This is a genomic window from Bacillus sp. F9_6S_D1_P_5, assembly GCF_054823925.1.
Genome location: NZ_JBTREW010000015.1, coordinates 57,672 through 115,342, shown reverse-complemented (window position 1 = coordinate 115,342; position 57,671 = coordinate 57,672). Strand labels below are relative to the sequence as shown.

Here is a 57,671-nt window from a genome sequence, read left to right as displayed (position 1 = left end):
CATCGTCTTCTTTTAGAAGAGCATACATTAAGTTTTCCATTTGTAGAAACAGCGACGCATCAATTTTTTTGTCACTAAAAATTTGTCTCATGAATTATCCCTCAAAGAAATAACTTTCTGCTAATTCACGGACAGTCATTTGTTCTGTTTCATCGTTTAATTTTGCGATAATACTACGTTCAATTGCACGCATAACAGGAATATATACACCTAAATCACATGCGTCGATAATGCCACGAATACTTGCTGCTTCTTCACTTACACGTCCATCACGAGCTAAAGGCATAAGGTCGCTTGCAAACGCAACGAATTTTTCAATTGTTGCAGTATCTTTTAATTTTGATTCTGCTAATAATAGTTCTTTTAATGTATCACCTTGAATGTAAGGAACTTCAATAATAACGAAACGGTTTTTTAACGCTTCGTTTAGTTCACTTGTACCAACGTAACCTTCGTTAATTGCTGCGATTACACGATACTCGTCATCACCGTATACAACTTCTTGTGTAAATGGATTAGTAATCATTTTACGGTAATCTAATGCACCGTGAAGAAGTGGTAACGTTTCAGGTTTTGCCATATTGATTTCATCAATATATAGGAAATGACCGCTCTTCATTGCTTTCATAAGAGGACCGTTAACGAATGTAACTTCAGATGCGCCATCTTTCGTTTGTAGTGTGTTGTATCCTAAAATACCTTCTACATCTAGGTCAACAGAACAGTTAATGCTATGCATTGGTTTTTGGAATAAAGAAGAAAGAGTTTCAGCTAGTACCGTTTTACCACTACCAGTCGGCCCTTTTAATAGAATGTTTTTGCCAAGAAGAAGTGCTGTAATGGCATCTTCAATAATGCTGTTATCAGATGCTTTATATATTTTCTTTCCAATTAAATGTGCATTTTCACCGGCTTCTTGCTTATTCTTTTCGTGAATTGTAGAAAGCTGTTGTTTTAAATCAGCATGTATATGAAATTGTTCTAACATGTATTTCCCACCTAACATTATTTTCATAAAGTAATACATCTTATGATAACTTGTTTTAATATGGTATGCAAAGAAAAGGAAAGGGGAGAAATGCAAAAGAAAAAGCAATCAATATTATATTGATTGCTTACAGTAAAGGAGAAATGAGTCGCATGAAAGACTCTAATATTCGTTTTTTGATACTTCTTTTTTGGAATGCGTTCCATTTAATTTCAGTGGAATGATTAAAGTCATTTTCAAAATCACGTTTTATATCATGAACGGTTTCTGATTCATATAGTACGCTAATAAGTTCATAATTTAATTCAAAGCTTCGTACGTCCATATTTGCTGTTCCGATTGTAGCGATTTGATCATCAACAAGTACAATTTTTGCATGCATAAAACCATCTTTATAACTGTAAATGGAGGCACCGGCTTTTAAAAGTGGAGTGAAGTAGGACTGGGATGCTTGGTCACTAATAATACTATCACTTTTACCAGGATATAAAATGCGTACATCTATGCCAGATATTGCACTTAAACGTAATAATGTTAAAGTTTCTTGATCTGGAATAAAGTATGGTGTAGCGATCCAAATCGATTTTTTTGCAGATCCCATAACAGCTAATAATGTATTGCGAATGCTTTTATCATCTGAGCTTGGTCCGCTCGCTACAATTTGCACAGCGCCTTCTGCATTTGAAATTTCTTTACCTGGGAAGTATTGTCTATTCATAAATTGATCCCAGGAATAAGTATTCAAACCACTAGATGCATAGAGCCAGTCCTCTAGAAAGATTGCTTGTAATTTATATAACGCTTTTCCTTCTATTTTTAAATGACTATCACGCCAAACGGGAAACTTCTTTGAACGGCCAAGGTATTCATCACCGACATTGAGACCTCCAGTAAAACCAATTTCTCCATCTACAATGACAATTTTACGATGGTTACGATAATTGACAGTTTCAAGTAACCAAGCTGAAAAAATGGGATCAAATTCTACAATTTCAATACCAGCTTCTTTCATAGGTTGTAAAAATCGTCTTCTTAAAGTGTTACTTCCGAGGCCATCATAAAGGAAGCGTACAATAACACCGTCTTTTGCTTTTTTGATTAAAGCATCTCGAACCTTTGTACCAATTTCATCAGATTTATAAATATAGTATTGAATATGTATATGATCTTTTGCTCGCTCGATAGCTTGCAAAATTTCTGAGAATGTTTGATCACCATTGGTTAAAAGCTTTGTAGTTGTTTTATCTGCGACAGGTCCGCCTCCAAATTTTTGCACGACTTTTGTTAAATGTGTAGAACGTTCATGTAAGGGGACTGTGAGTGATAATTCTACTCGTCTTCCTTCTAATATTTCACGGAATAATTTTCTTTGCTCTTCTGAACGATGGAGATGTTTTTTTCTTCTCCAACGGCTACGACCGAAAATAGAGTATAAAAGCACCCCTATAACGGGAAGAAGTGCTAATACTAAAAACCAAGCTAAGGTGCTTTGAGGAGACCTATTTTCGATAAAAATAACGAATGAAATTCCTACGATTGTAATAGACCATAGGGCACCGACAAATGTATATAAAGAAATAAACGATGTATTTAATAGGAAAAGAACGATAGATATAATTACAAATATTAACAATAATTGAACGATAGGCTTCTTCATTTCTATAAAATTCCTCTAATCTTTCTTAAATATAAACTTTTTATATAAAAAGGTATAATCCGACATTCTTATTATAAAGTGTTTTATTTTTTTTACAAAATATAGACATTTTCCCCATTCTTTCCGCATTTGTCCTACATATAGTATATTGTTACGTTATTATCTCGCTACTTGCTGGCTAATAAACAGTGTAAGAGGGACAAAACCGTTGCCTGTTATATATAGGAAGGGGGATAACCATATTCTAGAATTGTAGCAGGTGCATGATGAAGCCAAAGATATGGTTATTCGTATTATTCAGATTCTTCTTAATATAGGTTACCAACTAGGTCCGTACTATTCATACAATACCTAGTAAGATGAGAATATGGAAAAGGAGAGGGGAAACATGAGTTATATAGAAAATAACGGATTGTATTATCGTCATAATCATGGAGGTCACCATCATAATGGCGGACATCACCACCATGGAGGACACAATCACCATGGAGGACACAATCACCATGATCATCACCACCATCATGGAGGCGGATGGGGCTGGGGTGGCGGCTCATGGGGCGGTGGTTTTTTCCCAGGAAGTTTTGCTGGAGGTGTGTTAGGTGGGCTTACAGCTGGCGCGTTAACGGGTGCAGCAGGTGGAGGCTACTATCCAGCACCGTACCCAGTAACCTATCCAGCGCCATACCCAGTACCATATCCAACGCCATATCCGGGTTATCAACAAATAACATATCCGTATTAAACTAAAAAGGAGGCTTTCCTCTTTTTTAGTTTAATAAAGTATTTATTTATAAAATATTTCCAAAATAAAGGTGAAAATATGTTAATATTTTGTTATTGTAATTTTAAAACATATATACTAATTTTAATTTTTATATTATTATTCGTGAATAGTTGTATAGTGTGCTCAAATGTCTATTTCGCTAGTAAAGTAAAGAGGTTAGATGTAAGTAGAATTAGTAGGAAACTAGTGTTGTATAGAGCTAGTTATAAAGGTATGTAAGAGAATGAAGAAGCTATAATAAGGTAAGCTAATTATAGCGATAAGAAACAACTATTTATAATTGAAACGGTATTATATTGCTTTTTATTACAAATAATATTATGTTATTTTAATCGGCATATTTCAAAATGTGATTTATGTAAAGGACGATTATTAGGAAATGAAATGTCTCTATTTCTATGAAAAGAAACAAGTTGTGTTTTAGTCAGATAGGAAGCAAGGAGAGATGCGCATGCTAGAACAAAGAGGTCATGCATTATATGGCTCTTCATTGCGAGATTTAAAGTTAGCATTAGATGAGTCTTCAATTGTTGCGATTACAGACCGAAATGGTCTTATTACATATGTAAATGATAAGTTTTGTGAAATATCTAAATATCCACGAGAAGAGTTAATAGGGAAAGATCATCGTATTTTAAATTCAGGACATCACCCGAAAACATTTTTTCAAGTTCTTTGGAAGCGTATTTTGAGCGGAAAAGTATGGAGAGGTGAAATTCGAAATCGAGCAAAAGATGGGACATATTATTGGGTTAAAACAACAATTGTTCCATTTTTAAATGAAAAAGGAGAGCCATATCAATTTATTGCGATCCGAAATGATATTAGTAGTAGGAAAGAAGCAGAACAGAGGTTGCGTTTAAGCGAAAGCCGTTATAGGGAGCTTGCGTATCATGATGCTTTAACGAGTTTGCCGAACCGACTACAGTTAATAACGACTGTCAACGAGATGATTGCAGGCAAAAAAGAATTTGGTATGATTTACTTTGATTTAGATCGTTTTAAATTTGTAAATGATACGTTAGGTCATATGATAGGGGATTTACTTTTAAGCGAAGTTGCTTCACGGTTGCATTATGTGCTAGGAGAGAAAGATGTTCTGGCTAGGCTGGGGGGCGACGAATTTGTGCTGTTAACAAAAAATCATACGCAAGATGAAATGAGGCAGCTAGCGACATCTGTATTGTCGTGTTTTCAGGCACCATTCATGCTTGAAGGGCATGAAGTATACATTTCAGCTAGTCTAGGACTTTGCTCATATCCGCAAGATGGACAAGATGTGGAAACGCTATTGAAAAATTCGGATTTAGCTATGTACAGTGCGAAAGAACAAGGTAGAAATGCCGCGTGTTTCTTTACAGATGAGTTACGTGCGAAAATAAATCGTAGAATGAAAATTGAATTTGCTTTGCAAAAGGCAATTCGTGATGAAGAGTTAGATGTGGCGCTGCAGCCTATTATTGATTTGAAAACGAAAAAATATACTGGTATTGAGGCTTTAGCACGTTGTTCGACAGAAGAGGGGCCGATTTCGCCAGGCGAATTTATTCCAGTAGCTGAAGAATCTGGACTTATTATAAAATTAGGGGACTGGGTATTAGAAAAGTCATGTCGCTTGTTTAAAACATTGCCAGAGTATCAAGACGGACTAAAGTTATCTGTGAATTTATCCATACAACAATTAATGCAAAAGCGTTTTATTTTATCTGTACGTAGCATTTTGAGGAGAACTGGCTTTCCGCCAAATCGTTTAATTTTAGAAATAACGGAAAGCATTGCTGTTCGACATTTTGATTATATTATTGCTACATTACAAGAATTAAGAAATATGGGTATATTAATTGCCTTAGATGACTTCGGAACGGGCTATTCTTCCTTATATTATTTAAAACAATTACCACTGGACATAGTAAAAATTGATCGTAATTTTATTCGTGAATTTCATTATGATCATGCACAGCCAGAGCGAACGATTGTAAAATCTGTTATTGAAATTGCCCATAGCTTACATTTAGCAGTAGTTGCTGAAGGGGTAGAGACAGTAGAGCAAGAAAGTTTATTACAATCTATGGGCTGTGATTACGTACAAGGGTTTTATTATTCGAAACCTTTATCTGTAGGAGAGTTAAAAGAAAAATTGATTACAGATTTTTAATAAAAAAGAGAAGCCGGTAGCTTCTCTTTTTTAATTTATTTTTTGTGAGTCCTTCATTAATACTGGATAAAGAATAAGGCCTAATACGAACAATCCGATTCCTAAGAAGAACGTTTTTAAATCAGCAGTTCCGGTTTTGATAACCCAAATAGAGTATACAAATGCTAATGTAGTAATAATCCCATCCTTTAATCGAGAGCCAGGCATTATATCGTACGTTTCTCCTGTAATAACCAGTTTGAATTGGTACAGCGTAGAAACAAGGTATGGAATTAAATAAGCTAATGTTGCTACAACGATAGCGAAATTATAAGCTTCTGACACGGTACCAGAAATCGTTGAGAACAAGAAAATCTGCGTCATCACATTTGTAATAAATAATGATTTTGAAGGACTACCTTTTTTGTTTGTTTTCGCGAAAAACTTAGGGAAAAGTCCATTCTTTGCAGCCTGATAAGGTACTTCTGAACTAACAACGATCCAGCCAACTGTAGATCCAAATAAAGATACAAGTGCAAGTAAAGCCATTATATATGCGCCTTTATTGCCAATTGCTAAATTTAACGCGTCTACTAATGGTTTTTGAGACTCTTTTAAAGCATCTTGCGGGAGAGCGCCCATTGTAAGTAGAGTAATTGACATGTAAATAAGAAGAGCGATAATTAATCCGAAAATGGTAGCTTTTTTTACATCGCGCTGAGATTTTGCACGATTAGAAAGCATAACTGCTGATTCAATACCGATAAACGCCCAAAGTGTTGCAATAGCAGCTGAATTAATTTGGCCACCTAAAGAAATGGATTGTCCTGCTTCATTCATAAATGTTTGACCGTCTCCGAAATTAGATGCATTGAAAATGAATAACGTAATTACAATAAACATTGTAAATCCAATAATCTTTGCAATGGTAGCAAGAAGATTCATATTTCCAGCTCGGTCAATATTTTGAGAAAGAATATATTGAATTCCCCATAACATAAGGCTACATACGAGGAAAGTTAATCCTTTTCCGATTTCTAGTGAAAATCCGTTGATTGAAAAGAGAATTTGCTTACTTTGTAAAACTGGAAAGAATGTTGATAAATATCCAGCAAAGGAAATAATAACAGATGCTGTTGCAGCCCAGTTCGCAGCCCAATAGCCCCATGCCATACTATATCCTGCAACTTTACCCGCTTTTTTTGAAGGGAACATTGCTCGAGCGTAACTTTGTGGTCCTGCCTTTAATTCTGGTTTGCGAACTGCTAAATTTCCAAATACGAGTGCAATCATAAATACGCCAAGACCTGTAATACTCCATGCAAGTGTAGAACCCATTGGACCTGATACTTGTGCTAAATTTGCTGGGAGCATAAATACGCCACCGCCAACCATATTTCCGATTACAAAAGCTGTTAAAATCCATAATCCCCATTTTTTCGTTTCCATTTTTGTTAACTCCTTTGTAGTAAGTTTTGCTTAAACATCATTTTTTACTAGCTTTTTGGCAATAAAAAAAGAGCCATGTAGATAAAAAATACCTACATGGCTCTTCGCCAAAGCGTAGGTACAACGGGAATAACCCTTGTACCTACGCGTAATTTTTCCGCTAGGTTTCAAGGGTTACGTATGATGATGATGTTTTTGTGCAAATGTAACTACAATTGTTGTATAAGTAAGCATAGTTCTTTGCTCCCTTTCTCCTCTGATTTTGAAGCTAGTATACTACATGTTTTTTTGAATGAAAAGAAAAATATAAAAATTTTTATAAAAATACGTTTTAGAGATTAAATATTTACCTGTATTTTTCCTATACTGGAAAATAAGTGAGAGATTGGCAGAAGAGTGTAGCGTGGTATAATACATATAGAATTAGAAGGTGACAAGGGGCTATTGTAGATGATGAGTAAGTATGAACAAATTTATACAGCAATCAGCAAGTCTATTGATAATAAACAATTAAAAGAGGGATGCAAAATCCCATCAGAAACTGAATTAATGAAGCAGTATGAAGCGAGCCGCGGTACGGTAAGAAAAGCTGTAGATTTATTACAAGAGCGTGGATATGTTCAAAAAATACATGGAAAAGGTGTCTTTGTTTTAAAGCGAAAAAACATTGAATTTAACTTTGGTGGTATTGTAAGCTTCCAAGAAGAAAATGAACGTTTAGGACGCCATTGTATTACAGAAGTCGTGGAAATGGAGAAAGTAAACGCGACAAAAGAGGTTGCAAAGCTATTAAATGTGAAAGAGAAAACAGAAATAGATCATATTAAACGCGTACGAAATATTGATGGAGAAAAAGTAATTTTGGATATTAATCATTTTGTATCGGAATATATTCCTGGATTAACGAGTGAAATTGCAGCGGAGTCCATTTATAAATACATTGAGAAAGAACTAGGTCTTCATATTAGTTACTCACAGAGGGTAATTGAAGTGCAGCCATGTACAGAGGACGATAGAAAGTATTTAGATTTAAATGGAACAGATTATGTTGTCGTTGTGAAAAACTTTACGCATTTTTATGATGGAAGTCAGTTTGAATATACAGAATCCCGCCATCGATTAGATATTTTTCATTTTTCAGATGTGGCGCGGAGAAAATAAGGAGATGGAACGTAGTAACGTTTCATCTCTTTTTTTATAAAAAAATACAAACTCGTATATACGAGTGTTGACTAACTTATATATACGAGTTAATATGTAATTGTAAACGGTATCAAAAAAAGAAAAGAGGGACGGGAATATGGGGAAAGACTATCGTAAAACAGCAGAGGAAGTGTTGCAGTATATTGGTGGGAAAGACAATATTGAACAAGCTGCACACTGTGTAACGAGACTCCGTATCGCTTTAAAAGATGAAAGTAAAATAGATAACGATAAATTACAATCTGTTTCATTAGTGAAGGGAGCGTTTCATAACGCTGGGGTATTCCAAATTGTAATCGGTCCAGGAGATGTTGATCGAGTATATGCTGAATTGATAACGCTTGCAGGTATGAAGGAAGCGACAGTAGCTGACGTAAAGGATTCTGGAAATCAAAAGTTAAATCCAGCTCAAAAGTTTGTAAAAGTATTTTCAGATGTATTTATGCCAATATTACCAGCAATCGTAACAGCTGGTTTACTAATGGGAATTAACAACCTATTAGGGGCGAAGGACTTATTTTTTGAAGGTAAAAATTTATTAGATGTGTATCCAAACTTAAGTGGGCTTTGGGATTTAATTAATATGATGGCTAATACAGCATTCGTATTCTTACCAGCACTTGTCGGTTGGTCAGCAACAAAACGTTTTGGTGGTAGTCCGATATTAGGGATTGTTATGGGATTAATGCTTGTGCATCCAGCCTTATTAAACGCGTGGGATTACGGAAAAGCAGCGACTGGTTTAGACGGACAAAAGATTGAGTACTTCGATATTTTAGGATTATTTCAAATTGAGAAGGTAGGGTATCAAGGTCAAATCTTGCCGGTTTTAGTAGCTGCATTTGTATTAAGTAAAGTGGAAATTTTCTTGAAGAAACATGTACCAAATGCAATTCAACTATTAGTTGTACCAATTACAACGATTGTCGTAACAGGTGTATTAGCACTAGGAATTATTGGTCCAGTTACACGTCATATTGGAGATTTATTAACAGCTGGATTAGTAGGTGTATATGAAACAGTACCAGTAGTTGGTGCAGTATTGTTTGGAGCATTATATGCACCGCTCGTAATTACAGGTATGCATCATATGTTTATTGCTATCGACTTACAATTAATTGCACAGCACGGTGGTACATTCATTTGGCCAATGATTGCCCTTTCTAACATTGCGCAAGGTAGTGCGGCACTTGCGATGTTCTGGATTTCTAAAAATCAAAATGATAAAAGCATGGCATCTACATCAGCAATCTCAGCATATTTCGGTATTACAGAACCAGCTATGTTTGGTGTGAACTTACGAAATAAATTCCCGTTCTATGCAGCGATTATAGGATCGGCTATTGCAGCTATATTTATTACGTTAAATGGTGTATTAGCACCTGCTATCGGAATTGGCGGATTACCAGCATTTATTTCTATCATTCCGAAATCGATTCCGATGTTTATTGTCGGAATGGTTATCGCAGTTGTAATCCCATTTACTTTAACGTGGTTATTTGCAAAACGAGTAAAACAGAAGTAGGAGGAAGTTGAACATGAAGGATTGGCATAAAAGTGTAGTTTATCAAATTTATCCGAAGAGCTTTAATAGCTATTACAATAAAGAAACCGGTGATATAAAAGGGGTTACAGAGAAACTAGATTATTTAAAAGAACTCGGAGTAGATTATATTTGGTTAACACCGATATACCAATCACCACAAAATGATAATGGATACGATGTAAGTGATTACTACAGCATTGATCCATCTTACGGGACGATGGAAGAGTTTGAAGAGCTTTTAGAAGAAGCAAAGGCACGTAACATTGAAATTATGCTGGATATCGTTGTAAATCATAGTTCGACGGGGCATAAGTGGTTTAAGGAAGCGAAGGAAGATAAAAATAGTCCATATCGTAATTATTACATTTGGCGTGATGAAAAAAATAATTGGCAATCTAAGTTTGGCGGGTCTGCTTGGAAATATGATGAGAAGACAGAGCAATATTTTTTACATCTATTTGATGAGACGCAAGCTGATTTAAATTGGGAAAATGAAAAACTTCGTGAAGAAGTGTATGAAATGATGAGCTTTTGGCTTGATAAAGGGGTAACTGGATTCCGATTAGATGTTATTAATTTAATTTCAAAAGATCAACAGTTTTTAAATGATGACGGAAGTACGGCAACAAGCGATGGACGTAAATATTATACAGATGGTCCGCGTGTTCATGAATATTTACAAGAGATGAACCGAAATGTTTTTGAAGGGAAAGATGTAATTACAGTTGGGGAAATGTCATCTACAACAATTGATAATTGTATTAAATATTCAAACCCTGAGCGCAATGAATTAAGTATGACGTTTAGTTTTCATCATTTAAAAGTAGATTATCCGAATGGAGATAAGTGGACGAAAGCGGATTTTGATTTCATTAAATTAAAAGAGATTATGTCTAATTGGCAAATTGAAATGCAAAAGGGCGGGGGATGGAATGCGTTATTTTGGTGTAATCATGACCAGCCTCGTATTGTGTCACGCTTCGGTGATGATAGAACGTACCGAAATGAATCTGCGAAAATGTTAGCGACAGCTATGCATATGTTGCAGGGCACACCTTACATTTATCAAGGCGAAGAAATCGGTATGACAAATCCTAAATTCGAATCCATCGAGCAATATCGCGATGTGGAATCGTTAAATATATACGATATCAAGCGAGAAGAAGGACTATCAAAAGAAGAGATTATCGGGATTTTAAAACAAAAATCTCGTGACAACTCCCGTACTCCGATGCAGTGGAATGAAGAGGTGAACAGTGGTTTTACAACAAGCACACCTTGGATTTCAGTGGCTGAAAACTTTACAGAAATAAATGTAGAGAAGGCATTAGAAGATAAAGATTCTGTATTTTATCATTATAAAAAACTAATCGAGCTAAGAAAAACATATGATGTTATTACAGAAGGAGAATATGCTATTTTAGATGAAAATCATGCTAAGGTTTGGGCATATACTCGTACTACAGAGAATGAAGTACTACTCGTTATAAATAACTTCTACGGAGAAGGAATAACGTATTCTGTACCATCTCATGTTCAATTAGATGAAATGAAGCAAGAAGTATTATTGTCAAACTATAAAGATTCAAGCAAGGATATTACAAATCTCAACTTAAGACCATATGAATCAATTGTCTATCGATATACGAAATAAAAGGTTGTATGCCCACGCGGCATACAACCTTTTTATTTTAAGACACCGCTATATAAAATATTTACGTCTACTTCTGATTTGAATTTTACTTTTGCATAATCTTTATTCCAATTTTTTTTCTTCCATAAGTCAGGATGATATGCAATAAGGTGTCTACCAATTCCGAAAGCATCACAATTTGCCTTTTGTAAATTTTTCGTTATTTTTTTAGCTTCTTTCGTAAGCTGTTTAGACAGTTCTTTATTTAGTTTTTTTCTTTCATCCATTTTGTAAAGATTATCTCTCGGAGCTTCAAGTGCTATAACTTTTAATTGAAGCTTAATGTGAGCATAAACATTTCCTTTTTTATCTGTTGTTATTTTTAAGTCTCGTTTTAACTTTCGATTGCTAATTTCCATTGTTAAATAATCAGATGTCTTCTCTGATTCATCGCTAGTAAGTTTTTGGGTTATACGGGCACTTGTTCCCATTTTTCCGGTTAATAACACGAATAAAACAGATTGTTTCAAAGGTAAATGCCCAGTTAATTTATCATTGTTAAATAAAGCTAACCCGTTTGTAACTACTTCTTTTCCTTTTATTTTTATAGAAGGGAGGGTAAAGTCTTTACCGGGATCTAACATTTTTGTAGCAGCTGTTTCTAAAGTTTCTTTTGGAAATACACTCATATCTTCTAAGCTTTTCACTTTTTTCTTTAAAAAATCTCCAATTAATAAATTTCCTACTTTCTTTTTTTCGAGTACCTCGGACGTTTCACCATCTACTGCAATAAGCTTTACTAAAGCAGTTGGATTTGTTGGGTCCCGAAAACTGACATCTAAATAGGGTAGTATACCTTTTTTTAGAATTTTGGTTCCTAGTAATTGAACACCATATTTAAAATAGCGAATATTCCCAGTCACATTTTTTTTTAGGGCATCGCTTGTATCCCTTATGTTATGCCCGGTTGCTGAATGTATTTCATTCTCGAATGAAGATTGTTCTCCGTTTGAACTTTTTACGAGCTCGATTGTTTGCTGGAGTTTATTCTCTTCTGTAATATCTGATCCAATACTATAAGCTAATCTCGCTTCTCTTAATGGTTCTTGATCCCAACAGCCAGAAAGGAGGGAACTAGTACATAATATAAAAAGTAATTTAACTCTTTTTTGGAACATATTGTTCTCCTTTCTTCTTTCTTATTACTGAATAAAGTAGAAATAAAAGAGGGAGGACAACGATGAAAGTATAGGTGAACTTATCAGTGAAAGTTGCAATTACTTTTAATTCTTCAGGTGTATCTATAAATAAGGCTACACTAAAAGCAATAATACCAACGATTGGAACAGCTTTTTTATGATTAGCAAGATTGAATATATGTCTAATTCCGATTGAAGCAGCGTAATAATAACTCGCAATAGAAGCTACAACAGTTATCATCCAAATTGGTATGAATAGTAAATCAGTTCGATCTATAATCCCGATATGTAAGGAACGTAATAAGTAAGCAACTGGTTCTGGGATAAGTTCAATTTGTTTTGGACTAAATACGATAAAGCAAATCCAAACAGTAAAAGCATAAAAGAGAGTCACAAATCCATTAGCGATAGAAATTGCCTTCAGTTTTGCCACAGAACTCCCATTTACTTTAGGAAATGCGATGAGAAAGATTTCAAAACCATACATAGCTGTAATTGTTTCTTTCGATGCTTGAATAATATTCCACCATCCAGCCTCTGTAATGGGAAAAATATAAGAAAAATCAGCTCGGGAAAGCCCTAGGGCAATTAAAAGCGCCATAGGTAAAATGAGAATAGAGGTCATGACATAAAATCGTACGATGACTTTAAACGTATTATAAGCTACATAACAACAAGCTATTGTAAATAGCATGAGAATGGCATACCACGGAGTTGCTTGTAATATCCAAACTTTAATGACATTACAAACATTTAACATGACCGTCATACCGATAAGGATAAAATAAAAAACATAAGCAAAACCTAATAGTTTTCCAAACTTATTACCAAATAGCATACAAACACTCTCATACATATCTGCATCAGGAAATCGTTTTAAGAAAAGCCACATAAGTAAAATGATAAGTTGAATTGCCAATCCAGCGATGAGTGCAGAAATCCATCCACCACCTTTTGCTATCGGATGAAGCCGGTTAGGTAGAGATAGTATACCGACTCCAATTTGGCATTGAATAACGAAAAAGGTAAATTGAACAAGTGAAATTTTACTTTGCGTGTTTGTCACCGTCCTCATCCTCTCTCGTTACATGTTGGCGTTGCATTTTTTTCGGTTTTGGATCATGTGGTCGTTCCCAAAATGACCAAATTGGTAGTCTTACAAATGAATCTTTCATATCTTTAATCCGCATCGGGGCAACAGGAGAAAGATATGGTGTATGAAATGAATGAAGCTGACATAAGTGAACGAAAGTTATAATGAGACCGAATGATATTCCTACATATCCGAATATGGCAGCAAGGAGCATTAATGGAAAACGAAGAATCCGAACTGCTGAACTCATATCATTTGATGGAACGAGAAAAGATGAGATTGCAGTTAAAGCTACTACGATGATCATCGTATAAGAAACGAGCCCAGCTTTTACAATTGCATCCCCAATTACTAAACCACCTACAATACCGATTGTTTGTCCAACGCGGCTCGGCAAGCGAATACCAGCCTCTCGTAACAATTCAAAGATTAATTCCATTAAGAGAGCTTCAAAAATAGGAGGAAGAGGTACTTTCTCTAATGAAGCTTTAATCGTATATACAAGTTCGAGCGGCAACACATCGGGATGAAAAGCGACAGTTGCAATATATAAAGCTGGCAAGAGAAAGGCAATTAAAAAACTTACTAAGCGAATCATTCGGATGAAAGAACCGACAATCCAACGGTTATTATAATCATCTGGTGATTGATAAAAAGCGAATAACGTAACAGGTACGATGAGCGTTGTTGGATCTCCGTCAGATAAAATGGCAACACGTCCTTCCATTAAATTAGCAACAGTTCTATCTGGACGCTCTGTATTTAATTGCTGCGGAAATGGCGAGAAAGACGTATCCTCTATAAATTCTTGTATGTATCCTGGTGACATAAGTGCATCCGTTTTAATCGTTTCTAATCTTCTTTTCACTTCTGTAACTAAATCGTCATTCGCTATATTTTGCATATAAGCAATTGCCACTTTCGTGTGCATTTCTTCACCGATTGTAAAATACTTAACAACTAAATTTGGACTCTTAATGAGTTTACGAATAGAGCTTAAATTAGTTGCTAGATCCTCTACAAAACCAGTATGTGGACCGCGCACAATCCCTTCATTATCAGGCTCCGCTATATCTCTCTTTAAAGATAAAGCTGTTTCGAAAATACAAAAACTATCGACATGTTCATGAAAATATAAGGATTTACCTTGTAATAAGAGTTGTACTCCATAATTTAAATTCGTTTCTTTTTTCATATTTAACGTAGAAAAAGCTTTATCTAAAGACAAATCCGACCGCGTTAATAATGGTTCAAGAGCTAATTGATGAATTAAATTTGGATCTGCTAAAGATTCAATATATATAATCGTTCCTTTTCCGTTTTGAAAAGGGACATCTAATTTTTTTATATCATCTGAGTGACAGAGTTTATTTTTAATGTAATTCATATTTTCCGGAAGTGATGGAAACATATGCTTTTGGTTTTTACTTTCTTGCTGTTCTTTTTGCTCTGTCATAATTTCCACCTCTTTTAGAATAAAGTTACTTCTGTTAATTTTTGCTTTTTGTGAGAATTTTATGCTTGGATTATTTGGGAAAGTAGCTTGAAAGTTCTGTTGCGTTATCTTCTATACTTAAAGAAAATGAAAATTAGGAGAATGGGAAGAAAGTGTATATTAGATTAGCGATATTAATATATATCTTTTGTACTATAGGAGGGTAAATCTAGCGGCACATATAATTACATCATTCGATGAATAGGAAATTTAAGAAAAGAGATTTATAATAGTATTGTGTCTTGCCTTTTAGGTGCAGTACACAGCCGGTGATTGGCTAGTGGAGGTTCTTCCATTTTGCCAGTGCCGGTTTTTTATTGGATAATAGAGAAAATGAAGTTTTATAAAGAAAGAAGGGGTTGTTTTGAAGGATGTAAATTCTATCTTTATGAGAGAAAAGATTGCTAGTTCTTATCTTTATTTTATTTCTTTTCTTGGTTTCATTACTATAACTATATCTTTACTTGAAATTAAAATCCCTTCTCATTCAACAATACTAATATTGTTATTAATATTTATGGGGATTACAGAGTATTTTCCTGTACGATTTTGGAGAGGAACGAGCTCGCTTACCTTTCCTATAATTTACGCTATGAGTTGGCAGTTTGGAATCCATATAACTATTATTGCTATTGTACTCGTAACGTTAATTATTCACCTGCATCGTCGTTCACCAATACAAAGAATGTTATTTAATAGTACTCAGCATGCGCTTAGTTTGATCTTGGCCGAATGGTTTTCAAATAAATGTATGCTCTTATTAATTAACAAGATAGATATGTCAGTTCTGTATGAAAATTTAATATCTTTATTATTATTTTGCGTGTTTTTTTGTTTTTTTAACAACCGCTTTTACGATTTGTTAATGATACTCCTTCCACAGCCATATTCAATCTATCAGTGGTATAAAAAAACTGTAACGGTATTTCTTTGCGAAACTTTTGGTTTCTCTTATACGGCCTTGATGCATGTATTAATTAGTACATATAGTGTGGAAGTAAACGAGATTACAGTACTGTTTTTCTTTTTTCCACTTGTAGCAACTTCAGTTATTAGTTCTTTTTCTGTAAGGATAAGGATGGAGAAGGAGCGGTTATATGAGCTATTTCTTATTACGACCGAAATTAGTCGAGGACTAACAGGAGGAAACTTGAAGCATATTAAACAAGCACTTAAAGGTTTTTTCGGCATACAAGCATATGTAATATGGACAAAAGATGATGAGAACTGGAATATTCTATTAAAAGATGGGAAAGTCCGCTCTCATATTTCTGATCATTCAGAAAAAAACAAGGCGTTTGAGGAACTCTCTAAAAATCTAGTATTTAATGATTGGAAAATTGGTACGGCTCCTGAAGATGAAATATTTGATAGTGTCATACGCTCACTTGTGTATTTTCCTCTTATTGTAAATGGTGAACTAGTTGGGATGTTTGTTGCAGGGAAAAGTAGAACTGCAGGTTTTTTTCCGGAAGATGTACAGTCGTTAGCTACATTTTCTAACCAATTAGCTAACGTAGTTAAAACAAGGATACTGATTTCTGAACAAGAAAAAAGAATGATTTTAGAAGAAAGAAATAGAATAGCACGCGAAATTCATGATGGTATTGCGCAAACATTGGCCGGGGTGATATATCAATTAGAATCCGCACAAAAAAAATATCGCGATAAACCAATAGATATGCAGCAAATAGTAGAGAAAAGCATAAAAGATTTAAGGGGAAGCTTAGGGGAAGTTCGCTATTCTATTTATGCTTTAAAACCATATCCGACACAACAATTAGGGCTAAAACAGGCGATAGCAAGTAAAATAAAATCTTTAAAACAAGAATATGAACTAGATATTACATATCATGAAAGAGGTCATGCACGTGCGCTTAGCTTTTCAAAAGAAAGAGTTATTTTTGATACATTACAAGAGAGTTTGCAAAACATTGTAAAACATGCACAAGCAGACAAGACTGATGTTTTACTTAGCTATCAAAGTGAGCACGTGCTTTTAAGGGTTAAGGATAATGGGGTTGGTTTTTCGCTATTTGAGTCTATGGTTAAAACGAAGAATGAGCCACATTATGGTATATTACATATGAATGAACAAGCTGAACAATTAGGGGCTACTTTACAGATTGATAGTTCTGTAGGGAAAGGGACAGAAATTACACTATTAATTCCAGATTTACAAACAAGGGGTGCGTAAAATGATTAAAATATTAGTAGTGGATGATCATGCTTTTTTACGAGACGCAATTCGGAGCATACTAGAGGATGAATCTGATATGAACGTGGTTGGAGAAGCTAGCTCTGGGGACGGAGTATTGGAAAAAGTAGAAGCATGCAGACCAGATTGTATTTTGATGGATATTAATCTTCCGGGGAAAAATGGTATTGAAGCTACAGAGTTGGTGAAAAAAAACTATCCGAATTGCCGAGTACTTGTGTTTACAATGTATGAGCATGATGAGTATTTAATGGATGCACTTCAGGCTGGTGCTGATGGGTATTTATTGAAAGATTCATCATCGGAGCAGGTAGTAGCAGCAATTCGGATGTTATATCGAGGTGATTCCGTTATTCATCCGCGTATGACTAAAAAATTAATTACATATCATCAGCAAAAAATGAAAGTAGAATCAAATGAAAATGAACTGACGGAACGTGAAAAGGAAATTCTCTTTGAATTAGTAAAAGGACTTAGTAATAAAGAAATTGCTGAAGCTCTGTATATTAGTGATAAAACAGTTAAAATTCACATCAATAAAATTTTTAAAAAACTAAATGTGAAAAGTCGGTCGCAAGCGGTGATCTATGCTGTTCGAAATCAATTGGTTCCGTTGGATTAAATAAGAGATGTTTAAAAGAACTATCGTGTTTCTTTATTCTATATTACAAAGAATAAAGAGCAAGATAGTTCTTTTGTACTATGTAGACATAGAATCATTAGAAAAAAGATACGCCTTTTGTTCAATTTTCAGAAAAATCAGAACGTGTAATAATAAATATAGAATTACATTTTAATCCTATTAATAATTCATTTTATGAAAATCTTTTAGTGAAAATAAATTATGGGGGGCTTCTATAGAAAGGTTAAAGTGAATGATTAGCTATATGGGGATGGTAGTAGTGTTGGAAATTCTTAATGTTACAAAATAAAAGTTTAAGATTAATAGAATTTTCAATACTAAATGGGAATTTAAGAATCAATTTGTTTAGAAAAATAATTTTAGTAATGGGGAGATGCAATATGAAACGAGGGAAATTTGGGAAAATTCTTATTGGAACGCTAACAGTTGGAATGTTATTGTCTCAAGGAATTCCATATAACGTATTGGCGGAAGAGGTAAATACATCTACTTTAACTGGAATTGATGATGCAAGTTCTATATTGAAAGGACTTACAAAGGAACAACGTAATGCTTTAAAAACATTAGATACAAAACCTGGTTTTGTTATTTCACCAGGCATTAATACAGCAAGTCCTAATAATGTGAATGTGATTATAGAATTTAAGCAAGCACCTAGCAAAATTGAGGTATTGAAACAAGCGGCTAAAGGGAAAAAAATAGCTCTTTCAACTGCAGAACAAAAGGTAGAAGCATCGCATAAAGGATTTAAAACTGAGTTTGAACAGCTTCAAAAAAAGAAAGATAAGGGACCGGATTTTAAATCTGCCAAAATAACAAGAGAATATAAGAATGCTTTTAATGGTGTAGCGATTTCATTACCTGCGAATATGATTGAAGACTTAGTTCGTACTGGTATTGTTAAGCGTGTATGGGAAGATAGTGAGGTCAAAATTGATTTACCGAAAGAAACAGCTAAAGAGGCTGTTGAACCAAAAATGACAGATAGCGTACCACAAATTGGTGTGGACAAGCTACATGCTGAAAAAATAACAGGTAAAGGAATTAAGGTGGGGGTACTGGACACGGGTATTGATTATAACCATCCTGATTTGAAGGATGCATATAAAGGGTATCGTGCAAATCAAGGTGAAGATCCAAGCAAAATAGATCCGAACTCAATAAAAGGATGGGATTTTGTTAATAATGATGCGGATCCAATGGAGACAACGTATAAGGATTGGCAAAATTCTGGAGGATACCCTGAAATTTATGATGGAAGTGCATACTATACATCCCACGGTACTCATGTAGCTGGGACAATTGCTGCAGACAAAAAGAATAGTGTGGATTATGCAGTTACGGGAGTCGCTCCGGATGTAGATTTATATTCATATCGTGTATTAGGTCCATATGGAAGTGGACAAACAAGCGGTATTCTTGCTGCGATTGATAAAGCAGTGAAAGACGATATGGACGTTATCAATTTATCATTAGGTGCGTCTATTAATGATCCTTTATATCCTACTTCTGTGGCGGTGAACAATGCGATGTTAGCTGGTGTTGTTACAGTAGTAGCAGCAGGTAATAGTGGTCCGGGAGAAGGTACCCTTGGATCACCTAGTGCAGCGGCACTTCCAATTACAGTTGGAGCAAGTGACGCTGCGATGACTATACCAACGTTTTCCGCCGATGCAGGTGATTTACATGTGGATAAAATGATGCTACTTGGAAAAAGCTTTACTGATAAGATTGAAGATTTGAAAGGTCAATCCTTATCGGTTGTATATGTAGGGCTTGGGAAATCAGGTGATTTTACAGGAAAAGATGTAAAAGGGAAGTTAGCTCTTATCCAACGCGGTGAGATTACATTTGATGAAAAAATTAATAATGCTAAGGAAGCAGGCGCAAAGGCGGTAATTGTATACAACAATGTAGATGGGGAAATTACAAGTTATCTTGGGGAAAGTACTTCATCTATTCCATCGTTCCGCTTAACAAAAGTAGATGGTGAGAACTTGCAAGCAAAAGCAGTACAAGGAGATGTGTCGTTAGCGTTTGGGGAACTTAGTAATATAAAAACAGAGGGAGATCACTTAGCTGATTTCAGCTCCCGTGGTCCTGCAACGAAAACAGATGATATTAAGCCAGATATTGTAGCACCAGGTGTGTCTATTTTCTCTACGGTTCCTGAATATATCAATGATCCAAAGGATGGAGAAAATTATCCGGTAGCGTATGGACGTATGTCAGGTACATCTATGGCAACTCCTCATACAGCGGGGGTGGCAGCACTTATTTTGCAAGAACATCCAAACTATAGCCCGTTTGAAGTAAAAGAAGCGCTTATGAATACTGCAGTTGACTTAAAAGAAGCACGCTCTGTATTTGAGGTGGGATCGGGCCGAATTGATGCGTATCGTGCAGTTCATGCAGATACAGCTATTGAGGTTATCGATAAAACATCAAACGTTGTAAATGATGAAGAAGTAGATATTGAAGAAAAAACAGGTTCTATTGCATTCGGATATAAAAATCAATTAGGAAATGGACCAATTAAAGATAGTCGAAAAGTCTTAATTAAGAACAGCAATAAAACAGAAGGGAAAGAGTTTAAATTAGAAGTAGAGTTTTCATCTACAAGTGTAGGTGTGCAAGATGCAGCGAAGAATGGTGTGAAGCTAAACGTACAAGATTCTATTAAAGTGGCTCCTGGTACAGCAGGGGAAATTAGCCCTGAAATTATCATTCCAGAAAACGCTGAATTTGGTAGATATGAGGGATATATTCATATCTTAAATAAAAACAATGAAAAAGAAGTATATCAAGTGCCGTTTGCAGTGAAGTTCACAGAAAAAGGGATTGAATCTGTAGATTTGCTGAGAGATGCAATGGCAACAGATACATCTAACTTCCATCCATTTATGGAAAGGCCGAGTTCACCGCTGACATTTAAATTGAACAGTCCACTTGAAACTATCGATGCAGTGGTGAAGGATCGAAAAACAGGAAAGGCATTAGGAATTGTGGGGACAATTAATGCTAGCAGTCTAACACCAAATATTGAATATATCATGTTCGATGGTATGGGTGGCTATGTATTCCCGTTTACAGGAGATCCAAATCATCCAATTGGGGACAAGCGAGTTACGTTGCCTGATGGAGATTACCAACTGGATTTCATTGGATATGACAAAGAAGGGAAAACTTATACAAAAGGAGATAGCGTAATTATTGATAATATCAAACCTGAAATGAAATTTACCGATGTAAAACCTGGCGTTCATGAGGTAAATGAATCTATGTTCAAAGAAGAAGATGGTCAGCGTGCATTATGGGTACATGGTAACATTTATGATTCTACGATAGATGTATTAAAGGCAAAAGGCCTTCAGTATGACCAAAAAACTAATGAAATTGTATATTATCAAAACTCCGCCTTTCCGTCAGGTTGGTTGAATACAATTCAAGCCAATGGTGATTTTAAATTTGGTGTACTTCCAGAGGAAATCAATGAACCGCTTAATTTAAGGTTATTTGGATATGATCTTGCAACTGCATCAAATATGGCAAATGGATTTAAAGATTATGTCTTTGTTAAAGAGGGAACGGAATACGCTGTCCCAAGCTATGACAAGGATAAAGTTAAACTAGGAGAAAAAATTACATTAACTTTAAATCTTAATAATGTGAAACAACTTATGTCAGGTACATTTGAGATTCCTTATAGTAAACAGTTGTTTAAATTTGTAGATGTTAAACCAAATCCAGCACTTGCAGAATATGCAAAACAACATGGATTAAATATTAAATTAGAAGATCCAGTGATAAATGAAGAAGGAAACTGGGAAAACAAGGTGAAAGTTGGTGCATCTTTAGAAGGAACAGAATTTAAAGGTCTAGATGGAGACACACCATTTGTAGATGTTACATTCGAGATGACGAGTGACGAGTATTTTAATAATTTAACAGCATTTGGAGTAGATAAATTCTCTTATACAAAAACAGGTGCATCAGAAGGCGTTGAGATTCCTGTGTTTAAAGATACATCCTTTTCTATTATTTCGAAACATGCAATGGTTACAGGATATATTGGACCAGAAGCTTTCTTAACTGAAGAGGGGTATTTAGGTAAGAATGACTACACAAAACTAGGAGCAAAAGTGTATGCAGTTGGTAAGGATGGAAAGAAATATACAGGAACGGTTGATGATAATGGACAATTTGAAATTCATAATGTTCCGGTAAGCGATACAGAATATAATATTTTCGTAGAAATGCCAGGTCATTTAAATAGTAAATTAACTACAAAAATAGGAAAAATGCAGGATGGAGAATTAGTGGGACAAAACTTTAGAGCAGATATGGATGACAGCCTTGCAGGTGATGTAAACGGCGATAAAATGGTAGATATTCAAGATGCTAGAATAGCAGCTCTTTCATATGAAAAAGGAAAAGGAGCTGTAAAAGATGGAGATGTCAATCAAGATGGTGTTGTAAATGAAACAGATATTCGTTTTATTGAGAAAAACTTCTTAAAAAAAGGTCCAGATGCTAAAGAAAATCAGAAACCGAAAGAAAATGTAGGGCCAGTGACGTTAGATAAAATCTTACGCTCTATTGGTTTAGAACCAAAAAGATAAAGGGACACACTTCTAGGGAAAACTAAGCGACAAAGCAATGAACACATAAGTAAATGGGTATTGCTAACAACGAACCGGTAATGATTCACTGTAACATTACCGGTTCTTCTTAAAATGATAGCTATTTGGAGGTATGAAGTAACTAGTTTAAAGTTAGTTCGCTTTCGTTATGGGATAATAAGATATTTGCTTAATTAGTATTGTTTGTGGGATGGAAATAAGAGGTGTAGTTTGAACTTTAAAAATAGGGGGACTTGTGAAATGGGTATGAAGAAAAGACTTGGTATGGGTGTTGTAACTGCAGCACTTGGTTTATCTTTAATTGGAGGGGGGACATATGCGTATTTTAGTGATAAGGAAGTATCACAAAACATGTTTGCAGCGGGTACTTTAGATTTGAGTGTTAATCCTGAAGTTGTTGTTAATGTCGACAATATTAAACCAGGTGATGAAATGGAACGCGGTTTTCAATTAGTTAACAAAGGAACTTTAGCGATAGGAGACGTGAAACTTCTTACAGATTATAGTGTAATTGATGCTAAAGGAGATAATGGAAGTGCTGATTTTGGTGATCATATCCGTGTCGATTTCTTATGGAATTTGGATAAAAATGAGGTTCCAATTTGGTCTACTACATTATCTGAATTAAAGGTAGCTACGCAAAACGGAAGTATTCCTGATCTTGTACAAAAAGGTGTTGTAGACCGAGAAGGAAATGGACTTGCTCCTGGTGATGATGATACTTTCTATGTAATGTTCACATTTGTAGATAGCAATGAAGAGCAAAATGTATTTCAAGGAGATTCATTAAAATTAAATTGGACTTTCAATTCAATGCAGACAAAAGGTGAAGAGAAATAAAAATAAATGTTATATATAAGAATGAATTGATGAAGAATTGAGAAATAGAATTTTTAATAGTGTAAGGGTTGATTTAGTGAATCAACCTTTTTTTGTTTTTAGATTATTCATAGCAGTACTTCTCACATTTATGTCGAATTAAGAAGATATATAGGAGGGATATATATGGAAATAGCTGTAGAACGTGTTTTTACAAAAGAGATTTTAGAAAGAGCAGCGAATTTGTTTCATGTAACAGTGGAAGAAAAGCCGCTTGGAGATTTTGAGAATTATATTTTTAAGGCGAAGGGCGATCGTGGTGAAGATTACGTATTGCGTTTAACCCATTCTTCTCATCGTTCAAAAAAAGAAGTCGAAGCTGAATTAGATTTTTTACGATATGTTGCGGAGAACGGGGCAAAGGTAGCGGGACCTCTTTACTCAACGTTTCAAAATCTTGTAGAAGAAATTGGAGCAGAGGATGGGACTTTCTTTTTTGCTTCCTTATTTACATATGCAAAAGGGGAGCAAGTAAAAGGAGAAGAATCGCCTTATTGGAGCGATATTTATTTTGAAGCATGGGGAAAAGCGATTGGTCAACTGCATCGTCTAACAATGAACTATCCTAAAACGAATCATCGTGATACATGGGAAGAAGATGAGAGTGGGATTGTGAATGAATTAGACGATGATCAAGTGAAAAAGATTGCTACTGTATTAATGGATGAGATAAAGGCTCTTCCAGTTGAAAGAGAAACGTTCGGCCTTATGCACGGTGATATTCATCCAGGTAATTTTCATTACGATGGAAAAGAGCTAACTATCTTTGATTTTGATGATGCGGCCTATAATTACTTTATACACGATTTAGCGATGGTTCTCTATTACTCTGTTCTATTTACACCGTGGACAGCGGAAGAGAAGACAGACTTTGCTCGTAAACAGCTACAAGTGTTACGGAAAGGCTATGAGTATGAGCACAGACTGGCGGATAGTTGGTATGAATCATTACCACTATTTTTACGTTTGCGTGACATAGGTCTATACGGCACACTCCAAAAGAAGTTTAAGGGGAAAGATATGCCAGATAACTTCCAAAAATTATCTGAAGAGTTATATGAAAGAATTATAAGCGAAGAAGCAATTGTGAATATATAATACATTTTATTCAAAACAAAGTATACAAAATAAGTGTATACTTTGTTTTTTTATACAAAAATATGTTTGTTTTATTAAAATAATATTGTCATAGATTCGGTATACATTTATAATTTTTATATATTCTGAATATTCTTGATAAAAAGGAGGGGGAATATTGGAAGCTTTCGTAAATTGGTTAAATAATATTGTTTGGAGTCCAGCACTTGTTTATTTATGTTTAGGAGTAGGTTTATATTTTTCTATTCGAACGAGGTTTTTACAAGTAAGGCATGTAGGAGAAATGGTGAAGCTGACATTTAAAGGAGAAAAATCAGAGGCTGGTGTTTCTTCATTCCAAGCGTTAGCACTTTCGTTATCAGGGCGCGTTGGGACAGGGAATATCGCTGGGGTAGCTACAGCGGTTGCCTTCGGTGGACCAGGGGCTGTATTTTGGATGTGGGCAGTAGCCTTTTTAGGAGCAGGATCAGCTTATGTAGAATCAACACTCGCGCAAATATATAAGACGAAACATCAAGGACAGTTTCGCGGTGGACCTGCTTATTACATTGAAAAAGGTTTAGGTGTGAAATGGTATGCATTGGTATTCGTTGCAGCGACGATTCTTGCAACGGGGCTTTTACTACCAGGTGTGCAAGCAAATAGTATTGCCGTAAGTTTAGAAACGGCTTTTGGAATTAACACTACCATATCAGGGGCATTATTAGTTGTTGTATTAGCTCTTATCATCTTTGGTGGCGTAAAGCGAATCGTTAACGTGGCACAAGTTGTCGTACCGTTTATGGCAGTTGGTTATATTTTAGTAGCTTGTGTTATTGTTGCTATGAATATTGAAAAATTGCCAGAAGCATTTATGTTAATTATAAGAAGTGCATTTGCATTAGAGGCAGCATTTGGTGGTATTATCGGTTTAGCAATTTCTTGGGGAGTAAAACGTGGTATTTATTCCAATGAAGCAGGGCAAGGAACTGGACCACATGCAGCAGCTGCTGCGGAAGTATCACATCCAGCTAAGCAAGGCTTAGTGCAAGCATTTTCCGTTTACATTGATACATTATTTGTTTGTTCAGCAACAGCATTTATGATGATTATTACAGGCATGTATAACGTATTTGATGCAAGCGGAAAAAACTTTATCGTAAATAAATTAAATGGTGCACAGCCAGGACCGGGATATACACAGGCAGCAGTAGAATCTGTTTTCCCTGGATTTGGAAACGGTTTCGTTGCCATTTCGTTACTATTCTTTGCCTTTACAACAATTATGGCGTATTACTACATTGCAGAAACGAATATCGCGTACTTAAACCGTGAGAAAGATCGTCCTTGGCTGTCTCTGGTACTAAAATTTGTCTTTTTAGGTGCTGTATTCTACGGCTGTATAAAAACAGCAGCAACGGCTTGGGCTTTAGGTGATATCGGTGTAGGTATTATGGCTTGGGTTAATATTATCGCGATTTTATTGTTACAAAAGCCAGCATTAGTTGCATTAAAGGATTATGAAAAACAGAAAAAAGAAGGAAAGGATCCAGTATTTGATCCAGGGCCATTAGGAATTAAAAACGCTGACTTTTGGGAGCATGAATACGGAAAAGATAAGAAGGAAGAAGTCTCTTAATAGAAGAGAAATAAAAAAGCAAAGGGAAAATCCCTTTGCTTTTTTTATGGGCAAAATGAAGCAGGCAGTTATTTTTTTGCCTATTTTTGAATATAAAAAGAATGTACATGCTTTGTTAGGGGAAGGGGTGAGTATGTTGATAGAGTTTCGTAACGTAAATAAATATTATGGTAATTTTCAAGTTTTAAAAGATATTAATGTGCAAGTGAAAAAAGGTGAAGTGGTAGTAGTTGTTGGGCCTTCAGGATCAGGAAAAAGTACATTACTTCGGTGTATAAACCAGTTAGAGTCAATTACAGATGGAGAGTTAATTGTACAAAATACGGAGGTACACAATGCGAAAACAGATATGAATGAATTACGCCGAAATATCGGAATGGTCTTTCAACATTTTTATTTATATCCACATAAAACGGTTCTTCAAAATATTACACTAGCACCTATTAAAGTAAATAAAATTTTAAAAGAGGAAGCAGAAAAAACAGCGATGTTTTATTTAGAGAAAGTAGGAATTCCAGAGAAGGCTAACGTATATCCACATCAATTATCCGGAGGACAACAGCAACGGGTGGCGATTGCTAGAGGACTTGCAATGCAGCCGGAAATTATGTTATTTGATGAGCCTACGTCTGCTCTGGATCCAGAGATGATCGGGGAAGTACTTGATGTTATGAAAACGCTAGCTAAAGAAGGGATGACGATGGTCGTTGTCACGCATGAAATGGGATTTGCGCGAGAAGTAGCTGATCGGATTTTATTTATGGATGATGGCAAGATCATTGAGGATACAACACCGGCGCAATTTTTTGCGAGCCCTGAACAAGAAAGAGCACGTTTATTTTTAAGTCGAGTGTTAAATCATTAAAGGAGGAATTTCATGTTTAAAATGAAAAAGTTGTTTACCTTAATCGTATTTTCATGCTTATTCGTACTTGTCGTTGCCGGGTGTGGAAGTAAAAAAGATGAGGCGAAGGAAACGAATACGAAGCAAGGCGGGGCTGTTGAGCAAATTAAGAAGCGAGGGAAACTAGTAGTTGGGGTGAAGAATGATACGAACTTATTTGGATTGAAAAATCCTTCAACAGGGCAGGTAGAAGGATTTGATGTTGATGTTGCAAAGGCGCTTGCGAAAAAAATTCTCGGAGATGAAAAGAAACTAGAATTAAAAGAAGTAACGTCTAAAACGCGTATTCCACTACTGAAAAACGGTGACATTGATGCAATTATCGCAACAATGACAATTACGGAAGAACGTAAAAAAGAGGTCGATTTTTCAGATGTATATTTTAAAGCAGGGCAATCGTTACTCGTGAAAAAAGGAAGCGATATTAAAAGTATTGATGATGTGAAAAAGGGCGTAAAAGTGTTAGCAGTAAAAGGTTCAACATCGACAAATAACATTCGTCAAAAGTCACCGGAAGCGACTGTATTAGAATTTGAAAATTACAGTGAGGCATTTACGGCGTTAAAAGCAGGAAAAGGTGATGTTTTAACGACAGATAATGCAATTCTTTACGGCATGGCAAAACAAGATTCAAATTATGAAGTTGTAGGGAAAATTTTTACGGATGAACCATACGGAATTGCAGTGCAAAAAGGTGCAGATGATTTGACGAAAGAGATTAATAGCTTACTAAAAGATATGAAAGCGAATGGAGAATACGATAAATTGTATGAGAAATGGATTGGTCAAAAACAAGAGAAGTAAAGTGAAACTTTAATTAGTGGGGCTTTATTCTTATTGAAGAGTAAGAGGATGAGGGATGCTCATCCTCTTCTTGTAAAGAAAGAGGGGAGAATATGTGCCTGATTTTTCTATATTAACGAATAACATTGATATGTATTTAGAAGGATTTAAATATACAGTTATGTCTAGTGTAATTGCATTAATTGGAAGCTTTATTTTAGGGGTAGTATTGGCTGTAATGCGCATTGCACCGATTCGTATTTTAAATTGGTTGGGGGCTACTATTGTAGAATTTGTAAGAAATATTCCGCTCGTATTAATTGCATTTATATTCTATTTCGCTTTACCTGTAGTAGGAATTACTTTAAATGGTTTTGTAGCAGGAACAGCTACGCTTACCGTATATACTGCAGCGTTTATTGCTGAAGTCATTCGCGCTGGTATTTTATCAGTTGCGAAAGGCCAAATGGAGGCAGCACGTTCCTCAGGATTGACTTATACGCAAGCAATGTACCATGTCGTTTTACCCCAAGCGATGAAAATTGTAATCCCTCCTCTAGGAAACCAATTTTTAAATTTAGTAAAAAACTCTTCCATACTTGGAATTATTGCTGGTGCTGATTTAATGTATCAAGGAGATTTAATTTCAACGAAGACGTTTGTTACGTTCGATGTTTATATATTTGTCGGGATGTTTTATTTAATATTAACAATTCCGCTCAGTATGCTAGTGCGTTATTTAGAAAAACGCTTGGCAAAGGAGGCGGTGTAAATGGATTTTAAGGGAGCTATAACGGGTGATCATATTCTCTTTTTATTAAAAGGATTACTCATCACATTAGAGGTAGCACTCGTAGCGATTGTACTTAGCTTTATTATTGGTAGTGTAATAGGAATATTGCGCTACATGAAAATACCTGTCGTCTCACAAATATTGGGGATTATCGTTGAAGTCATTCGAAACTTACCACTACTTTTAATTATATTTTTCACATATTTTGCACTTCCAGAAGCAGGCTTGAAATTAGAAATTATAACAGCTGCAATTGTTGCGTTAACAATATTTGAAGCAGCAATGATATCTGAAATTGTTCGAAGTGGCCTATTATCTATTGAGAAAGGACAGATTGAGGCTGCAAGGTCTTCAGGGTTAACGTATGTACAAGCGCTTTGGCACATTATTTTACCGCAAGCATTAAGAAGAATGGTTCCGCCGCTTGTTAGTCAGTTTATTTCATTGTTAAAGGATACATCATTAGCAGTCGTTATATCACTACCGGAGCTTATGCATAATGCTCAAATTATTAGCGGACAAAATGTAAATTATATGATTCCAACGTTTATAGTAGTAGCTTGTATGTACTTTATTGTAAACTATAGTTTATCAATTTTATCGAGAAGGTTAGAACTTCGTTAACTCTTACAATATATGTAAGGGTTTTTCCTTGTTTATCCTTATTTTCCTCTAAATAGAATCTAAAACTTGCAATAATTCGATTTTTTATATTATTTTATCAGAAAAGTTTTAATTTTATATAGAAATTGTAATCGCTTTCGTGTATATTTTTATTATCAGAAAATTTTAACAAGATATAGGGGTATTGGTAGGGGGAGGATTTAGATGCAGCAACCAACGAATGAGAAATTACATCGTACGATGAAGAGTAGACATTTATTTATGATCGCACTAGGTGGTGTAATCGGAACTGGTTTTTTCTTAGGTTCAGGTTACACCATTAATCAGGCTGGACCAGGGGGAGCCATCCTTTCCTATTTAGTAGGCGGATTTATTATGTATTTAACAATGCTTTGTCTTGGAGAGTTAACGGTAGCAATGCCAGTTTCAGGTTCTTTCCAAAAGTATGCGACGAAGTTTATTGGACCAGGAACGGGCTTTATGATCGGCTGGCTATATTGGCTTGGCTGGGCAGTAACAGTAGGATTAGAATTAACGTCAATCGGTTTAATGATGAAAAGATGGTTTCCGAATGTTGATGTTTGGGTGTGGTGTCTCGTATTCGGTGTTATTTTATATGCTTCAAACGCAATTTCAGCGAAAAGTTATGCTGAATTAGAATTTTGGTTCTCTAGTATTAAAGTAGTTACCATTCTTGCCTTTGTTGTTCTTGGTGGTAGTGCATTATTAGGGTTTATATCATATGACGGAAAAGAAGCAGCACCTCTTTTCTCTAACTTTGTAAGCGATGGTGGATTATTCCCGAATGGACTAGCTGCCGTATTACTTACGATGATTACAGTTAACTTCTCGTTCCAAGGAACAGAGTTAATCGGGATTGCAGCGGGAGAAAGTGAAAATCCAGAAAAAACAATTCCACGCGCAATTCGTAATACAGTATGGCGCATTATGTTATTCTTCATTTTAACAATGACGATTTTAGTAGGATTAATTTCTTGGAAAGAAGCAGGGGTAATTGAAAGTCCATTCGTAGTCGTATTTGATAAAATCGGTATTCCATACGCAGCTGATATTATGAACTTCGTTATTATTACTGCGTTATTATCTGTAGCGAATTCAGGATTATATGCGGCAACTCGTATACTATGGTCACTTGCAAATGAAGGAATGGCACCGAAGTCTTTCCAGAAAGTAAATAAACGTGGTATTCCAATTACTGCACTAGTTGTAACGATTGCTGTAGCTGGCCTTTCTTTATTCACAAGTTTCCTTGCAGAAGATACAGTATACATGTACTTATTATCTATAGCTGGTTTATCAGCTGTTTCAAGTTGGATCATTATTGCTCTATCGCAACTTCGCTTTAGAAGTCAGTATATAAAAGGCGGAGGAAAGTTAGAGGACTTAAAATATAGAACACCGTTATATCCAATTGTTCCTATTTTAGCTTTAATTACAAATAGTATCGTTGTTATTAGTTTAGCGTTTATTCCAGAACAAAGAATGGCGTTATATTGTGGTATTCCATTTATCATTTTCTGCTACATATATTATTATATAAATAAGAAACGGCAGAAACCGATGAAAGTGGAGATGGAAAAAGCAAATGAAACTAACAATCAAACACGATGATATTGAGGCAGATTTATCGTATGGTCCATTAGCGATTGGAAAAGAAAACGGGTACTCACCGTTACAATTACTCGTTTCTTCTATCGCAGGATGTAGTGCAATTGTCTTTCGAACAATTTTAGAAAAGAAACGTATTACATACGATACGTTTACAATTGAAACGGAAATTGGTAGAAGCGAAGCTTTATCAAAACCAGTTGAAAGTGTTCATTTGCACTATAAAATTAAAGCACAAAACATTACAGAAGAGCAGTTGGACAAGGCGCTGCAACTTGCAGTGAAAAATTGTACGGTTGTTCAATCGGTAAAAGATAGTATACAAGTTACGGAAACAATTGAGCTAATAAAGTGAAACATAAAAACGTGAGAATACGGCTCTCACGTTTTTGTGTTTTAGAGAGAGGGAAAGTATGATGGAATGTTTAGGATGTAAATTAGCAAACGAAGAGGAAAAAATATATAAAGTATATGAAGATGACTATGTAACATGTTTTTTAGATCATGAACCTTTCTATCCAGGTCATACCTTAATTGTGCCAAAGCAGCATATTGTAGAAGTAGATGAATTAAATGATATTGTAGCAAAGTCAATTATGGATGCTTCTAAGCTTATTGCAAAAGCGATTAAGATAGTATATAAACCTGACGGAGTTACAGTTTGTCAAAATGGTGGAGTATTTAACGAGTTAACACATTATCATATGCATGTCGTACCAAGATATAAAGAGCGCTCATTTGCTGAGTTTTATATGGTACAACCGGGAGAAAAGCAGAATCATAACTTGGAAGAGACACAGAATTTGTTAAACGAAGCGATAGAGCAAATGCTGTTTACTGAAAAGGCGTAAGAGGGATATTCCTAGGGAAACAGTCAAGAGAATTCTAATATTAAAAAGCCCAATTTCTCAGTTAAAATAGAGAAATTGGGCTTTTGTTTATTTTATTATTAAATTTTATTTATAAATAGATTTTGTAGTGTCACAAAGTATATGGCTCATTCGTTATATAGAGTGAGAGGAGGAATTATATGAAAGTTACAAACAACGATTATGAAAAGATGGAAGAGCTATACGAGTTGTACGAACAAAAAATTTATTACGTAGCTTATTCTATTTTAAATAATATTCAGCAGGCAGAAGATGCAGTTCAAGAGACGTTTATTACTCTTTATAAGAACTTGGAAAAGCTCCATAACTTGAGCACTGAAGAGCTTAAACGTTACATTTTGAGGGTCGCGAAAAACAAGGCAATTGATAGTTACCGGAAAAATAAACGACATGAAACATTTTTAGAAGAATATGAAAGAGAATCAGTAGAGGCAGTAGATGAAAATATTGAAGAGTGGGAAAAACGTAAAATGTCTGAGCTTCAAATTGATGCATTGCTAAAAGAGTTAAATGAATCTAACAGACAGGTGTTTAAGTACAAAGTCTTTTATAACTTAACGTATCAAGAAATTTCAAGTGTTATGGGGATAACCGAGGCAAATGTCCGCAAGCAGTTTGAACGCGCTCGAAAACGAGTCCAAAATATGATAGGAGGTATACAACATGACGAATTCAAAGAACTCCAAAGAAATATATGAACTTGCTGAAAAAATTGCTTTAGATGATTTTGATAAACTTGAAGAACAACATGAATTTTCACATACATATACGCGCAAAAAGAAATTGTTTTTGGAGGAAATGAAGCTGAAAGATGGACAACCGCAGAAAAAGCGTAAAAGACATCGTATGTTAATCGCTGCTGCTTGCTTATTGATCGGCATGCCGACAACCGTTTTTGGAGCAGTGAAAGTCTATAATATGATCGTTCAAAAACAAAATTATGAAGTAAATGTTTCCTTAACAAATAAGGATTCGAAAAAGAGTGATCAGTGGTATAAGTTGAAGGTTGGTAAATTGCCAGAAAATATGGAAGCAATTGATGACTCTGCTATGAAATATTCATTTAAAGATAACTATGCAAAGGGTGGATTTTCTTTCATTCTTTGGAGAGTAGGAAAAGATTCGAATTTTAAAACGCTGTACTCAAAAAGCTACGAAGAGAAAGAGATAAATGGTAAGAAAGCAGTGATTGTTAATAAAGAAAATGGAAACAACAATTTAGCGTTTAACAGAGAGGTCTTTCTCTTTTTTGAGAAAGAGGGGATCATGTTACAAAGTTATATTGGAAACGATGTAAACGAAGAACAAATGGTGGATGTGTTAGGGAACATTTCACTTGAGCCTACGTCAAAAGAAAAGGCATCATATATAACAGATTATGATAAAAAGTATTTTAGCGAAGAAAGTAAGTCTAAAAAAACTAAGGTGATTCCTTTGAAAAAAGATAGTAAACGACTATTTCATATAGGACAAAAGGTTCCAGTGACGATTATCATGGATAACAGCAAAATTGAATATATGATAGAAAAAGTTGAAGTTTTTGATTCAATTAAAGATTTTAAACAAGAAAACTTTAGTGAACTTGGTTTAGGAATACTAAGCGAGAATCAGGCTTTGGATCAAACTGGACAATTGATACCATATAGACGGGATGAATATAAATTTGGAAATGGTAAAGATTCAATTGATCAATTAGTAGAGTCAAAATTAATTCATCCTAAATTTGTCTACTTGAAAACAACAGTGAAAAATATAGGCAAAAAGGTGACAAAAGAAATCTATATGCATCCATCCATACAAGTGCTTAAAAATAAGGGTAATGTATGGAATTATGCTGGGAAAGATGGAATTACAGAAAGAAATATTATGACGGGTGAAGTGGATTATTTAGAACCTCACGGAGACGGGAAAAGCTTTTACAATATTGGCAGTATCCGACCGGGAGAAACGGTAAAAGTTAACTTAGGTTATTTTGTAGATGAGGATAAACTAGAGTCAATCTTCCTGGATGCTTTCCGTTACAGTGGGTCTAGTGGCACTGAGAATATGAATGAGAAAAATCGTTGGTGGTTCGATATTCGTCAACAGTCAAAATAATAGAAACAAATCGACGAAAAAAGCTGCTTATATTTAGCAGCTTTTTTCGTCTTCATACATATGTAAAATTTCTTTCGCACGTATACGTAAACCATCTATCAATTCTTTCGGTTCTAACACTTTTGCATCTTTTCCAAGCCTATAAAATAAAGGCGTAATAAAATTAATTTCACCTTTATCAATTGTTGAATGTATATATCCTGTCCCGTCTTCGTTTAGTACAACGAATTCTTCAAGGTAAGGAACGCTTTTACATTGGCGCACGCCTTCTGCTGTTAATGAAACATGTAACTGGGTAGGAATGTGCACTACGTTAGAGCTAGAGTCGAACCATTCTTCTAAATTCATGAACGTATTTTCATTTTCTTCTGTTGATAATATAGAAAGAATACGATCAACGCGATACAGTAATACTTTTTTTCTACTGAAGTCATAAGATGGTAAGTACCATAGCCCGTCATGAGCATATACACCGATAGGATGAACATGTTTTGTTTTTATCCCCGATTTAGATTCGTATTGAAAGTGTAAATTTTTATTTTCAATAGCCGCAGTTAGTACTTCGTTTAAAAGAGGTGTATTAATTGTTCTCTTCGGATTCCAAAAAGCGATATAAGAACGTATTTTATTAACTTTCGCTTTCGCATCATGCTGTAGAGAGCTATACAGTTTATGTGTAACGGAATTGATTTCTGTGTTAAAAGGTAAGTCTCGATAGTAATTTAAAGATTGAAAAGCAAAAAAAATGGAGACTGCTTCTTCTTCCGTAAATAAAATAGGGGGAATGACTCTATTTGTTAATACTTTATAGCCTCCATTACGACCTTGTTCAGCATAAATAGGTAATCCCATATCACTTAAATCTACAATATATCTATGGACAGTACGAACGGAGATATTAAATTCGTCAGCTATTTCTTGAGCTGTAAATGTCTTTTTGGCAGAAGCAAATATAAGGATGTCTAATAAGCGTTTAGCTTTTGACAAATGTATCACCTTTTTCTTTTTAACATGACATAAAGTGTCATGTTTTATTGTTAGTATATTGTTTACATCATAATGTTATCAAGATGAAACACAAGGAGGAAAAGAGATGTCACGTGAAATTGTTTTATTTATTGCGGCGAGCTTAGATGGATATATTGCGAAAGAAAATGATGATTTAGAGTGGTTAATGGAAACGGAAGGAGAGGGAGATAACGGTTATACAGAAATGTATGAAACAATTGATACAATAATCATGGGAAAAAAAACGTACGATTATGTAGTAGAGCATATAGAACCATTCTCGTATTTAGATAAAAAATGTTATGTTTTTTCTAACTCACAAAAAGGTTCAAACGAACACGTGGAGTTTGTAAATGAAGATGTAGTGGAGTTTACAAAAAGGTTAAAAGCACAAGAAGGATCTAAAATATGGATGGTCGGTGGAGGAAGTCTACTAAGAGGGTTCTTTAAGAATAATCTAATTGATGAATATGTTGTTACGATTACACCACATATATTAGGTTCTGGAGTTCCGTTATTTCAAGACAAGAATCCAGAAATTAATTTAACTCTAACGGATACGAAACGTTTTGGGCAATTTGTAAATTTATATTATAAAGTAAAATGATAAAGCAACACGACTACCATCAGTAGTCGTGTTTTTATATAGATGGTAATGAAATGATAAAGCAAGACCCGTGATCAACTTCGCTCGTTACAGTAATATTCCCGCCGTGTAGTTCTACAATTTCTTTTACGATAGATAGTCCTAAACCGGTTCCGCCTGTAGCTCGTGATCTTGCTTTATCAACTCGATAAAAGCGGTCGAAAATGTGAGGGAGGTCTTCAGGCGGAATACCTTCGCCTTCATCTTCAATTGTAATGGAAATATGTTTATGTTTTTCTGTAACAGAAATATTTATATGAGAATGTTCTTTTGAATGTCTATAAGCGTTATTTAAAATGTTTATTATCACTTGTTCAAATCGCTGTTCATCTAAATTTACTAGCAGAGTAGATAGACAAGAGAAAGAAATTTTAATGTATCTTTCTTTATACATAGCGTTAACTTTGTCGACTATGCGAGTAAGGAAGGTGTGTAAATGTACTTCCTTTACTTGAATAGAAAAGTTATGTTGTTCCATTTGTGCAAGTGAAAATAAATCTTGAACTAAGTTTGTAATGTAATCAGACTCATCTTTTATAATAGATAAATATCGCAAACGTTGCTCTGGGGGTGTGCTTTCTTTTAAAGCAATGTCAGCGTAACCTCTTACGTATGTTAATGGTGTTCGTAATTCGTGAGCAACACTTGCTAGAAATTCACTTCGCTCTGTTTTCATATAATGTAAATCATTAGCAAGCGTTTGAATAGATGATGCTAGTTCACCAATTTCATCATTTCGAGTAGTCGTTAACGAAACTGATAAATCGCCTTTACTCATTTTTTCAGTGGCATGTTTCATGTGTAACAATGGTTTTGTTAACAACCGTGATAAGAGAAAGATAGTGATGGCTGTTAATAGAAACGTAATGACGCCGGCAATAATGAATTGTCTTGTTAGCCCATTCACCATCTTTTCAATGGATTCTGTCCCAAGAAACATGTACACATAGCCTTCATGTTTTCCATCTACTACAATGGGACTAACTGTACATATATAATTAGATGTTTTCCAATGATTCTCTATAATTGCGCCTTCATGATCTGTCCGTGTTTGCATCTTTTTAATATGCTTTTTTATAGTAGTATTTATTTCGTTGGATTTAGCTAGTACATCCTTATTTGCATTTGTAATAACAACAGTCGTTTCGGCTTCGGATTCCATTAGTGCAACATGGGAGATTGTTTGCTTATCAAAATACTTTTCAAGCACATCTCTGTGACTATTTCCGCGCTTTAATAAAGCTGTCATTTCTTCATTTACTCTATTGTTGACAAGGCTATAATAAAGCAAGACAAATAGAACACTTTCGATTAAAAGTGTAACAATTAAAAAATAAAATCCGAGTTGAATAGATATTCGCTTCATCGTTTTGCTCCTTAATCTAAAGTATCAATCCACCGATACCCGACTCCATAAACTGTTTTTAAATGGTGATCAATAGGGAAATTTACTTTTCGTAATTTATCACGCAAATTACGAATATGTGAATCGACTGTTCTATCTTCTGTATTTGTATTTAATCCCCAAATTCGTTCAATGAGCTGATCGCGGCTTAATACGTAGTTCACATGACGTAAAAATAATCCGAGTAAAGAGAATTCGATGGGAGTGAGAAGAAGTTCTTCATTATCGACAGAGACGAAATGCTTTGCCTCATCCCATAAAATGCCGTGATATTGGATTTGCGTACGTTGATTCGTACGCCTTAAAACAGCTTCAATTCTTGCGAAAAGCTCTTCTTCATGGAAAGGTTTCGTCACGTAATCATCCGCTCCAAGTTTTAACCCTTGAATGACATCTACCGTTTGATCACGAGCGGTTACCATAATGATAGGAACGTTACTAAATGATCGAATTCTTTTGCACGTTTCCCACCCATCCATCTTTGGCATCATAATATCGAGTAAAACAAATTTGAAGTTTCGATTTTCTATATGTGAAATAGCTTCTTCCCCTGATACTGCACATACGCAGTTATATCCGATTGGAGTAAGATAAAGTGTTAATAATTCAAGCATTCTCGGCTCATCATCTACGAGTAGTATATCGACCATAGAGTACCTCCGCATTTGTAGTTATTACTTAAATTGTAAGTCAAAATCATGAAGAAATGGTGCAGATTATCATTCATCTGCATAATTTCTTCAGAATTGCTTGTTATTGTAAAGTTGAAATTCCATTTTAGGTAATCATATTGGCTCAAAAACGATTCATACGGAGGCGGTATAGTGAAAAAGATGACCCGAATCTTTGGGATAACAATAATTACAGCAGTTGGTCTTGCTGCATGTGGACAAACGAACACGGATCATAAAAATCATGAAACTAAAGAAGAGAAAAAAACAGAGCAAAAGGAAATGAAAATGAATCAGGAGGTAACTGCACCGAAAGAAATGAACGAAAGTGCATCGAATGATTTATTAACGACAAGTTTAAAAAATGTAACGAGATTAAACACAAATGATCCTTTGCAAATGGCAGTATTAACTTCACAAACGATATGGCCAGCAACGCATAAAGGGAATCAGCCAGGCGCTATTATTTTAGTACCAGTAAACGAGTGGCAATTAGGTACTGCGAGTGCGGATCTTATTCATCATCCGAATAACGGGCCAATTTTATTTATAGAAAAAGAAAAGGTACCCGAAATGACGTTAAAAGAAATAAAACGATTAAATCCGCTCGGAACGAAAGATGGAACACAAATTATGGTGATGGGGGATGTAGGTGCATCTATCCTTGAGCAATTAAAAGAATATAAAGTAAAGCAAATAAAAGAAACAGATCCAGCTACATTTGCAAAAGATGTGGATAAAGAATATGCCGATATAACAGGAAGCTACCCAAATAGTGTTATTATCGGTTCGTCTGAAGAAGAAGGACGTTTATACACAACACCAGCTGTAAATTGGATCTCTCATATGCCAGAACCGCTTTTATATACAGAGAAAGATAAGGTGCCAGAAGCGACGATAGAGGCATTAAAAATGAGAAAAGATAAAGCGAATATATATGTATTAGGACCAGAAAAAATCATTTCAAAAGCAGTAGAAAAAGAGTTAAGTAAATACGGGAAAGTAACGCGTATTAGTGGTGAGACTCCAACAGAAAATTCGGTTGCATTTGCGAAGTTTAAAGATGAGAAAACGAAATTTGGCTGGGGGTTCACAAAGCCAGGCCACGGTTTATCATTTGTTTCAAGCAAAACACCAGACTTAGCAGTTGCAGGAGCACCTTTTTCGCATATGGGTAAACACGCACCTGTCGTATTGTTAGAAGAAGGTAAAGCTTCACAACCAGTGTATGATTTCCTTGCTACTATTCAGCCGAAGTTTAAAGATGACCCAACACTTGGACCATATAATCACGGCTTCTTATTAGGAAGTACGAGTGATATTTCATTTGAAACGCAAGGTGTACTGGATGAGAGGTTAGAGATTGTGCAAGAAAGTGGTCAAGGTCACGGTGGACATTAATAAAAGGAGCAAAGGCGCTACTGAGGTAGCGTCTTTTTCTTTAGGAAACTTTTACATAGCAAAAATATCTTCACTCGTTATATAATAGCCTTCGTGCAGTCGGCTTAGATTTTCTTATGGAGAAAATCAAATGAGAAAAGAGTAGAGGAGTGGTATTTTGTTTCAAACGATAAAAAATGATTGGTTCTCCAACGTGAAAGGGGACGTGCTATCGGGAATTGTCGTTGCTTTAGCGTTAATTCCTGAAGCGATTGCTTTCTCTGTTATTGCAGGCGTGGATCCGACCGTTGGGTTATACGCTGCCTTTTGTATTGCAGTTACCATTTCATTTGTTGGCGGACGAACTGGAATGATTTCAGCTGCAACAGGTGCAATGGCATTATTAATGGTAACACTCGTTAAGGATCATGGTCTGCAATACTTATTTGCTACAACGATATTAACGGGTATTGTCCAAATTATTTTTGGTGTGTTCAAACTGAGCTCATTTATGAAGTTTGTTCCTAAATCTGTTATGAGTGGTTTTTTAAATTCACTTGGAATTTTAGTTTTTACAGCGCAACTGCCACATTTTAAAAATGCTACTTGGCAAATGTATGCACTTGTCGCATTAGGACTTGTAATTATATATGTATTTCCACGTATTACGACTGCTGTACCGTCTACACTGATTTCCATTATTATTGTGACAAGTATTGCACTTATGAGCGGATTACAGTTAAAAACAGTAGGGGATATGGGAAGCCTGCCGAAAGAATTACCGTTTTTTAGCATGCCTGACGTGCCTTTTACACTTGAGACATTAGGGATTATTTTACCGTACGCAGTTATGCTTGCAATTATCGGTTTACTAGAGTCATTATTAACAGCTTCAGTTTTAGATGATATAACGCATACGGAAAGTAATAAACATAAGGAAGCACGAGGGCAAGGTATTGCAAACATTGTCGCTGGTTTCTTCGGAGGAATGGCAGGATGTGCAATGATTGGACAATCTGTTATTAATATTAAATCAGGTGGACGAGGTCGTTTATCAACATTTGTAGCGGGTGGATTCCTAATCGTATTACTATTTGTTTTAGGTGACTATGTCGTTCATATTCCAATGGCAGCTTTAGTTGCAGTTATGATTATGGTTTCAATTGGAACATTTGATTGGAACTCTGTAACAACGATTCATAAAGTACCGAAAGGAAACGCATTTGTTATGATCGTAACAGTTGTGATTGTCTTAATTACACATAATTTAGCATTAGGTGTAATTATCGGAACAGTAATTAGTGCGGTTTTATTTGCATTCAATATGGCAAAGATTCACGTGAAACATTTATATATTGAAAATAAGAAAATATACGAAATTCATGGTCAACTTTTCTTCGCATCTACAGCAGACTTTATAAATAATTTTGCATTCAATGAAGATGTAAAAGAAATTGAGTTGAACTTTACTTATGCGCATATATGGGATGATTCAGCAGTAGCCGCAATTGATAAAGTTATCATGAAGTATGAACAAAGTGACGTGAAAGTAAGTATAACGGGATTAAATGAACGAAGCTCGAAAATTATTTCAAATTTAGCTACTTATAATAAAAGAATTGCAAGTTAGAAGCCTCCTTTTTAGGGGGCTTTATCCTTTTTGGCAAGAAGACTGAACTCTTTTGTTTCGTTCATAACAATTTTTTGAGGGCGAATGTTTGTTTCTTTTTGTCTTACGATATAATCTGTTGTAGATAAGGAGGGAATATATCGTAAAACAACGAAATTGGATAATAAGCATCATTAGGCTACTTGAGCCAAAAGAAATTACGATGAAGACTATGTTCACATTTTGTTCCGTTCAGTTCCAAATATTGATTTGTCAAAAGTAATGAATAATTTTAGTAAACTCTCTAAGAAAGGTGGTGAAAACAATGGTTAGAAAGAAAGCAATGAAAGTATTACGTAAACAAAAGAAAAGAGAAATCATACAACGATTCACTCAGAAACAGAATATCGGACGAGCTTGCCTTACCGCAAAAGAATTACGCTTACTGCAACGCATGTCACATAGTTCAAAAGCGTTGCGAAATGTTGGATTGTACACCATTAAACAAAGTTATTTGAACCATAATAAAATGGCTACGGTAAAAGAAGTGGACACTGCTATGCAAGCCGATATAAATTATTGGGGCATTCAATCAAACTCTGTTCAAGCGATTCGTAGAGCCTTATTTACAGAAGTGAAGAGCTTTTTTAAAGCATGGGAACAGTGGAAGAAAAAATCTGAAGCGTTCACAGGTCGTCCTAAGTTTCCGAATTATTCTGGTTCAACTGACAAACGAATCATTGAAATCTATCAAGTGCCAAAAGTGGATGATAACGGGTATTGGATGATTCCAATGAATGTTGCATTTAGAAAAAAATTTGGTTCCATTAAAATACGTATGCCTAAAAACTTAAGAAATAAAAAAATCTCCTACATTGAGATTGTACCGAAGCAAAAAGGTCGGTTCTTTGAGGTGCATTATACATATGAGATGCACGTTTCTCAAATGAAGAAACAATCCACGACTACTAGTAACGCTTTGGGTTGCGATTTAGGTGTAGATAGATTAGTAAGTTGCGTAACAAATAAAGGTGATGCATTCTTAATTGATGGAAAAAAATTAAAATCTATTAACCAGTACTTCAACAAAATAATCAGTAATCTACAACAGAAAAATGTGGAAAATGGAATTTCTAAACGAGTTGTAACGAATAAAATGGCTACACTTTGGCATAAACGAGAACGACAAATAAATGGTTACATTTCACAGACTGTAGGCCTGTTGTTTAAAAAAGTGAAAGCATGTAACATAGATACGGTTGTCGTAGGGTATAACGCTGGTTGGAAACAAAAATCGGATATGGGAAAAAAGAATAATCAAAAGTTTGTTCAAATCCCATTTCATAAACTGATTACAGCAATTGAGAATAAATGTGTAAAAGAAGGCATCCGATTTTTAAAGCAAGAAGAAAGCTATACTTCAAAAGCTAGTTTTCTGGATAAAGATTCGATTCCAGTTTGGTCTAAGGATGATGGGACTCATTATCGCTTTAGTGGCAAACGAATCACTCGCGGAATGTATCAAAGTAAATCAGGAAAATGTATTCATGCTGATATTAATGGTGCGTTGAATACATTGCAAAAATCAAGAGTTGTAGAATTAGATGAGAATCTTAAAGTGAAAACGCCGATTCTATTAGAAGTACAAAAACGTAAGGCTGTTGCTTCATGCATAGCTTAGTGGGTGCGTCAACCATCCATGTGTACTCGACTTGTCGGGGCTTGTAGCACACGCCGGATTTATCTGAGTGGTGGCTTCTTCCATAAGGAAGAATTGCTCTTTTTCGAAAGGGTGGTGCAAGTGGAAAAACAATCGTTCGTTGCCAGTACCAACCAAAAACATACTTGGGGTGTTACCGTAAGGTGGCATGAATGCTAGAGCGTCAAACTGTCTAGATATAGACGAAAAGACCTAGTGTTCTAACTCAAGCCCCCACTGAAACGATTCATCTCAGTGGGGGAAGTTGACTATATAATACGGGTAGGATAACGAAAAGGGGATTCAGCATATGTACAAACAAATTATATTAGCATGTGACGGTTCTGAACATGCACTTCGAGCAGCGGAGCATGCAACATATATTGCGAAATGTATCGAAGAAACAAATGTTGAAGTTGTGTACGTAGTAGATAATAGAACAGCAAAATCAGATATTATACAAGGCCAAACAGATTTAGAAACAATATCGGCTAGCCGAAAAGATAAATTAAAAGAGATTGAAGGTTTATTAAAGAAAGAGAACATTCCTTATACAATTACGATATTACATGGTGATCCTGGAGATACAATCGTTCAATATGTAAATACAGGGGATATAGATCTTGTTATAGCTGGAAGTAGAGGATTAAATACATTACAAGAAATGGTACTTGGTAGTGTCAGTCATAAAATAGCAAAGCGTGTGAAATGTCCGGTGATGATTATTAAATAAATTGAGTGAAATATTCTGTAGTGTAAGCAAGACCTTGATATAATTCGAGGTCTTTTTTTCGTATAAAGTGAGAGAGTGTGGACATACTAGATATATAAGTTTAAAGAGAAATTGTTAACTTACAAATTTGTAAGTTTGTTGTCAGAAAAATCGATGTTATGAAAATTATTCCATTGATAAAATAAAAATAACGAAGGGAAGATAGGGAGGATGAAAAAGATGAAAGCATTTCAAAATTTATCATATAGCCAAGGTGTCGGTCTTATTTGTTTAGGGGGATTTGCTGCATCTGTTACGTTAGCTGTTGTAATAAAGATGATTCATCAAATCTTTTAATAGTAGAGTCGGGAAGGAATTGGTTGCTATCAATAGTAAGAAAAGGATTGTAAATAAAAAATAGCTCCTGGCATGTATCTTAGCGCCAGGAGCTATTTTATTATTTCTCTGTTTCTGCTTTATCGCTTGTTACGCTAACGTTACCCCACTTGTATTGATCTTCTGGTGTGTATTTATAATCTTTTACGCGGTTATTTACACCTTTTAAGTCAAATTTATAATGAAGTGGAATTAATGGCACTTCGTCGTGAATTAATTTTTGCCATTTATCGTATACATCTTTACGGTACTTTTCATCAGCAGCTTCTGGAGAAATACCTTGTTTTAATAATTCTGTGTTTTTGTCAGTAGCCCAACGTGGGTAATTGAACGCTGCATCTTTAGCCCAAATACCAGAAGGATCTGGGTCAGATCCAGTTCCCCAAGCTGCCGCGAAAAGATCAACTTTTGGATCATCTTTTTTAATCATATCGTAGAATGAGTTGAATTCGTGTAAGCGACCATCAAGAAGCTCTACTTTTAGGCCGATGTCTTTCCAAGATTGAATAAAGAATTTTGCAAGTGGTTCACTTACGTCGCTACCACTCATTGATAAGAAATTAGCTTTAAATTCTTTACCATTCGGATCTTCACGGAATCCATCCCCGTTCGTATCTTTATAGCCAGCTTCATCTAATAATTTTTTAGCTTTCTCTACATCTTTATCATAGGCACCAGCTTTATTGTTATGATATTTTGGTAGAGATGGTGGGATTGGTGAGTTAGCCGGATAACGTAGGCCGTGATATAATTTTTCACCAATTTCTTTTCGATCGATAGCATACGCCATTGCTTGACGTACACGAACATCTTTAAATTTCTCCTTATCCATTACTACTTCTTCTTTTTCTTTATCCATATGGCCTAATTTAAAACCGATATAGCTATAGTATAAATCAGTTTTGCCGACTAATTGTGCATTTTTTAATTTACTTACATTTGGATATTGATCTGCACTTACTTCAGCAATGTCAATATCACCATTTTTTAAGGACGCATTAACAACGGAAGGGTTAACAACTTTTAAAACCATGCTTTTCAGTTTTGCTTTTCCACCATAATAATCATCAAAACGTTCAAATTCAACAGCTTCACCTGGCGTGATTTTCTTCACTTTAAAAGGTCCGAAACCAATTGGGTTTTTACGGATTTTATCAGACTCTGCTAATTTATCGATTGGTACATCTCCTAAATATTTCTTGTGAAGAGGGTATGTCCAAAGCCCAGTTTTCACTGAAGGATTCGGCTCTTTAAATGTAATCGAAATTGTTTTTGGATCCGTTACCTTGATACCTGAAATTTTTTCTGCTTTTCCATTGTGGTAATCTTCCATACCTTCAATCATTTGCATTTGAGTGTCATAGCGAGAACCGGCATATTGTTTGTTACCAATCACTAGATAAGAGTATTCTAAATCTTCAGCAGTAACAGGGTTTCCATCATGCCATTTTACATTATCTTTAATTTTTAATGTAATTGTCTTTTTATCTTCAGAAATTTCATATGTAGCAGCGCCATCATTCGTGTATTCCCAGTTTTCGTCATTTGATAATAAAGATTCATCGAAAATTGTAATGACTTGGTTATCAGGATCCCCTTCATATACAGCGAAATTTAAAAGTCCTTCAAATGGTGTATTAGAAACAAGACCATATGTTAATGAACCATCTTTAATTTCCTTTTTATCATTTTTAACAGATGCACTAAATTTATTTGTATCTACTTTTTTTGTGCTGCTCGTTTTTTCACTACCACCACTACCACTGCCCCCACATGCTGAAAGTAGTAATGTTGAAACCGCAAGTGTACTTAATACTTTGAAAAACTTTGGCTTATTTGTCATTTCTTCCACCCCTTATCCTTTTCTTTGTCTTGCGTCGGCCGAACGACGAAGCGCCTGACCAATAAAATTTATACACAGCATCAATGCTAAAATCATGATTGATGCGGGTAACCAAATCCACCATTTCTCTTGTAATACATCTGGATTTCTAGCATAACTAACAAGTGTACCAAGACTTGGTGTACTTTCTGGTAGACCAAATCCTAAGAAAGTTAGACCAGATTCAATACCGATGTTTCCAGCAAGATTTAATGTAACGCTAACAATGATAATTGAACTTAAGTTAGGTAGTACTTGGAAAAGAATGATTTTCCAGTTTGGTGTTCCTAAAGTTTTAGATGCAGAGACATAGTCTAGTTCTTTTTCAGTTAATACTTTTGAGCGAATTAATCTGGCCTTTCCTGTCCATAAGAACACGCTCATAATTAAAATAAAAGTGAAAATATTGAATGTAGGAACAAGTGTAATAAATACAATTACAAGCATTAAAAAGGGTAAAACCATAACAAAGTCGATAATGCGCATAATGATATTATCAATAGCTCCTCCAAAATACCCGGCAATTAATCCAATTGAAAGGCCAATGAAACAAGAAAGAATAGTAATTGCTAATCCAATTGTGAATGAGTTACGTGTACCAATAATAAGTTGACCGAAAATATCGCGTCCTCCGTAATCTGTTCCTAACCAATGTTCAGCAGAGGGAGGAGCATAAATAGCAAATAAATCAACTCGTACAATATCTTCTTGTTTCATAATAAAAGATGTTGCGTAGACTGCTAGTAATAAGATTGCTAGGAAAACAAGTGAAAACATTGCCAATTTATCTTTACGAAGTTCTCGCCACATAATAGAGAAACCAGAAGGGCTTTTTTCGTAATGAACAACTTCAGTTTGTTTTTCAGGGTTTGCTAACATAATGTCATCTCCTTTCTTTAATCAATGCGAATACGTGGATCGACGATGCTTAGAATAATATCTGAAAGGAGAGTTCCAAGTAACGTTGCAAATCCAGTAAACATAACGAGTGCAGTTATTACACTAAAATCACGTTGAGAGATAGATTGTATAAATAGTTGTCCAATTCCTGGATAGCTAAAAATACTTTCTAAAAAGATGGCACCGCCAACTAATCCTGTAATTTCATAGCCTAAGAAAGCTGCAATTGGTAAGAATGAATTTCGTAAAATATGTCTAGAATAGATTTTTGATTCTGGAACACCCTTAGCTCTTACTGTACGAACAAAGTCTTTATGTTTCGTATCAATAATTTCGCTTCGTAAATATTGAACAGTACCAACTGTTGCAATTAATGCCCCAGATAAAGCTGGTAGCAGCATGTGATTCAATTTGCTTAAATAGTAAGCAAATGTACCTGTTGCAACTTGAGGATCTACGCTACCGCCGGTTGGGAATATTGCAAACTTAAATCCGAATAGGAAGAGCATAACTAGTGCAAATATAAATAGTGGTGTAGCGAAACCTAGATAGTTGTAAATGGTAATGAGTCGATCAGCCCATGTATCATTCCAACGCCCACTTATAACGCCCAGTGGTATGGCAATTAAATAAGTAAGAATAAGAATGACAAGTGCTAAAGATACTGTATTTCCAAGTCGTTCTCCAATTAAATCGGTTACTTTCATTTTATGTGCATAGGAAATACCGAAGTCACCTTGGACGGCATTTTTAATCCAGCGAACATATTGTGTTGTAACTGGGTCATTTAATCCAAGCTTTTCACGTTGTTCTTCAATTACTTTTGGATCCGCTTTTGGATTCATTGCTTTGCCAGTTAAGGCATCGCCTGGCATTGCTTTAGCTAGTAGAAAGACAAGTACACTTAACACGAATAATTGCGGGATCATTACTAAAAATCTCCGTAATATAAACTTCCACATGTTTTATCACTCCCTTATGGTAATGCCACCCGGTGCGTTGGCGATATTGCTTTTAAGTCATAAGCCCGACCGTTTTCATTGAAATAATTTTCGTATGATTTCTCGTATTCAGAGCTTACTTGTTGACGGAGCTTACGCTGTCTCTCTCTGTTTTCAGGACGAATATCAGGAATTGCTGATATTAGGCGCTTCGTATAAATATGTTGCGGATTACTGTATATTTCTGCACTAGTTGCTTCTTCGACGATACGTCCGCGATACATAACACCGATACGATCACACATATGACGAATTACACCTAAATCATGACTAATGAATAAGTACGTTAGTCCGAGCTCAGCTTGTAAATCTTGCAAGAAGTTTAATACTTGAGCTTGTACAGAAACATCTAGTGCTGATACAGGTTCATCAGCGATAATAAGCTTCGGTTTTAATGTAAGAGCGCGTGCAATACCAATCCGCTGCCTTTGCCCACCGGAAAATTCATGTGGATATTTATAAATTGACTCTGGATTTAGACCGACTTTATCAAGATATTCTTGAACTGCTCTACGTTCTTCATCAGGTGAGAGCTTCTCAAAATTTCGAAGAGGCTCAGCAATAATGTCGAGAACACGTTTCTTCGGATTTAATGATGAATATGGATCTTGGAAAATCATTTGAATATCTTTTCGTTGTTCACGTAGCTCAGAGCGACTTAACTTTGTTAAATCTCTATTATTAAAATGAATGCTACCCTCTGTTGCTTTCGTTAAATGCATAATTGCTTTACCAGTTGTTGATTTGCCACTTCCTGATTCACCAACGATTCCGTATGTTTCACCCGGTTGTAATTCAAAACTTACACCATCGACAGCACGCACGTAATCTAATGTGCGGCCGAAGAAACCACCTTTAATTGGGAAATGTACTTTTAAATCTTCTACTTTAAGCAGTGCCATGAGTTACGTCATCTCCTTTCTTATCTTGGAAGTTGAAATGCTTGTAGCAAGTACAACGCACCCAATGGTCTGGTTTTACTTCATGTAAAATTGGATTTTCCTCGTGCTGATCAGGTCTAATCCATGGAATTCGAGCTTGGAAACGGCAACCTGTGCGAGGAAGCTTCGCCAATGTAGGAACCACCCCTTGAATTACATGCAATTTTTCTTTTTCAGCGTACGCAGATGGAATGGAGTTTAATAGAGAACGAGTATACGGGTGAAGAGGGTTGTTAAAAATCTCTTCAACTTTTCCTGTTTCTACAACCTGTCCAGCGTACATAACGACGATACGATCGGCTGTTTCTGCGACAACACTTAAATCATGAGTAATTAAAATGATGCCCATTTTCGTTTGTTCTTGAATAGATTTTAGTAAGTCTAAAATTTGTGCTTGGATGGTTACGTCAAGAGCCGTTGTTGGCTCATCCGCAATAATGAGTGCTGGGTTACAAGCAATTGCAATTGCGATAACAATTCTTTGTCTCATGCCGCCAGATAATTCGTGTGGGTATTGTTTATATGTAAGTTCTGGTTTTGGAATACCAACTTGATGAAGTAGTTCTAGGGTGCGTTCTTTCTTTTCAACTTTTGAAAGGCTTGTGTGGTAGTCTAAGTTTTCTTCGATTTGTTTTCCAACTGTCATAAGAGGATCGAGTGCTGTAAGAGGTTCTTGGAAAATCATACCGATGTTTGATCCGCGGACTTTATTCATTTCTGCGGCTGACATAGTAAGTAAATCTTTATCTCTATAGTTAAGCTGCCCTTGTAATTTTGTATTTGCTTCATTATGCAGTCGCATAATTGAAAGGGCAAGTGCACTTTTTCCGCAACCTGATTCACCGACTATCGCGACAATTTCATTTTCATGGACTGTTAACGACACATCATCAACTGCTGCATGATATTGATCTTGTATGCGAAAGGAAGTCTGTAAGTTTTCAATGCGAAGAAGTGGATTCTTCATGGCTATCCCTCCATCTTTTCAGAAAAGACTAAATATTTTGTATGTTGTTGTTATTTTAATATAAAATGACAATGTTTGACAAGAAAAAGTTGAGAAAATATTCAAAAATCTTTTTATACAAAAATTGAATGCAGTTATATTAGTAGTTGAAGTGGTTTGAAAACGCTAACATATATAGGTGAGGGGAATAAATCTTTTGTAAGAAAAAAGTATTATATGTAGAAAAAAGAGAGGTGTTCTGGAAAGAACAGTCTCTCTTTTTTTGATAAGAATAATATTAGTATTTAAGCGTGCTTTTGTTTTGCAGATCCCGTTTTTAAAGTAAGAGCAAGGAAGAACATTGCAAGTACACAAGATGCAAGTAATAAGATGAATCCGCCATCCCATCCGAATGCATCTACGATAAAGCCCATAGCGGCACTAGCGAAAGCAGCTCCGCCTAAGTAACCGAAGAAGCCAGTTAATCCCGCTGCAGTTCCAGCCGCTTTCTTTGGAGCTAAGTCAAGAGCATGTAGACCAATTAACATAACAGGTCCGTAAATTAAAAATCCAATCGCGACAAGTGCGATACTATCAACCATTGGATTACCAGGAGGGTTTAGCCAGTAAACAAGAACGGCGATAAATACACCAACCATGAATAAAATACCAGCAGGTGCGCGGCGTCCTTTAAATAGTTTATCACTCATCCAGCCACAAAGAAGTGTACCCGGAATACCAGCCCATTCATATAGAGCATAAGCTGTACGTGAGCTACTATGAGTAAAGCTTTTTTCTTCTACTAAATAAGTAGGAGCCCAGTCTACAACACCGTAGCGAACGAAATAAACAAAAACGTTCGCGATAGCGATGTACCATAAAAATTTATTGTTTAGTACGTATTTAAATAAAATTTCCTTTGCCGAAAGTTCACGTTCGCGGTCTTGTACTTTTTCATCTGGTGGATATTCTCCAGTATGTTCTTCAATAGAAGGTAATCCGCAAGATTGAGGTGTATCTTTCATCGTAATTAACACATAAATACCAACTAAAATTGAAAGAATACCTGGGAAGTAAAAAATACTATGCCAGTCATTTGCAAAGAAATATAAGCCTAATGTTACAAGAGAAGGCATAAGTGCCCCGCCGACGTTATGAGCGACGTTCCAAATAGACATTTTTGTACCACGTTCACTAATAGAGAACCAGTGAACCATCGTACGGCCACAAGGAGGCCATCCCATACCTTGTACCCACCCATTTAAAAACTGAAGTACAAACATAAGTATAATGCTCGTTGTAATGAAAGAAAATGAGCCAAAAATAATATTAATGATACCTGATAAAAATAGCCCAGCTGCTAAAAAGTAGCGAGGATTACAACGATCGGATACGATACCCATAAGAAATTTACTTAATCCGTAAGCGATAGAAACTGCTGAAAGGATAACCCCAAGTTCCCCTTTACTAAATCCTTGTTCGATCAAGTATGGCATTGCTAGTGAAAAGTTTTTTCGAACAAAGTAATAACCCGCATAACCGATGAAGATACCTAAGAATACTTGTAAACGTAATTTACGGTATTCGCTATCAACGCGATCAGCTGGTAAGCGTTCCGCGTGAGGCGCAGGTTTAAAGAATTGTGTAAAAAACATAAAATGAAAATCCTCCCCTAATTAATTCGAAGTGTTGTAAGGCAGAGAGAATATAAAAAGGCCATGAAATATAAAAAAGTTTCCTTTTTTATGATTCATAGCCGTGTACTCCGATTCTCCGTGACTGTCAATATTAACTTCGTCGAAAATTATACAACTTTGTGACAAAAATGTAAACGTTTTTATAAATAAAAAGTGTTGACGTATTTTGTTCGTGGGATTAATATTTAAATACGTTAAATATTTTATTGTTTAAATAAGAGGTGGATAACATGCCAAATGATATGACGCATATCGATAAAATTCAAGCTCTTGCCTTTTCGATTGGAAAGAAAATGCAGACGGAGTTATTAGAACAAATGCAAGCAACAGGACTTACACCACCGCAGTTTTATATTTTAAAGATTTTAGATCATTATGGAGCTTCAAGGGCAACAAAATTAGCGAAAAAGATGTATGTAAAGCCTAGTGCAATTACAGTGATGATTGATCGCCTAATTGACCAAGAGCTTGTAGAGCGCTATCACGACAAAGATGACCGTCGTGTTGTCGTCATTGAGTTAACAAAAAAGGGGAAATCTAGGGTAGAAGAGGCAATGATCGCTCGTAATGAGCATCTAGCAAAATACTTCTCACATTTAGAATTACAAGAAAGAGAAGATTTGTTACGCCTCTTTGAGAAGTTAGAAACGATTATTTGCGGGACACAAGAGAAAAAAGAGAATAACTAAGAGGAATTGAGGAGATTACATGGAGCAACAAGAAAACATAAATAGAAAGTTGCTGTTAATCGGTTTAATAATCGCGATGCTATTTGCTGCATTAGATGGAACAATTGTTGGTACAGCAATGCCGCGTATCGTCGGTGAACTAGGCGGATTAAGCTTAATGACGTGGTTAACAACAGCTTATATGTTAACATCAACGACAGTTGTACCAATTGCAGGTAAATTAGCGGATTTACTTGGCCGTCGTAACGTATATATAACAGGACTAGTTATCTTTATGGTTGGTTCGGCGTTATGTGGTATGGCAAATGGTATGACAGAATTAATTATTTTCCGTGGTATTCAAGGTCTTGGTGGCGGTATTATGATGCCAATGGCTATGATTATTATCGGAGATATGTTCACGGGAAAAGAACGTGCAAAATGGCAAGGTATTTTTGGTGCGTTATACGGTCTTGCTTCTGTAATTGGACCACAAGTTGGTGGTTGGATTGTAGATGCAGTGAACTGGAGATGGGTATTCTACATTAACTTGCCAGTTGGTATTTTAGCAACAATCTTTATTGCAATGGGATTAAAATCACATAAACAAACAGGACCAATTAAAATTGATATCGCTGGAATCTTCACGATGATTCTCGGTGTTGTAAGTTTATTACTTGCATTAACGTTTGGCGGAAAAGATTACCCATGGGATTCTTGGCAAATTATCGGGTTATTTGCATTAGCTCTAATTGGTATTGTTAGCTTTATTATCGTTGAAACGAAAGCAGAAGAACCGATTTTACCGATGCATTTCTTTAAAAATCGTACATTTACATTACTAAATGCGATTGGATTCTTTATGAGTATCGGAATGTTCGGTGCGATTATGTTCGTACCATTCTTTATGCAAGGAATTGTAGGAGTAAGTGCTGCTGAATCAGGAACAATTATGACGCCAATGATGATTACTATGATTGTGATGAGTATTATCGGTGGGCAACTTGTATTAAAAGTTGGTGTAAAGCCACAAATTATTACAGGAATGCTTATAATGGCCGGAGGATTCTGGTTATTAACAACGATGGATATGCACACAACTAAATTAACTGCAACTTCGTATATGATGGTTATCGGTTTAGGCATGGGTCTTGTAATGCCAACATTAACATTAGCGTTACAAGAAAGCTTCCCGAAAAAAGACCTTGGTGTCGTAACATCATCAAGTCAGTTCTTCCGTCAAATTGGTGGAACATTTGGTATCACAATTTTAGGATCAATTATGAATAACACTTCAGGTACAACATTAACAAAGAATTTAGTACCTGTATTAGATACATTCCCGAAAGAAGCGGGACAAATGGTAACGAAATTTAAAGATATGATTCATACAGACCCACAAGGTTTATATTCGATGTTATTTAGTCCAGAGGCATTAAAACAAATGCCAGAAGCTTTCGCTAACAGCATTGTACCAATTTTGAAAAACTCTTTAGTAGACTCACTTCATACTGTATTCTTAACAGGATTAGTATTTATCGTAGTAGGCGCTATCTTTACGATTTTCTTACAGAAGATTAAATTGTCAGATCGTAAAAAGGATGCTGAAGAGCCAGCTACAGAGGAAAAAGAACAAACTGTATCCTATTCGTAATGAAAAAGCATCGCCTTATGGCGGTGCTTTTTTTGAGTATAACCTTAAAAGCTTTTTCGTAAGAAATGATTGACGTATTTCTAGAAATACGTTATATTATTTTCTGTAAACGGTTACATGAAATGGAGAGGGAAAAGAATGAGTACGATTAAAGACGTTGCAAAATTAGCGGGAGTATCTGTTGCGACCGTTTCCAGAGTGTTAAATAAAAATGGATATGTTCATGAAGATACATTAAAGAAAGTAGAACGAGCAATTGAGATGCTAGATTATAAACCTAGTACAGTAGCACGTTCACTGTATAATAAAAAATCTCGTTTAATTGGCTTAGTTGTTCCAAATATCGTGAATCCATTCTTTCCAGAAGTTGCACGTGCCGTAGAAGATGTAGCTCATAAGCAAGGATACACAGTTGTACTTTGTAACTCTGATGAAAGTTTAGAGAAAGAAAAGCAATATATTGATGTACTTAGGCAAAATAATGTGGACGGATTTATTGTAGCAACAAATCCACAAAATAGTGTTAATTACATGAATTTGTCAGTACCAGTCGTTGCAATTGACCGTATGTTTAATGAGCGTATACCTGCTGTATATGCAGATAACTATGCGGGAAGTCAGGCAGCAACAAAGTTATTAATAGACAAAGGTTGTAAACATATTGCACATATTCGCGGACCGCGTGACGTAAGCACCGCTAATGAACGTTTTGAAGGCTTTGTAGACGTTATTACGCAAAATAATCTTTCTTATATGATTGCAGAGAGTACATTTGATCCAGCTAATAGTGAGCGTATAGCGGTGGAATTATTAGAAGAATACCCACATATCGATGGAATTGTTGCTGGTAATGATTTAATTGCAATAGGTATTGTAAAGGCTGCACTTCAAAAGGGAATTTCCATTCCAGATGATTTACAAATTATCGGATTCGATGGGATTTCGTTAACAGAGATGATGTATCCATCTATTACAACTGTTGCACAGCCAATTTATGAAATGGGGAAAATTGCAACAGAACTGCTGTTAGAGCAGATGGAAGGAAACGTATTAGAAGAGAAACACTATCGTTTACCGATTGAAATTATAGAACGAAATACAACGAAGTAAGGAGATGAAACAGATGCCAAATATTGCAGTAGTAGGTAGTATTTCAATGGACTTAGTGGCCGTTTCAAAAAAACGTCCGAAAGCAGGAGAAACAGTAATTGGTGAAGCATTTCATACAATTCCAGGAGGAAAAGGAGCGAACCAAGCGGTTGCTGCAGCTAGATTAGGTGCAAATGTAGCAATGGTTGGAGCGGTAGGAAACGATAATTATGGAACTGTAGTGAGGAAAAATTTAGAGAACGAACGTGTTTTTATCGACTATGTGGTACCGGTTACAGATGCAGCGACAGGAATTGCTCATATCGTTTTAGCAGAAGAGGATAACAGTATTGTTGTCGTGCAAGGAGCGAATGCTCTTGTAAATGAGTCGATTGTAGATCGTTCAAAAGACCTTCTTATAAAAGCAGATATGGTTGTTCTTCAACTAGAGATTCCACTTGAAACAGTAAAATATGTCTTGGCTATTTGTGAGGAGCACAAAATCCCAGTTATGTTAAATCCAGCGCCAGCACAAGTGTTATCAGAAGATATATTAGAAAAGGCAACTTATATTACGCCAAATGAACATGAGTGCCGCATCGTATTAGATGATTTCACATCACCAATTGAAGAGTTACTGGCTAAATATCCAAATAAACTATTGATGACAGAAGGTTCTAACGGTGTTCGTTTCCATAATGGTACGGAGATTGTTCATGTTCCTAGCATTGCTGTTGATGTAGTAGATACGACTGGAGCTGGTGATACATTCAATGGGGCATTAGCAGTTGCACTTTCTGAAGGAGAAACACTTCAAAAAGCAATTCGTTTTGCGAATATTGCTGGTGGTCTTTCTGTAACAAAGCTTGGGGCGCAAGGTGGTATGCCAACGAGAGATAAAGTACGTGAAGTGCAGGTGATTGTCGGATGAAAAAGCACGGTGTATTAAACAGTGAGATTGCATCTGTCCTTGCTTCACTTGGGCATACAGATACGATTGTAATTGCAGACTGCGGGTTACCAATTCCTGACGGAGTAAAGCGAATTGATTTAGCTGTTGAGCTTGGAAAACCTAGTTTTTTAGATGTATTGCAAGTAGTAGCTGATGATATGGCAATTGAAAAAGTAACGTTAGCAGAAGAAGTCATTAACACTAATGCGGAAGTAAATAAAGAGATTGAGCTGAAATTAATAGAGCCAGCGTTTGAATATGTATCGCATGAACAATTTAAAGAGCATACGAAGAAAGCGAAGGCGATTATTCGTACAGGAGAGGCTACTCCTTATGCCAATGTAATTTTACATGCAGGCGTGATTTTTTAATAAAGGGAAGTGATGAGAATGCGTATTGAAATGAAAAATATTTCAAAAGCGTTCAATGGCAATCCTGTTTTGAAGAGTGCACAGTTTATGATTGAAACAGGAGAAGTTCATGCGTTGATGGGAGAAAATGGAGCGGGTAAATCAACGCTCATGAAAATTTTAACAGGTGTATATAAAAGAGATGGTGGAACGATCACGATTGATGGACAAGAACGAACTTTTAAAAATGCGAAAGAAGCTGAAGAGTACGGTATTGCATTTATACATCAAGAATTGAACATATTATCGAATTTAACAGTAGCTGAAAATATGTTTCTCGGTAAAGAGTTAATATATGGGAAGACAGGTATTTTGCGTACGCGTCAAATGAACGCGATTGCGCAGCAGCAACTAGCGGAGCTAGGATTACACGTAAAAGGCGCTATGTTGGCAGGAGAGTTATCGGTTGGACAACAGCAAATTATCGAAATTGCGAAAGCGTTAATGACAAACGCGAGCGTTATTATTATGGATGAACCGACAGCGGCATTAACAGATCGTGAAATTGAAACGTTGTTTACTGTCATTAATAAATTACGTAAAGAAGGCGTGTCGTTCGTTTATATCTCACACCGAATGGAAGAAATTTTTTCAATATGTGATGCGATTACGATTTTACGTGATGGGGAATACGTAGGAAAGAGATTAATTCCGGAAACATCATTTGATGAAGTAGTGAGTATGATGGTGGGGCGCAGCATAGGTGAACGTTACCCAGAACGAAATAGTCAAATTGGCGATGTTATTTTTGAAATGCGTAATGGAACGAAAAAAGGGAAGTTTGAAAATATTTCGTTTCAAGTGAGAAAAGGTGAAATCCTTGGTGTTGCTGGCTTGATGGGAGCTGGCCGTACAGATATTATGAAAGCGATATTTGGATACGAACCGTTAGATTCTGGCCAAATTTTCATAAATGGACAAGAAGTAAAGATTGATAGTCCGATAGATGCGATTAGACAAAGAATAGCCTTCATTACAGAGGATAGAAAATCTGAAGGGTTAGTGTTAGATTTCTCAATTCGAGAAAATTTAGCTTTACCGAATTTAGAGAGTCTTTCAAAGGGAAGTGTCTTAAGTAACGAACTAGAACAACAGTTTACAGCGGATATGATGAAGCTACTGAATGTGAAAGCATCTAGTGGAGAGCAAGCAGTGAAATCTCTTTCCGGCGGGAATCAGCAAAAGGTTGTTATTGCAAAATGGTTAGGTATCCACCCGCAGTTACTCATTTTAGATGAGCCAACAAGGGGGGTCGATGTTGGAGCAAAAAAAGAAATTTACTCTATTATGAATAAGCTTACTGAGCAAGGCGATGCCGTTATTATGGTGTCATCTGAGCTTCCAGAAGTTTTAGGAATGAGTGATCGCGTTCTTGTCATTCATGAAGGAAAAGTCGGCGGCATTTTAGAGAAAGGTGCGGCATCACAAGAGTCTATTATGGCACTAGCTACAGGGGGAGAGTAAGAATGGCTAAGAAGGGGAATGTATTACAACAACTCGGTTCTTTAATCGGTTTAGCACTAATTATCGTCGTAATTACAGCTTTAAATCCAGCATTTATTGAAATTCCAAATTTATTTAATATACTGCGTCAAGTATCGATTAATGCGCTTATTGCATTCGGAATGACCTTTGTAATTTTAACAGGGGGTATTGACTTATCGGTAGGTTCTATTTTAGCATTAGCAAGTGCACTTGTTGCTGGAATGATGGCAAGTGGCATGGACCCGTTTCTTGCAATGGCAGTTGGATTATTGGCTGGTCTTGTAATGGGAATTGTAAACGGTATCATCATAGCGAAGGGAAAAGTAGCTCCATTTATTGCGACGTTAGCAACAATGACTATTTTTCGTGGGTTGACGCTTGTTTATATGGACGGACGTCCGATCACTGGTCTTGGTGATCATTTAATGTTCCAAATGTTTGGCCGCGGTTATTTTCTCGGTATTCCGGTACCAGCTGTTACAATGATGATCGCTTTCGCAGTACTGTACTTTATTTTGAA

The 57,671-nt window shown here is 35.7% G+C and carries 50 protein-coding genes (2 of these 50 cut by a window edge); 34 read left to right on the top strand and 16 right to left on the bottom strand.

The annotated features are described in order from the left end of the window. From ACUXEY_RS18950 to ACUXEY_RS18940, 3 genes are all read right to left on the bottom strand, one after another. Window positions 1–91 carry the start of a vWA domain-containing protein gene (locus ACUXEY_RS18950; protein ID WP_017560407.1) on the bottom strand. 1,793 nt of this gene lie to the left of the window's left edge, so only the first 91 of its 1,884 coding nucleotides appear in the window; its start codon is at window positions 89–91; its stop codon lies off the left edge, out of view. A gap of 3 nt (window positions 92–94) precedes the next feature. Next, window positions 95–988, bottom strand: coding sequence for an ATP-binding protein (locus tag ACUXEY_RS18945; protein ID WP_461301319.1), 894 nt, complete (start codon window positions 986–988; stop codon window positions 95–97). Window positions 989–1,115: 127 nt separating this feature from the next. After that, window positions 1,116–2,645, bottom strand: coding sequence for a cardiolipin synthase (locus ACUXEY_RS18940; RefSeq protein WP_166704600.1), 1,530 nt, complete (start codon window positions 2,643–2,645; stop codon window positions 1,116–1,118). Window positions 2,646–3,033: 388 nt separating this feature from the next. Between ACUXEY_RS18940 and ACUXEY_RS18935 the strand changes: the two genes are divergently transcribed. Next, window positions 3,034–3,387 carry a cobalt transporter gene (locus ACUXEY_RS18935; protein WP_461301318.1) on the top strand — a complete coding sequence of 118 codons (354 nt, stop codon included), beginning with the start codon at window positions 3,034–3,036 and terminating at the stop codon, window positions 3,385–3,387. A 493-nt stretch (window positions 3,388–3,880) separates the two neighbouring features. Then, on the top strand, window positions 3,881–5,584 hold the full coding sequence (locus ACUXEY_RS18930; protein ID WP_461301317.1) for a putative bifunctional diguanylate cyclase/phosphodiesterase: 1,704 nt from the start codon (window positions 3,881–3,883) through the stop codon (window positions 5,582–5,584). A 30-nt stretch (window positions 5,585–5,614) separates the two neighbouring features. On the opposite strand, the gene ACUXEY_RS18925 is transcribed toward ACUXEY_RS18930, so the two are convergent. Then, complete coding sequence (locus ACUXEY_RS18925) at window positions 5,615–7,012, bottom strand: amino acid permease (protein WP_166704603.1); 1,398 nt, start codon at window positions 7,010–7,012, stop codon at window positions 5,615–5,617. Between the two features lie 450 nt (window positions 7,013–7,462). Here ACUXEY_RS18925 and treR point away from each other — a divergent pair, with 450 nt between their 5' ends. The 3 genes from treR to treC all read left to right on the top strand — a co-directional run bounded on the left by treR (window position 7,463) and on the right by treC (window position 11,415). Further along, a complete protein-coding gene (gene treR, locus ACUXEY_RS18920) occupies window positions 7,463–8,173 on the top strand; it encodes a trehalose operon repressor (RefSeq protein WP_087955435.1) in 711 nt (236 codons plus the stop codon). A 139-nt stretch (window positions 8,174–8,312) separates the two neighbouring features. After that, the gene (gene treP / locus ACUXEY_RS18915; protein WP_074615421.1) at window positions 8,313–9,740 is read left to right on the top strand and encodes a PTS system trehalose-specific EIIBC component; all 1,428 of its coding nucleotides are present in this window, start codon (window positions 8,313–8,315) and stop codon (window positions 9,738–9,740) included. A 13-nt stretch (window positions 9,741–9,753) separates the two neighbouring features. After that, on the top strand, window positions 9,754–11,415 hold the full coding sequence (gene treC / locus ACUXEY_RS18910) for an alpha,alpha-phosphotrehalase (protein ID WP_461301316.1): 1,662 nt from the start codon (window positions 9,754–9,756) through the stop codon (window positions 11,413–11,415). A 32-nt stretch (window positions 11,416–11,447) separates the two neighbouring features. Here treC and gerKC read toward each other — a convergent pair whose 3' ends face one another. Genes gerKC through gerKA form a run of 3 tightly spaced genes read right to left on the bottom strand, consistent with a single transcriptional unit; the run spans window position 11,448 to window position 15,142 of the window. Beyond that, entirely contained in the window at window positions 11,448–12,572 is a 1,125-nt protein-coding gene (gene gerKC / locus ACUXEY_RS18905; protein WP_087955432.1) for a spore germination protein GerKC, read from the bottom strand. Further along, window positions 12,553–13,659 carry a GerAB/ArcD/ProY family transporter gene (locus ACUXEY_RS18900; protein WP_087955431.1) on the bottom strand — a complete coding sequence of 369 codons (1,107 nt, stop codon included), beginning with the start codon at window positions 13,657–13,659 and terminating at the stop codon, window positions 12,553–12,555. Before ACUXEY_RS18900 ends, gerKC begins: the two co-directional genes overlap by 20 nt. After that, window positions 13,640–15,142, bottom strand: coding sequence for a spore germination protein GerKA (gene gerKA, locus ACUXEY_RS18895; protein ID WP_166704604.1), 1,503 nt, complete (start codon window positions 15,140–15,142; stop codon window positions 13,640–13,642). Before gerKA ends, ACUXEY_RS18900 begins: the two co-directional genes overlap by 20 nt. Window positions 15,143–15,545: 403 nt before the next feature. Between gerKA and ACUXEY_RS18890 the strand changes: the two genes are divergently transcribed. The 15 genes from ACUXEY_RS18890 to ACUXEY_RS18820 all read left to right on the top strand — a co-directional run bounded on the left by ACUXEY_RS18890 (window position 15,546) and on the right by ACUXEY_RS18820 (window position 34,000). Continuing rightward, complete coding sequence (locus ACUXEY_RS18890) at window positions 15,546–17,378, top strand: GAF domain-containing sensor histidine kinase (protein ID WP_000655905.1); 1,833 nt, start codon at window positions 15,546–15,548, stop codon at window positions 17,376–17,378. A 1-nt stretch (window position 17,379) separates the two neighbouring features. Then, complete coding sequence (locus ACUXEY_RS18885; protein WP_000590679.1) at window positions 17,380–18,021, top strand: response regulator; 642 nt, start codon at window positions 17,380–17,382, stop codon at window positions 18,019–18,021. 401 nt (window positions 18,022–18,422) lie between these two features. Then, window positions 18,423–22,664, top strand: a complete 4,242-nt coding sequence (locus ACUXEY_RS18880) for a S8 family serine peptidase (RefSeq protein ID WP_461301315.1) — start codon at window positions 18,423–18,425, stop codon at window positions 22,662–22,664. Between the two features lie 261 nt (window positions 22,665–22,925). After that, on the top strand, window positions 22,926–23,525 hold the full coding sequence (locus ACUXEY_RS18875; protein WP_461301314.1) for a TasA family protein: 600 nt from the start codon (window positions 22,926–22,928) through the stop codon (window positions 23,523–23,525). Window positions 23,526–23,690: 165 nt separating this feature from the next. Beyond that, complete coding sequence (locus ACUXEY_RS18870; protein WP_461301313.1) at window positions 23,691–24,662, top strand: phosphotransferase enzyme family protein; 972 nt, start codon at window positions 23,691–23,693, stop codon at window positions 24,660–24,662. A 157-nt stretch (window positions 24,663–24,819) separates the two neighbouring features. Beyond that, window positions 24,820–26,280 (top strand): alanine/glycine:cation symporter family protein, encoded by a 1,461-nt coding sequence (locus tag ACUXEY_RS18865; RefSeq protein ID WP_461301312.1) that lies wholly within the window; start codon window positions 24,820–24,822, stop codon window positions 26,278–26,280. Between the two features lie 136 nt (window positions 26,281–26,416). Next, window positions 26,417–27,145 (top strand): amino acid ABC transporter ATP-binding protein, encoded by a 729-nt coding sequence (locus tag ACUXEY_RS18860; protein WP_461301325.1) that lies wholly within the window; start codon window positions 26,417–26,419, stop codon window positions 27,143–27,145. Between the two features lie 12 nt (window positions 27,146–27,157). Further along, window positions 27,158–27,988, top strand: coding sequence for a glutamine ABC transporter substrate-binding protein GlnH (glnH, locus tag ACUXEY_RS18855; RefSeq protein WP_075310718.1), 831 nt, complete (start codon window positions 27,158–27,160; stop codon window positions 27,986–27,988). A 94-nt stretch (window positions 27,989–28,082) separates the two neighbouring features. Beyond that, complete coding sequence (locus ACUXEY_RS18850) at window positions 28,083–28,739, top strand: amino acid ABC transporter permease (protein ID WP_075310720.1); 657 nt, start codon at window positions 28,083–28,085, stop codon at window positions 28,737–28,739. Then, a complete protein-coding gene (locus ACUXEY_RS18845) occupies window positions 28,740–29,384 on the top strand; it encodes an amino acid ABC transporter permease (RefSeq protein ID WP_075310722.1) in 645 nt (214 codons plus the stop codon). A gap of 204 nt (window positions 29,385–29,588) precedes the next feature. After that, complete coding sequence (locus ACUXEY_RS18840; protein WP_166704612.1) at window positions 29,589–31,016, top strand: amino acid permease; 1,428 nt, start codon at window positions 29,589–29,591, stop codon at window positions 31,014–31,016. Next, complete coding sequence (locus ACUXEY_RS18835; RefSeq protein ID WP_461301311.1) at window positions 30,991–31,368, top strand: OsmC family protein; 378 nt, start codon at window positions 30,991–30,993, stop codon at window positions 31,366–31,368. The genes ACUXEY_RS18840 and ACUXEY_RS18835 overlap by 26 nt, the downstream gene beginning before the upstream one ends. A 61-nt stretch (window positions 31,369–31,429) precedes the next feature. Then, window positions 31,430–31,864: an HIT family protein gene (locus ACUXEY_RS18830; RefSeq protein WP_166704626.1), complete on the top strand. Its 435-nt coding sequence runs from the start codon at window positions 31,430–31,432 to the stop codon at window positions 31,862–31,864. A 179-nt stretch (window positions 31,865–32,043) separates the two neighbouring features. Further along, complete coding sequence (locus ACUXEY_RS18825; protein ID WP_000869265.1) at window positions 32,044–32,601, top strand: RNA polymerase sigma factor; 558 nt, start codon at window positions 32,044–32,046, stop codon at window positions 32,599–32,601. Continuing rightward, a complete protein-coding gene (locus ACUXEY_RS18820; RefSeq protein WP_461301310.1) occupies window positions 32,567–34,000 on the top strand; it encodes an anti-sigma factor in 1,434 nt (477 codons plus the stop codon). Before ACUXEY_RS18825 ends, ACUXEY_RS18820 begins: the two co-directional genes overlap by 35 nt. 33 nt (window positions 34,001–34,033) lie before the next feature. Here the strand turns inward: ACUXEY_RS18820 and ACUXEY_RS18815 are convergent, their stop codons facing one another. Beyond that, window positions 34,034–34,996: a helix-turn-helix transcriptional regulator gene (locus tag ACUXEY_RS18815; RefSeq protein ID WP_432207169.1), complete on the bottom strand. Its 963-nt coding sequence runs from the start codon at window positions 34,994–34,996 to the stop codon at window positions 34,034–34,036. Window positions 34,997–35,093: 97 nt separating this feature from the next. Here ACUXEY_RS18815 and ACUXEY_RS18810 point away from each other — a divergent pair, with 97 nt between their 5' ends. Beyond that, window positions 35,094–35,615, top strand: coding sequence for a dihydrofolate reductase family protein (locus ACUXEY_RS18810; RefSeq protein ID WP_461301309.1), 522 nt, complete (start codon window positions 35,094–35,096; stop codon window positions 35,613–35,615). A gap of 34 nt (window positions 35,616–35,649) precedes the next feature. Here ACUXEY_RS18810 and ACUXEY_RS18805 read toward each other — a convergent pair whose 3' ends face one another. Together ACUXEY_RS18805 and ACUXEY_RS18800 are read right to left on the bottom strand one after the other, a co-directional pair. Next, on the bottom strand, window positions 35,650–37,020 hold the full coding sequence (locus tag ACUXEY_RS18805; RefSeq protein ID WP_461301308.1) for a sensor histidine kinase: 1,371 nt from the start codon (window positions 37,018–37,020) through the stop codon (window positions 35,650–35,652). A gap of 11 nt (window positions 37,021–37,031) precedes the next feature. After that, the gene (locus ACUXEY_RS18800; protein WP_166704617.1) at window positions 37,032–37,709 is read right to left on the bottom strand and encodes a response regulator transcription factor; all 678 of its coding nucleotides are present in this window, start codon (window positions 37,707–37,709) and stop codon (window positions 37,032–37,034) included. Between the two features lie 174 nt (window positions 37,710–37,883). Here ACUXEY_RS18800 and ACUXEY_RS18795 point away from each other — a divergent pair, with 174 nt between their 5' ends. The 6 genes from ACUXEY_RS18795 to ACUXEY_RS18770 all read left to right on the top strand — a co-directional run bounded on the left by ACUXEY_RS18795 (window position 37,884) and on the right by ACUXEY_RS18770 (window position 43,487). Next, complete coding sequence (locus ACUXEY_RS18795) at window positions 37,884–39,131, top strand: cell wall-binding repeat-containing protein (protein WP_429601992.1); 1,248 nt, start codon at window positions 37,884–37,886, stop codon at window positions 39,129–39,131. A 157-nt stretch (window positions 39,132–39,288) separates the two neighbouring features. After that, entirely contained in the window at window positions 39,289–40,740 is a 1,452-nt protein-coding gene (locus ACUXEY_RS18790; protein ID WP_461301307.1) for a SulP family inorganic anion transporter, read from the top strand. Window positions 40,741–40,962: 222 nt separating this feature from the next. Next, on the top strand, window positions 40,963–41,052 hold the full coding sequence (locus ACUXEY_RS18785; protein ID WP_327958286.1) for a hypothetical protein: 90 nt from the start codon (window positions 40,963–40,965) through the stop codon (window positions 41,050–41,052). Continuing rightward, the gene (locus tag ACUXEY_RS18780; protein WP_461301306.1) at window positions 41,045–42,400 is read left to right on the top strand and encodes an RNA-guided endonuclease TnpB family protein; all 1,356 of its coding nucleotides are present in this window, start codon (window positions 41,045–41,047) and stop codon (window positions 42,398–42,400) included. Before ACUXEY_RS18785 ends, ACUXEY_RS18780 begins: the two co-directional genes overlap by 8 nt. 328 nt (window positions 42,401–42,728) lie before the next feature. Next, window positions 42,729–43,151 (top strand): universal stress protein, encoded by a 423-nt coding sequence (locus ACUXEY_RS18775; RefSeq protein ID WP_461301305.1) that lies wholly within the window; start codon window positions 42,729–42,731, stop codon window positions 43,149–43,151. A 210-nt stretch (window positions 43,152–43,361) separates the two neighbouring features. After that, a complete protein-coding gene (locus ACUXEY_RS18770; RefSeq protein ID WP_000738295.1) occupies window positions 43,362–43,487 on the top strand; it encodes a DUF4027 family protein in 126 nt (41 codons plus the stop codon). A gap of 100 nt (window positions 43,488–43,587) precedes the next feature. Here ACUXEY_RS18770 and opp4A read toward each other — a convergent pair whose 3' ends face one another. The 6 genes from opp4A to glpT all read right to left on the bottom strand — a co-directional run bounded on the left by opp4A (window position 43,588) and on the right by glpT (window position 50,851). Beyond that, the gene (gene opp4A / locus ACUXEY_RS18765) at window positions 43,588–45,369 is read right to left on the bottom strand and encodes an oligopeptide ABC transporter substrate-binding protein (RefSeq protein WP_461301304.1); all 1,782 of its coding nucleotides are present in this window, start codon (window positions 45,367–45,369) and stop codon (window positions 43,588–43,590) included. 12 nt (window positions 45,370–45,381) lie between these two features. Beyond that, complete coding sequence (locus ACUXEY_RS18760) at window positions 45,382–46,287, bottom strand: ABC transporter permease (RefSeq protein WP_166704624.1); 906 nt, start codon at window positions 46,285–46,287, stop codon at window positions 45,382–45,384. Between the two features lie 17 nt (window positions 46,288–46,304). Next, the gene (gene opp4B, locus ACUXEY_RS18755; protein ID WP_098556459.1) at window positions 46,305–47,270 is read right to left on the bottom strand and encodes an oligopeptide ABC transporter permease; all 966 of its coding nucleotides are present in this window, start codon (window positions 47,268–47,270) and stop codon (window positions 46,305–46,307) included. Between the two features lie 14 nt (window positions 47,271–47,284). Then, window positions 47,285–48,211: an ABC transporter ATP-binding protein gene (locus ACUXEY_RS18750; RefSeq protein WP_001196372.1), complete on the bottom strand. Its 927-nt coding sequence runs from the start codon at window positions 48,209–48,211 to the stop codon at window positions 47,285–47,287. Next, a complete protein-coding gene (locus tag ACUXEY_RS18745; protein WP_000795376.1) occupies window positions 48,198–49,217 on the bottom strand; it encodes an ABC transporter ATP-binding protein in 1,020 nt (339 codons plus the stop codon). The genes ACUXEY_RS18750 and ACUXEY_RS18745 overlap by 14 nt, the downstream gene beginning before the upstream one ends. 284 nt (window positions 49,218–49,501) lie before the next feature. Then, window positions 49,502–50,851 carry a glycerol-3-phosphate transporter gene (glpT, locus tag ACUXEY_RS18740; RefSeq protein ID WP_048525037.1) on the bottom strand — a complete coding sequence of 450 codons (1,350 nt, stop codon included), beginning with the start codon at window positions 50,849–50,851 and terminating at the stop codon, window positions 49,502–49,504. A gap of 272 nt (window positions 50,852–51,123) precedes the next feature. Between glpT and ACUXEY_RS18735 the strand changes: the two genes are divergently transcribed. From ACUXEY_RS18735 to ACUXEY_RS18705, 7 genes are all read left to right on the top strand, one after another. Then, window positions 51,124–51,582 carry a MarR family winged helix-turn-helix transcriptional regulator gene (locus tag ACUXEY_RS18735; RefSeq protein WP_166705263.1) on the top strand — a complete coding sequence of 153 codons (459 nt, stop codon included), beginning with the start codon at window positions 51,124–51,126 and terminating at the stop codon, window positions 51,580–51,582. A 19-nt stretch (window positions 51,583–51,601) separates the two neighbouring features. Continuing rightward, complete coding sequence (locus tag ACUXEY_RS18730) at window positions 51,602–53,215, top strand: MDR family MFS transporter (protein WP_048525035.1); 1,614 nt, start codon at window positions 51,602–51,604, stop codon at window positions 53,213–53,215. A 138-nt stretch (window positions 53,216–53,353) separates the two neighbouring features. Further along, a complete protein-coding gene (gene rbsR, locus ACUXEY_RS18725) occupies window positions 53,354–54,325 on the top strand; it encodes a ribose operon transcriptional repressor RbsR (RefSeq protein WP_166705261.1) in 972 nt (323 codons plus the stop codon). Window positions 54,326–54,338: 13 nt separating this feature from the next. After that, entirely contained in the window at window positions 54,339–55,235 is an 897-nt protein-coding gene (rbsK, locus tag ACUXEY_RS18720; protein ID WP_440026954.1) for a ribokinase, read from the top strand. Beyond that, window positions 55,232–55,627 carry a D-ribose pyranase gene (rbsD, locus tag ACUXEY_RS18715; RefSeq protein WP_166705259.1) on the top strand — a complete coding sequence of 132 codons (396 nt, stop codon included), beginning with the start codon at window positions 55,232–55,234 and terminating at the stop codon, window positions 55,625–55,627. The genes rbsK and rbsD overlap by 4 nt, the downstream gene beginning before the upstream one ends. 18 nt (window positions 55,628–55,645) lie before the next feature. Beyond that, window positions 55,646–57,130: a ribose ABC transporter ATP-binding protein RbsA gene (gene rbsA, locus ACUXEY_RS18710; protein ID WP_429601986.1), complete on the top strand. Its 1,485-nt coding sequence runs from the start codon at window positions 55,646–55,648 to the stop codon at window positions 57,128–57,130. A gap of 2 nt (window positions 57,131–57,132) precedes the next feature. After that, window positions 57,133–57,671, top strand: the 5' portion of a protein-coding gene (locus tag ACUXEY_RS18705) for an ABC transporter permease subunit (RefSeq protein WP_048525030.1). The gene runs 397 nt beyond the window's last position; only the first 539 of its 936 coding nucleotides appear in the window; its start codon is at window positions 57,133–57,135; its stop codon lies off the right edge, out of view.

Excerpts from the sequence above, each read along its gene's own strand:
- ACUXEY_RS18945 (WP_461301319.1), bottom strand. The coding sequence starts at position 988 with ATGTTAGAACAATTTCATATACATGCTGATTTAAAACAACAGCTTTCT.
- ACUXEY_RS18940 (WP_166704600.1), bottom strand. The coding sequence starts at position 2,645 with ATGAAGAAGCCTATCGTTCAATTATTGTTAATATTTGTAATTATATCT.
- ACUXEY_RS18935 (WP_461301318.1), top strand. The coding sequence starts at position 3,034 with ATGAGTTATATAGAAAATAACGGATTGTATTATCGTCATAATCATGGA.
- ACUXEY_RS18930 (WP_461301317.1), top strand. The coding sequence starts at position 3,881 with ATGCTAGAACAAAGAGGTCATGCATTATATGGCTCTTCATTGCGAGAT.
- ACUXEY_RS18925 (WP_166704603.1), bottom strand. The coding sequence starts at position 7,012 with ATGGAAACGAAAAAATGGGGATTATGGATTTTAACAGCTTTTGTAATC.
- treR (WP_087955435.1), top strand. The coding sequence starts at position 7,463 with ATGATGAGTAAGTATGAACAAATTTATACAGCAATCAGCAAGTCTATT.
- treP (WP_074615421.1), top strand. The coding sequence starts at position 8,313 with ATGGGGAAAGACTATCGTAAAACAGCAGAGGAAGTGTTGCAGTATATT.
- treC (WP_461301316.1), top strand. The coding sequence starts at position 9,754 with ATGAAGGATTGGCATAAAAGTGTAGTTTATCAAATTTATCCGAAGAGC.
- gerKC (WP_087955432.1), bottom strand. The coding sequence starts at position 12,572 with ATGTTCCAAAAAAGAGTTAAATTACTTTTTATATTATGTACTAGTTCC.
- gerKA (WP_166704604.1), bottom strand. The coding sequence starts at position 15,142 with ATGACAGAGCAAAAAGAACAGCAAGAAAGTAAAAACCAAAAGCATATG.
- ACUXEY_RS18885 (WP_000590679.1), top strand. The coding sequence starts at position 17,380 with ATGATTAAAATATTAGTAGTGGATGATCATGCTTTTTTACGAGACGCA.
- ACUXEY_RS18880 (WP_461301315.1), top strand. The coding sequence starts at position 18,423 with ATGAAACGAGGGAAATTTGGGAAAATTCTTATTGGAACGCTAACAGTT.
- ACUXEY_RS18875 (WP_461301314.1), top strand. The coding sequence starts at position 22,926 with ATGGGTATGAAGAAAAGACTTGGTATGGGTGTTGTAACTGCAGCACTT.
- ACUXEY_RS18870 (WP_461301313.1), top strand. The coding sequence starts at position 23,691 with ATGGAAATAGCTGTAGAACGTGTTTTTACAAAAGAGATTTTAGAAAGA.
- glnH (WP_075310718.1), top strand. The coding sequence starts at position 27,158 with ATGTTTAAAATGAAAAAGTTGTTTACCTTAATCGTATTTTCATGCTTA.
- ACUXEY_RS18845 (WP_075310722.1), top strand. The coding sequence starts at position 28,740 with ATGGATTTTAAGGGAGCTATAACGGGTGATCATATTCTCTTTTTATTA.
- ACUXEY_RS18840 (WP_166704612.1), top strand. The coding sequence starts at position 29,589 with ATGCAGCAACCAACGAATGAGAAATTACATCGTACGATGAAGAGTAGA.
- ACUXEY_RS18835 (WP_461301311.1), top strand. The coding sequence starts at position 30,991 with ATGAAACTAACAATCAAACACGATGATATTGAGGCAGATTTATCGTAT.
- ACUXEY_RS18830 (WP_166704626.1), top strand. The coding sequence starts at position 31,430 with ATGGAATGTTTAGGATGTAAATTAGCAAACGAAGAGGAAAAAATATAT.
- ACUXEY_RS18825 (WP_000869265.1), top strand. The coding sequence starts at position 32,044 with ATGAAAGTTACAAACAACGATTATGAAAAGATGGAAGAGCTATACGAG.
- ACUXEY_RS18820 (WP_461301310.1), top strand. The coding sequence starts at position 32,567 with ATGACGAATTCAAAGAACTCCAAAGAAATATATGAACTTGCTGAAAAA.
- ACUXEY_RS18810 (WP_461301309.1), top strand. The coding sequence starts at position 35,094 with ATGTCACGTGAAATTGTTTTATTTATTGCGGCGAGCTTAGATGGATAT.
- ACUXEY_RS18805 (WP_461301308.1), bottom strand. The coding sequence starts at position 37,020 with ATGAAGCGAATATCTATTCAACTCGGATTTTATTTTTTAATTGTTACA.
- ACUXEY_RS18800 (WP_166704617.1), bottom strand. The coding sequence starts at position 37,709 with ATGGTCGATATACTACTCGTAGATGATGAGCCGAGAATGCTTGAATTA.
- ACUXEY_RS18780 (WP_461301306.1), top strand. The coding sequence starts at position 41,045 with ATGGTTAGAAAGAAAGCAATGAAAGTATTACGTAAACAAAAGAAAAGA.
- ACUXEY_RS18775 (WP_461301305.1), top strand. The coding sequence starts at position 42,729 with ATGTACAAACAAATTATATTAGCATGTGACGGTTCTGAACATGCACTT.
- ACUXEY_RS18770 (WP_000738295.1), top strand. The coding sequence starts at position 43,362 with ATGAAAAAGATGAAAGCATTTCAAAATTTATCATATAGCCAAGGTGTC.
- opp4A (WP_461301304.1), bottom strand. The coding sequence starts at position 45,369 with ATGACAAATAAGCCAAAGTTTTTCAAAGTATTAAGTACACTTGCGGTT.
- ACUXEY_RS18760 (WP_166704624.1), bottom strand. The coding sequence starts at position 46,287 with ATGTTAGCAAACCCTGAAAAACAAACTGAAGTTGTTCATTACGAAAAA.
- opp4B (WP_098556459.1), bottom strand. The coding sequence starts at position 47,270 with ATGTGGAAGTTTATATTACGGAGATTTTTAGTAATGATCCCGCAATTA.
- ACUXEY_RS18750 (WP_001196372.1), bottom strand. The coding sequence starts at position 48,211 with ATGGCACTGCTTAAAGTAGAAGATTTAAAAGTACATTTCCCAATTAAA.
- ACUXEY_RS18745 (WP_000795376.1), bottom strand. The coding sequence starts at position 49,217 with ATGAAGAATCCACTTCTTCGCATTGAAAACTTACAGACTTCCTTTCGC.
- glpT (WP_048525037.1), bottom strand. The coding sequence starts at position 50,851 with ATGTTTTTTACACAATTCTTTAAACCTGCGCCTCACGCGGAACGCTTA.
- ACUXEY_RS18735 (WP_166705263.1), top strand. The coding sequence starts at position 51,124 with ATGCCAAATGATATGACGCATATCGATAAAATTCAAGCTCTTGCCTTT.
- ACUXEY_RS18730 (WP_048525035.1), top strand. The coding sequence starts at position 51,602 with ATGGAGCAACAAGAAAACATAAATAGAAAGTTGCTGTTAATCGGTTTA.
- rbsR (WP_166705261.1), top strand. The coding sequence starts at position 53,354 with ATGAGTACGATTAAAGACGTTGCAAAATTAGCGGGAGTATCTGTTGCG.
- rbsK (WP_440026954.1), top strand. The coding sequence starts at position 54,339 with ATGCCAAATATTGCAGTAGTAGGTAGTATTTCAATGGACTTAGTGGCC.
- rbsD (WP_166705259.1), top strand. The coding sequence starts at position 55,232 with ATGAAAAAGCACGGTGTATTAAACAGTGAGATTGCATCTGTCCTTGCT.
- rbsA (WP_429601986.1), top strand. The coding sequence starts at position 55,646 with ATGCGTATTGAAATGAAAAATATTTCAAAAGCGTTCAATGGCAATCCT.